Origin of the sequence: Streptomyces sp. NBC_00005 (assembly GCF_045160215.1) — a bacterium.
In the GTDB taxonomy this organism is placed as follows: Bacteria; Actinomycetota; Actinomycetes; order Streptomycetales; family Streptomycetaceae; genus Streptomyces.
Window position 1 is genome coordinate 169,302 of the sequence record NZ_CP108316.1, and the last position, 56,459, is coordinate 225,760.

A 56,459-nucleotide genomic window follows, 5' to 3' on the forward strand; every position below is an offset into this window, starting at 1 on the left:
GCGTCGGGGAAGAACTGGCTCGGCACGAGGAGACCGCCTTCGTGGGCGCCGTCAGCGGACCGCACAACATCATGGCGGTCGTCATCTGCCGCAACTCCGAAGAGCTTTACGGCTACCTGACCACCCGCGTGGCCACGATCCAGGCCATCGACGGGTACGAGGTGAGCATCCGAGTCCGCCGCCTGAAACAAGCCGGTTCGGTCGTCACACGGGGCCGGCTGGTCCCGCCCTCGGCACACCGATAGATCAACGACGGACGGCACGGCGGACACAGCACGGTCCACCGCGCTGCACGCCGGAGCGTCCACGTGACGGAAGCGGAAACCGCCCCCTTGACTTCGACACGGGCTCCTCGTAATTTCGTCAGCACACCAATCATTGGTGTACCAATTATTTTGGATTGCTGCCTGCCGGCCTGCCCCCGCACGAGGAACCCGCGTATGCGCACACATCAACCAGCGCGTGCACCCGTGGCTGCGCTGGGGGGGGCGCCGGCGGCCCGGCAGCCGCAACCACAGTCCGCGCCTGACGCGGTCTGACACCAATGGAGCCGCATTGACCACCGAGCCTGTCTACGACGAGTTGCCCCGCCATGGCGTGGCACCGTTGTGGCGCTACTACGGCAACCTCTTCCCCGCCCAGCCCCGCAGCCGCGCGGTGCCCTTCGTGTGGGCCTGGCACGACATGCGTCCCCATCTCCTGCACTTCTCCAAAACCCTCTCCCTGGACGAGGCCGAGCGGCGGGTGCTGATGCTGGTCAATCCAGCTCTCACGGAACCGCCTGCCACGGTCAACACCCTGTACGCGGGACTGCAGGTCATCCTCCCGGGAGAAACTGCCCAGGCCCACCGGCACACCTCCAACGCCTTCCGATTCATCATCGAAGGCAGCGGTGCCTGGACCACGGTCGACGGCGAACGCGTGCACATGAGCCCCGGTGATCTCCTGCTCACCCCCGGCTGGGCCTGGCACGACCACACTCATGCCGGGGACGCCCCCATGATCTGGCTGGACGCCCTGGACTATCCGCTGGTCAACGCGCTCGAGGCCGGCTTCTACGAAAAGTACCCCGAGCGCCTTCAGCCGGTCACCCGCCCCGATGACGCCGGAAGCCGGCAGTTCCTGCACGGCCGCCTCAACCCGGCCTGGCAAAGCCCTCAAGGCCCCAATTCGCCGGTCACCCGCTACACCTGGGCGGAGACCGAGCGGGCGTTCGACGCCATCGCCGACAGCGCCGAGGGCAGCGACGTGGACGGCATCGTCCTGGAATACACCAACCCCTGGACCGGCGGCCCCGTGATGCCCACCATCAGCTGCCGCGTCCAGAAGCTTCGCCCGGGCTTCGAAGGAGCCGGCCGTCGCCACACCGCCTCCACCATCTTCCACGTGGTACGAGGAGAGGGGGCCACCATCGTCGACGGAACCCGCCTCGACTGGGCCCAGCACGACACCTTCGCGGTACCCGGCTGGGCCGCATACCGCCACCTGAACACCTCCACATCCGCCGATGCGGTGCTCTTCTCCTACAGCGACCAGCCCGTCATGAACGCCCTGGGCCTGTACCGGTGCGAGCCCGCAGATCCGGCAGCCTGACCCCCATTTCCCCCTTCCTTCTCCGTCCGCTCCGCTCCGCTCCCATAAGGAACCCCATGCGTTTCGCACTCTTCGACGACGGCCGACTCGGCTGCGTAGATGGTGATGACCTCCTCGACGTCACCGACGCTCTCGGTGACGATGCCCGGCACTCCGGCGGCGCACTGCAGGCCTGGATCGAAGCCCACGCCGCCGGGCGAACGCCCAGTCTGTCCCTGGAGACCGCCCCCCGCATCCCCTTGGCGACCGCATGCCTTCAGGCACCCCTGCCTCGCCCCGGGAAGATCATCGGCGCACCCGTCAACTACCGCGACCACCAAGCGGAAATGGAGTACACCACCTCCATCGCCGACCTGGGAGTGTTCCTCAAGGCCAACTCCTCCGTCATCGGCCCCGGCCAGGACATCCGCATCCCCTACAGCGACAAGCGCACCGACCAGGAAGGCGAACTCGGCGTGGTCATCGGCCGCACCGCCTCCCACGTACCAGTCGAACAGGCACTCTCGTACGTGTTCGGCTACACCTGCGTCCTGGACATCACGGTGCGCTCCGGCGAGGACCGCTCCACCCGCAAGTCCTTCGACACCTTCACCCCACTCGGCCCCTGGGTGGTGACCGCGGACGAGGTGCCCGACCCCGACCGCCTCGACCTGCGCTGCGACGTGGGGGGCGTAACCCGCCAGCAGGTCAACACGGCCGACCTCATCTTCAGCATCAGCGAACTGGTCGCCTACACCAGCTCGGTCATGACCTTGCACCCCGGCGACGTCATCGCCACCGGCACCCCAGCCGGCGTCGGGCCGCTCTCCCATGGCGACCGGGTCGTCGTGGAGATCGACCGGATCGGCCGGCTGGAGGTGGGAGTCGACGCCGGTCACGCCACTCCCTACGCCCAGCGGCCCGGCAGCGCGTCCGCACTCGCCCGCTGATCACCACGTGCCGCTCCGGTCACTACACTTCCCACCTGCGCAAGGTGCCTCCACCGGGGAGGCACCGCAGTGGGCGGAAATTGGGCAAACATGGTTCAGGCACTCCAACTAGACGCCTACATCGGGTATTTGATCCGGCGTTGCGAGCAGGTCCACACCGCCTTGTGGTCCGCGCAGGTCTCCCGTGAGATCACCTCCCAACAGTTCGCCGTGCTCAACACCTTGGCCCGCCGGCCCGAAGTGGACCAGCGAACCCTGGCCGAGGAAGCCTCGCTGGACCGGTCCACCATCAACGTCATGGTCCGCCGCCTGGCGGACCAGGGCTACGTACAGCAGGTACGCCACGATCGCGATCGTCGCCGCACCGTCCTGCGCCTCACACCCGACGGCGCACGCTTGCTGGAAGGACTCATCCCGCCCGCCCAGCGCATCAACCAGCAAATGCTCGAGGTCCTGTCCACCGAGGACCGGGCCACGGCATTGCGACTTCTGAAAACACTGGCCGAGTCCGACCTTTCCTGAGGGGTTCCCACTCAGGGCTTCGGCGCAGCCGCCGAGGTCGCAGTCGCGGAAGTCCCGGTTCACGACCTCCCTGCCGACGGTCGGCGAGTGGATCACCGACGCCCCGCCCGCTGTCCTGGAACACCTCGGCGTACGGACCGATCGCTGTTCCCGAAGCGGTGCACATTCCCGCCGCGCCACCACCCCCTCGCCTCCACGCGCGCACGGTCGGCGGACGCCGGATCTCGTTGGGCCGCTGATCCCAGCCGTCGACGCCATGCACCTGAGACAGTCCGTCTCGGCAACCCTCCACTGACCTCCCCTACTAACTGCACACACAAGAACGGGACAAAGGCTTTCCAGCTGGGGGCACTGCACAAGTGAGCTACACCTGCTCCTACTATGGAGGAGTCAATGTGTACACACTTGGCATCGGTCATCTCCTGCCCAGTCAGGCGGACGACCGCGGCGAGATGCCCACCCCACCCGGAAACGGGTTCCTCGAAAGGCAACACTGATGAGTCTTTTGGACTTGTCGCGATGGCAGTTCGCCATCACGGTTGTGTTCCACATGACCTTCCCGGCGATCACCGTCGGACTCTCGATCTTCCTGTCCGTCGTCTACGGCGTGTACTGGCGCACGGGCAAGCCGGTCTACCTGCAGATGTTCCGGTTCTGGCGGCGTATCTTCGCCGTCGGCTTCGCGATCGGTGTGGTCGCCGGAGCCGTCATCACCTTCCAGATGGGTCTCAACTGGGGTGTGTACGGGGCCAAGACGGGCCCGATCATCGGACCGATCATCGGCATGGAGGTGGTGACCGCCTTCTTCGTCGAGGCGGGGTTCATCGGCGTCCTCCTCTACGGGGAGGGGCGGGTCCGCAAGGGCACCATGTTCCTGTCCACCGTCATGGTGTCGCTCGGCACCATCCTGTCCTCCACCTGGATCATCGCGGCGAACTCGTGGATGCAGGCCCCGGCCGGCTTCAAGATCGTCCACGGCCAGTTCGAGCCCACGGACTGGATGCGTGTCATCTTCAACCCGTCGTTCATCTGGCGCTGGCCGCACATGCTGGCCGCCGTGCTCATCTCGGCCGCCTTCTTCATCGCCGGCATCTCGGCCTGGTATCTGAGAAAAGGGCGCGCCAAGGGCTTCGCCCGCCGGTCGATGTCGATCGCTCTCGGCGTCGCCGCCCCGTTGATGCCGGTCGAGGTCTACGTCGGTGACAACGTCGCCGGCCACGAAGTGGCGCACCAGCTTCCCAAGCTGGCGGCGATTCAAGGCAACTGGAACAACGGCAACACCGGTTATGTCCTGTTCGCCATTCCCGATCAGGAGGCCGCACGCAACATCGTCGAGCTGGACATCCCCTGCCTCGGAAGTGCCATTGCCAAGGACCTGACCTGCAAGAAAGCGGCGCCGGGGCTGAAAATCGTCCCGCCTGCCCTCCGGCCCGACATGGCTGCGACCTTCTGGGGTTTCCGCGTCATGTTCCTGGCGGCCCTGCTGATGTTCGGCACGGTGTTCGCCGCAACGGTCCTACGCATACGCAAACGCCTGTGGACGGCATCGCGATTCCACACGTTCGTGCTCTGGAGCACACCGGTGGGCATCCTGGCCACCCTCGGGGGCTGGGTGGCCGCCGAGGCGGGACGGCAGCCGTGGATCGTGTTCGGCCTGCTGCGCACCTCGGACGCGGTGTCCCACCTGGCATCCGGCGAAGTCCTGTTCTCCGTGTTCGGCTTCTCGGCGCTCTATCTGTTCATGCTCGTGGCCTACATCGCGTACATCGTCAAGACCATGCGCACCGGCCCGGAACGCGACGACCCCGAACGTGAATCCTCAGCGGACCTGGGGGGCACGGATCCAACTGGTCTTGCCGAAGAGTCCGGACCGGAGAAGCGTCCCCAGCTGCTCAACTCCCGTGAGGTTACGGCCTGATGATGACCACTCTCTGGTTGGCCACCGTAGTCGTCTGCTTGCTGATGTACATGGTCCTGGACGGCTACGACCTCGGTATCGGCGTGGCCACCCTCTTCGAACGCGATGCCGCGCACCGGCGGCACCTGGTGGAATCGGTCGCGCTCGCCTGGGACGGCAACGAGACCTGGGTCATCCTGCTCGGCGTCGCGCTCTGGGCCGGCTTCCCCCTGGCCTTCGGCACGATCCTGCCGCACGCCTACCTGCCGATGACCGTGGTCCTCTTCTCCCTCATCGTGCGGGGCGTGAGTGTCGAGATGGTGTCGCAGGCGCCACCGGCCCGCCGCTGGACCACGGGCTTCGGTGTGGCCTCCCTGCTGGCCGCCTTCGGGCAGGGCTTCGCACTGGGCACGTTGACCTCGGCCATGCACCTGCGGGGCGGCGCCTTCACCGGGTCGGCGTTCGGGGCCTTCAACTGGTTCTGCGTGCTGACGGCGTGCGCCGTCACGGCCGCGTACACCGCCCTCGGGTACGCCTACACCAAGCTCAAGTCGTCCGGGCACCTGCGTGAGTCGGCCGCGCGGCGAGGTGTGATCGCCACAGCGGTCGCGGGTGTGCTGCTGGTAGCGGTGCTCTTCACCATCGACGACACGGCGGCACCGCTGAACCTCAGCAGCCCGGGGCGCGCCTTCGCGTTCGGTGGCCTGCTGCTGTTCGCGGCGGCCGCAGGTGCGACCTCCCTGGTGACGTTCCGTTGGAAACAGCAATCCCGCGCGGCGGACACCCTGCCCCTGGGCGGACTGGTCGTCGCGACGGTGTCCGCGTTCCTGGCGCTCGTAGTGGCTCGCTACCCGGTGCTCGTGCCACCCGGCATCACCGTCGACAACACGGTCAGCCCCCACGGGGCCATGGTCTTCATCCTCGTCGGCATCGGACTGAACATGCCGCTGGTGCTGGGCTACAACGTGTTCGCCCACCGGGCCTTCGCCGGCAAATTCCCCACTGAACACCACGCTGACGAACCCTCAGCTGAGGGTCCCGCTGTCACAGGAGCACACGCATGACCAACCAGAGCGTCACCCGCGAGGCCAGGCCCGCGACGTCGCTGCCGATGCCGGTCCGCGTCGTGCTGCGTCTGCTGGCGGCGGTCGGCTGGACTGTGCTGAGTCTGTTCACCTTCGCCGTCTGCGAGGGGATCTTCGCCGGCTACCCGCAGTTCCACACGCCACTGCTGACCACTCTCGGCATGATCGCCATCGCCCTGATCGGTGGCATCACCTGGATCGTGGACGAGCGGCGCGCCCATGACGACGAGTGAGCCCGTCCCCGCGGACGCCCCGCGGGCCGAGGCATGGCTGACCGCGATGGCAGTGCCGGGACGGCGCTGGTTCAGCCTCTCGGGCGCCTTCCTGACGCTCGAGACGGTGTTCACGATCGCCCGCTGGGGCGCTCTGGCGTGGCTGGCCCAGGGTCTGCTGGAGCATCGCGGCACGTCGCGGGAGACCGTCGGTCTGGCGGTCTTCGTCATCGCCGGCGTGCTGGCACTGACCGCCGAGTGGTTCGCAGGCAGGCTCAGGGAGCGGGGCGCGCGCGCCGTGGCCGACCGGGCACGGCAGCAGTTGGCCGGTGCGCTGCTCCCGCCCGCCGGACGGACCAGCGACACCGGGCCGGCCGAGGCAGCGTTGGCGATGGTCGATCTGGTCGACGACGTCGCCGACTACCACGCCCAGGTCGCGCCGCTCGGCCGGTCGGCTCCGCTGTCCATGGTCGCCGTCCTGGCGGTCACCGCTGTGCTCCACTGGCCGGCCGCGATCGTGCTCCTCCTGACGACCGCGCTCATGCCCCTCAACCTGCGCCTGGCCGGGCTGTTCGCCCAGCACGGCGCGGACCAGCAGCTGGCCGCGACGCAACAGCTGAACGCCATCGTCCTGGACAGCTTCCGCGGCATGAGGACCCTGCGCGAGCTCGGCGCCGTCGGCCGGCGCGGCCGAACTCTCACGGCGGCCGCCGAGCGGCTGAACAAGGCGACCATGAGCGTGCTGCGCCGCTCTTTCCTGTCCGGGATGATCATGGATGTGGTCATCACGTTCTCCATCGCGGTGAACGCCACCTACATCGGCTTGTCGCTGCTGGGATACGTGCAGGTGCCGCAGGCCCCGAAGCTCACCCTGTTCACCGGTCTGCTGGTGCTGCTGGTGTGTCCGATGTACTTCACCCCGATGCGCACCAGGGCCTCCGCGTTCCACCAGCGTGAACGCGCCGAGACCGCGGCCGGCGCCATCCTTGCCATCGTCGAGGACACACCTGCCGAGGCGGCCCGGCCGGCGCTCACACTACCGACCGAGCCGGTCGGTGTGTCCCTGGACTCGGTCCGGTTCCGCTACAACGGCGCTGACCAGGACACCATCAGCGCCGACGTCGAGTTCGCGCCGGGTACCTGGACCGCGGTCACCGGGGCCTCCGGCGCCGGCAAGAGCACCTTGCTCTCCTTGATCGCCGGTCTGCGCCTGCCGTCGGCAGGGCAGGTCCGGTGGGAGACGTCATCCGGGCGGCAGGCGCCGGCGCTCGGCGCCTGCGCCTGGGTCGGGCAGCAGACGGTGCTGCTCGACGCGACCGTCCGCGACAACATCCGCCTCGGCCGTCCGGACGCCACCGAACAGCAGATCCGGCAGGCGGTCGAGGCCGCCGGACTGCGCGCCGTGATCGAGGGCCTCCCCGAGGGACTGAACACCCGTCTCGGCGAAGGCGGTTGGGGTGTGTCGACCGGCGAAGCCCGTCGGATCGCCATCGCCCGCGCTTTTCTGCGCGGAGCCCGGCTCTGGCTGCTGGACGAGCCGACCGCCCACCTCGACTCCGACAGCGAACGCGAGGTCGTCGAGGCCCTGCGGCGAGCCACCGACGGCTGCACCGTCATCATCGCCACCCACTCCTTCCCGCTGGCCGCCGCAGCCCACGGCGTGCTCGCGCTTGAGGACGGACATCTGCGCGACGCGAGGCCGGTGAACGCACAATGATCAACCGCATTCAGGTCGGTGCCGACCGTGGCCGGCCGGCACGTTCGCTTGCGGCCGCCGGGCTCGTACTCGCCGTCGTCGCCGAGCTCTCCTCCGTCGGCCTGTTCGGGCTGTCGGGATGGTTCATCAGCGCCTGCGCCGTCGCGGGCGCCGCCACCTTCAGCTCCTTCTCGTACATCTCTCCCAGCGGCGGAGTACGTGCCTTCGCCCTGGCGCGCACTGCCGGCAACTACAGCACGCGGCTCACACTGCACGCGGCCGCCTTGAAACAGGTCTCCACCGCTCGGTCCGACATGTTCGACAACGCCGCCACGGCCGACCGGGCGCGGATGGACGGCGTGTGGTCCGGCGAGTTGCTGCACCGCAGTATGGATGATGCCGACAACGTCGGAATGGCGCTGATCCGGTCCACCGCGCCCATCGTCGTCACCGCGGCGATAACCGCGTGCGCCATCGCCGCCGTCGCGCTGGCCACGTCCGTCGCACCGGCGGCTGTGCTCGCCGCCGGTGTCGCGATCGCCACGCTGATCGCCTACCGGACGCCCGGCGCCGCTCGCGCGGCGGAACAGCACACCCGCAAGGCGCTCCGCGCCGAACTGGTCACGGCCGTCGACGCCTGGACGGAGATGGCATCACTCGGCGCCGGCGAGCAGCTCGCGGCACGCACGACGGCGAAGTTCACCCGCCTCGACACCGCACGTGCGACCGTCAGCCGACGCCAACTCGGCACCATGCTGATCACCGCTCTGGTCGGCGTGGCGACTCTTGCCGCCACGATGGCTTGGGGAGCCCGCACCCGCCAGGGCCCGGCCACCTTCGTGTTCGTCGCGTTGATGGCGGTCGGCGTGCTGGCCCAGGCACAGCAACTGCCGGCTGCCGCCGAGGCCCGTGCCACCGCGGCAGCCGCGCACCACAGGCTGACAGCCTGGGAGCCCTCACCCTCCTCGGACGACGGGGCCGTTCCGGCAATGACGTCGTGGACCACCGAGCAGGACGTCGGCTTCGCCGACTACCTGCTTCCGCCGATGGCCCTGCGACCGGGCCGTGTCCTGGACGCACGTGTGGCCCGCGGCGCGATGCTCGTAGTCACAGGCCGTTCCGGCAGCGGCAAGAGCACATTGCTCCGCGCCCTTGCCTCTTCGCTGCACCGATCGCCGGCCAGCGACGACGGTCGGCCCGCCGTCACAGCCGTCGCGGCCGACGACTACCTCTTCGCCGGAACACTCGGATCCAACTGGCGCCTCGCCGACCCCACCCTGACCGACGAAGAAATCGACGCCCGCCTCGCGGAACTACGGCTCAGCGAGAGCGGACTGACCGTCTCCACCCCCGTCGGCCCCGGCGGAAGGCAGCTCTCAGGCGGAGAACTGCGCCGCGTCTACCTGGGCCGGGCACTGGCAACCCGCCCCCACGTGCTGATCGTCGACGAACCGACCACCGGCCCGGACGACCAGACCGCCCGACACATACTCGGCATGCTCGCGGACCTGCCCGACACCACCGTCGTCATCGCCACGCACCACATGCCGACATGCCTCGCAACAGCAGGGCAGGTGTCCACCCTCCCGCTTGCCTGAGCCTCCGGGTGGCTCGGTTCGTTTCGCGACCCGAGCCACCCGGAGGCTCTGCCCTCATGCACCGTCCTTGCGGCTACGCGAGCGTCACCTCGGTATGTGGCTCACGTCTGTTCCGCGAGGGGACGCACGGTCCCACCCGCACCCCCGTGCTCTGCCGGAGCTTCCACTCCCGGTGAGCGGGGAACCAGCCCGATCAGTAGGACGCCGATGACGCCGGGTACGGCCAGTGCGTAAAAGTTCCACTGGTATGCCAGCCCGGCCCCGATGATGAGCCCCAGCAGCGGCGGGGCGAGCATCGAGCCGACGCGGCCGAAGCCCAGCGTCCAGCCCAGTGCCGTGGCGCCCATGCGTACCGGATAGTGCTTGGAGACGTTGGCGAGGATGAACGTCTGCGTGGCATTCACCCCGGCACCGCCCAGCGCGACGGCCGCGTACAGCAGCGCCGTGGGCAGGCGCAGGCTGAGCACTATCACGGCCACGCTGGACACGAGAAATGTCACGGTGATGATCGGCTTGGAGCCGAGTCGGTCGGCTGCCAACGAGAGGACGAGTGTGCCGACGACGGCTCCGATGTTGAACACGAGAAGGAAGCTGAGCGCGGAGCCCGCGGAGAAGCCGGCCCGTGTCATGAGCTCCGGGAGCCAGGTGTTGTATCCGTAGATCATGAACAGACACAGGCAGGTCATCGCCAGGAAGCACAGGGTCGCCACGACGTAGCTGCGGGAGAAGAGAGTCTTCACCGACGACGTGCTGCCTGAGCCGGTTGCGGACTGGTGTGGCTCCGATGCCGGTACGACGTTCTGCGCATCGTCCGTGGTGATGTTCCAGCGGTCGGCAATCTTCTCCGCCTCGGCATGCCGCCCCTTCGCCCGGAGGAACGCGATCGACTCGGGCAGGAACTTGAGGGCCAGCGGCACGACCAGGACGAGCGGGAGGACGGCGCACAGGAACATCGCCTGCCAACCGAACCGTGGAATCACGAAGATTCCGGTGAAAGCGGCGATGATGCCGCCTACGGGAAAGCCGCTGAAGAGGATCGCGAAGACCAGGTTGCGCGTTTTGGGATGCGAGTACTCGCCGACGAGTGCGCTGGCAATCGGCAGCACGCCGCCGAGACCGAGGCCGGCGAGGAACCGGAAGAGGCCGAAGACCTCCGGAGAGGTGGCCGTCGCGCACAGGCCTGTCATCACCGAGAACCAGGTCAGGCAGGCGATCAGCATCCTGCGTCGGCCCAGTGTGTCGGTGAGCGTGCCGAAGGTCGTAGCTCCTACGAGCATCCCGACCAGGCCGATGGAACCGATCAGACCGGCAACAGCGGGAGTGAGGCCCCACCCGGGTTCGTGGAGAAGGGACGGAATCACCGCGCCGTAGATGACCACGTCATACCCATCGGAAATGACTGTGATCCCACAGATCGCAAGTACCAGCAATGTCACCGGAGGCCAGGTGGCGCTGCCACGACTTCCTCTGCGACTTACTTCGTGCATGTGAATTCCTCTCACATAACTTCGTTGTTCGGTGAAAAGTTCTTTGCCTTGTTTGCGGCGTGTGGGAAGTTTTTGTAGCGGTCGCCGACCGGTGCCGTCCCAGGGCGCGCATGGCGGAGGGCAGCCGGTCTGGATCAGCGGGTGTGACTCTTGTCTGCAGGTCGCCTGGGCGGCTGGGTGCCTTGGCTCACGCGAGGACGGCGGCTCTCCTCACGCATGCTGTGTCCCTTTCGGAGGACTCCGGGCCATGACCGCCGGCGATGTTCCTGCCCACATCGTCGGCGACTGACCTCGCACCGCTAAGTGTGCACACTATGACGGGCCTGTAAAGAGTTGCGTACAGAAACCTGGATGCCGGGTTCTGGAAACCTGATGGTCAGGCCCAGTGATCCCAAGGCTGCAGTGGAGACGTTCAGCTCCGCTCAGGTACGACCCCACTTGCGATCAGCGTGGGTGTATGCAATTGCTGTCCGGTCAGGCCGCTCAGAGCGTTGGGCGGGCGCCTCGGACGACCCCTCGGACCTCGCAGCGCCCGGGCACGGCGGCGGTCACGTCACCTCTCGGCACCGGACCTCATGCCGCGGGAGATACCGCGGCCGGCCAGCAGGACCGCGGGCAACAGGAGATGGGTTCGGGCGTCCGCGCCCACCACGGACAAGGCCGCGACAACTCGGCCCTTCGAGTCGGTGACCGGCGCCGCCACCGAGTAGGCGTCAGGGCTCATCTCCTCGCGCACGATGGCGGCGCCGGTCCGCCGGCATTCCGCCAACGCCACACGCAGTGCGGCCGGGTCGGTGATGGTCCTGGGCGTGAAGCCGGCCAGGCCATCCCGTACGACCACGGTGAACAACTCCTCGCCGGCGTGTGCCAGCAGCACCTGGCCGACGGCCGACGCGTGCAGGGGCAGCCGTCCGCCGACTCCGGCAACCAGCGGAACCGCTCTTGTCGCGGAGATACGTTCGACGACGAGGGCGTCGGTGCCGTCGAGGACGGCCAGTTGCACGTGCTGCTGTGTGGCGGAATGCAGATCTTCCATGATGGGCATCGCACGGACGCGCAGCGGCAGCCCCCGGGGGTTGAGCGTGCCCAGCTCCCACAGGCGCAGGCCGATGACGTAGGCGCCGCTCGGGGTGCGCTCCAGTGCTCCCCATGCTGACAGTTCGCCGACCAGCCGGTGGGCGGTGGCGTGGCGGAGGCCGGTGTGCCGGCATATCTGGGCGAGCGTCAGCTCCGGGCGCCCCGGCGTGAACGCCCCCAGGATCGCCAGGGCACGGGAGATGACCGTGCGGCCACGGTCGCTGCTGTTGGCCGTTTCGACTCCTCATTACCGCGCCGACGGAGCTCCCGCCCGCGCCCTTCTCCTGCTCGCGGAAGTACTGAACGCAGGAAGGTGTCCATTCACCGGACATCGTACTGGCCTTCGTGGAGCCGCTCCCCGAATCTCTCTTCCGGGCCCCGAGGCCCTCACGGGACGGCGCGGGCGAAGGCTGCGAGCCAGCTCAGACTCTTGGGACGGAGTCGACTGCTTCCTCATGGGCATCACGCCTGGATCCGGCCGACCGACTGGGCGCGCGGATCCGTAGGAGCAGTCCTGCGCGATGCCGAGCCAAGGACGGGCCCATGGCCGGACAGCGGGAGCCGCCACTGCCGCTCGCCATGGACGTCGCCGCCGATCCCGCCTTATTGATGAAAGGAGTCCGGACATGCACATGACCGGGACGTCGCGAGCCGACGGCGGCCATGACGCCGACTCGGCAGACAGGTCGTTGATCCGCTTCGAGCACGAGACCCTGCCGCAGAGGGTGTGTTTCGCCTCGGGTGAGGCTGCGGCGACCGTACGGGCCGAGGTGCAGCGGCTGGGCGCTTCGCGGGTGATGGTGATCGCGGCAGCCGCGGAGGCGGAACTCGCGCAGAAGGTCACCGCCAGCCTGCCGGTCGTGCTGCGGTGGAGTGAGGTGGTGATGCACGTTCCCGTGGAGGTGGCCGAGCGGGCGCGCGCCGCCGCGGCCGGACACCAGGTGGACTGCCTGGTCAGCGTCGGTGGGGGTTCCACCACCGGCCTGGCGAAGGCGATCGCGTTGACCGCTGACGTGCCCATCGTGGCCGTTCCCACCACGTACGCGGGCTCGGAGGCCACGAGTGTGTGGGGTCTGACCGAGCGAGCACGCAAGACCACCGGGGTGGACGCACGGGTCCTGCCACGCTCGGTCGTGTACGACGCGACGCTGACGGTGTCCTTGCCGGTGCCCATGACTGTCGCGTCGGGGCTGAACGCCCTGGCGCACTGCGTCGACGCGATGTGGGGCCCCCGGGTGGACCCGATCGACCGGGCGCTGGCGGGAGAGGGGATCCGCGCGCTGGTCGCAGGGCTGCCCGCGGTGGTGGCCGACCCGGCCGGACTTCCCGGCCGCGAGCAGGCGTTGTACGGGACGTACCTGTCGGGGGTGGCGTTCTCGTCGGCGGGTTCGGGGCTGCATCACAAGATCTGCCATGTGCTGGGCGGCAGGTACGACCTGCCGCACGCCCAGACCCACGCGGTGGTGCTGCCGTACGTACTCGCGTTCAACGCACCCGCCGCCCCGGAAGCCGAGCAGCGGATCGCGGCCGCATTCGGTGCGCGGTCGGCGATCGAAGGCCTGCAGCGGCTCCGACACGACGTGGACGCGCCGAAGGCGCTGCGCGACTACGGGTTGAAAGAGACCGATGTCGACGACGCCGTGCAGGCGGTCCTGGACGTGGTGCCGGACAGCAATCCGCGTCCGGTGACAGCCGGCGATCTGCAGCGTCTGCTGCGTGCGGCCTGGGCGGGGACGGACCCGCGCACGATGAACGACGGCAAGGAGTACTGATGACGATCGAGCGGAGCAGCGAGGCCGGCGCGCAGGTGGATGCTGAGCAGCATGAGCGTGAGGAGGCCCTGGTCGAGAAGGTCGTGGCCTCGTTCGAGACCGCGAAGGACCCGCGACTCAAGCAGCTGACGCAGGCGCTGACCCGGCACCTGCACGCGTTCCTGCGCGAGGTGCGTCTGACCGAGGAGGAGTGGGCGGCGGCGATCGAGTTCCTCACCGCGGCCGGGCACATCACCGACGACAAGCGGCAGGAGTTCATCCTGCTGTCGGACGTGTTCGGGGCGTCCATGCAGACGATCGCGATCAACAACGAGGCGTACGCGAACGCGACCGAGGCGACGGTGCTCGGACCGTTCTACGTCGAGGGCTCAGCCGAGATCCCGCTGGGCGGGGACATCTCCTTCGGTGCCGCCGGGCAGCCGTGCTGGGTCGAGGGCACGGTCACCGGCACGGACGGGAAACCGGTGCCGGGTGCCCGCATCGAGGTGTGGGAAGCCGACGAGGACGGTTTCTACGACGTGCAGTACGACGACGACCGCATGGCGGGGCGCGGTCACCTGTTCGCCGACGAGAACGGCGACTACCGGTTCTGGGCCATCACCCCGACCCCCTACCCGATCCCGCACGACGGTCCCGTCGGCGCCATGCTCGCCGCCGTCGGCCGTTCCCCCATGCGCGCCTCGCACCTGCACTTCGATGTCCGGGCCGACGGCAAGCGAACCCTGATCACCCACATCTTCGTCCGCGGCGACGAGCTCCTCACCAGCGACTCCGTGTTCGGTGTCAAGGACTCGCTCATCTACGACTTCGTGGAGCACACCGCGGGCACCCCCACCCCCGACGGACGCGATCTCGCGGACCGTACCTGGTCCAGCGTCCGCTTCGACATCGTCCTCGCTCCCGCTCACGCCGCAGGGGCAGGCATTCCTTCCACCACAGGAGTCAGTGAATGAGCAGCCAGGACACGAGACACACGCCTGACCTGCGGGTGGCCGTGGTCGGCGGAGGAATCGGCGGTCTGGCCACCGCGGCGTTCCTGCACCGCGCCGGGATCAAGGCGACCGTGTACGAGCAGGCGCCCGCCCTGACCGAGGTCGGTGCCGGCCTCGTCGTCTCCCCCAACGCGGTGCGACTGCTGCGCAGCCTCGGCCGGCTGGACCTCCTCCGCGAGCGCGCGGTGCCGCTGCAGGTCGGGTGGGAGTTCCGGCGTTGGGAGGACGGGAGCGTGCTGTTCTCCGAGGATCTCGGCCAGGAATTCGAACGGCGCTTCGGCGAGCAGAGTTATGTCGCGCACCGCGCTGATCTCCTCGCCGCGGTCAAGGCAGCGGTCCCCGAGTCGTCCCTACGGCTGGGGACTCGTCTCGCCGACCTCCGCCGACTGGACGAGGGTGTGGAGCTGACGTTCACCGATGGATCACGGGAGGTCGCCGACGTGGTCGTCGGCGCCGACGGTGTACACACCACCGTGGGACGGTTCGTGACCGAAACGGGCTCGCCGCGGTTCTCGGGAATGTGCGCCTGGCGATCCCTCGTCCCGGCGGAGCGCGCGCCGGCGTTCGCGCGCCGTCTCGCCCAAACGCTGTGGCTCGGCCCCGACCGTCACCTGGTCCACTATCCGATCTCCGGCGGCGCACAGATCAACATCGTCGCGTTCGGGCCGGCGCACGACTGGACGACGGAATCCTGGTCGGCCGAGGGACGGATCGAGGACCTCCGCGACGAGTTCGCCGGGTGGTCCGACGACCTGGGGGCGCTGCTCTCGGCCGCGGAGCGCACGGGGCGGTGGGCACTGCTCGACCGGGATCCGCTGGCCCGCTGGACGAACGGGCCCGTCGCGTTGCTGGGCGATGCTGCGCACCCGATGTTCCCCTTCTTCGCCCAGGGAGCGGCGCAGGCGATGGAAGACGCCGCCGTCCTGGCAGGCTGCCTCGCCGAGGGACCGGAAGACCCGTCTGCCGCGCTGCGCCGCTACGAGGACATCCGCCGCCCTCGCGCCACCAAGGTGCAGCAGATGAGCCGGGGCAGGGCAGAGAGCAACCATCTGCCCGACGGGCCCGCTCAGCAGGCCAGGGACGCCTCGTTCATGAGCGATGACCCCTTCGCCCAGAGCGGGTGGATCTATGGGCATGACGCCGAGCTGGCCCTGAAGGAAGCGCTGGCGGCACCCTGAGCGTCGTCCCCGGTCGCTGCTGCTGCGGGGCCGCCAGGGGCGCGCATGCCCGTTGGCAGTATGACGGTCCTCCCGTAGGTACTCGACGATCACAGCGGCAGCGGCTTGCTGCGCGAGCGAGTTGGTAGCCTTGCCGTCAATGGGGCGGTATGCGTAATTCATCCAGCGGTGGAGGTCTCGCCGCCCCCACGGTCTGCGGGCGAGCAGGAGGCGTGGTGACGGCTGGGAAGGCTGACCCCGCGAGGGACGCAGAGCAGCCCGAGCCTCTGCGGTCCGGCTTCCTGGCGGCACCGGGCGAAGACGTCTGGGGGACTGGGGAGCGGGGCACGAAGACACTGGACCTCGTCCTCCAACACGCGACGACATGCCTGGGCGGCCTGGGCGCCTTGGTGCACCGGCACGACAGTGCCGCCGGTCGGCTGCGCCTGGTCGCGGCCAGTGGCCTCGCCCGTGAGAGCGCGGAGGCGTGGGCCGATCTGCCCGACCAGCAGGACGCGGCGCCCGCGCACGCCGTGCGGCGTGGTGCATTCGTCGCCATTGCCGGGGACAGCCTGGGCATCGGCGCGGCCGGCACGGCGGCAATACCCCTGCCTGGCGCCGACGGCCCGGCCGGTGTGCTGTCCGTGCTCACGGCAGGACCCGGTGAGCCGGATGAGGCCCAGCGGTCCCTCATGCGCGCGTTGGCGGGTTGGGCCGGTTCGCGCCTGGGCGATGGGCCCGGCACCTCGCTCGGCCCCGGCCCCATGGCAGGGGCCGAGCGATCCGTACGCATGGGTGAGCTGACCGCCGCACTCGCCGAGGCCGTCACCTCCCGTGACGTCGTGCGGGCCGTCGCGGAGTTCGTCCTCGCCCCCTTCGGCGCCGACGGGCTGATATTCCAGTTGTTGGAAGGGGACCGCCTGAGAGTCGCCGGCGCTGCCGGATATCCGCAGCAGTTCCTCAACTTGGTCGACGGGATGCCGCTCAGCGCCCATGCCCAGATTCACGACATGGTGCGAACTCGTACTCCTCTTTTCATCGAATCGAGAGCGGAGATCGCCAGGCGCTATCCGACACTGGGGCATCTGAATGATTCGTCCCCGAAGGAGGCGTGGGCGTTCTTGCCCATGATGGCCTCGGGACGCGTCATCGGCCTGTGCGTGGTGTCCTTCAGCGAACCGCGCTCCTTCAACGACGAGGAGCGCACCTTGCTGACGGCTCTGAGCGGTCTGGTCGGTCAGTCGCTGGAGCGGGCCCGCCTCTACGACGTGGAGCACGCCCGAGCCCAGGAACTGCAGCGCGGCCTGCTGCCCAGGACGCTGCCCCGCCTGCCGGCCGCCTGCGCCGCCGCCCGGTACCTGCCCGCGGGCCGGGGCGAAGAGGTGGGCGGCGACTGGTACGACCTGATCCCGCTGTCCGCCGACCGGGTCGCCATGGTGATCGGCGACGTCATGGGCCACGGCATCACCGAGGCTGCCACGATGGGCCGGCTGCGCACGGCCGTACGCACCCTCGCCGATCTGGAGATGTCCCCCGACGAGCTGTTCAGCCGTCTCAACGACCTTGTCTCCGACCTCGGGGAGGACTTCTACGCCACGTGCCTGTACGCCGTCTTCGACCCTGTCGCGCGCACGTGCTCGTACGCCTTGGCCGGCCACCCCCCGCCGGTCGTCGTCCATCCCGATGGCACCGTCCACAGCCCCGACGTGGCTCCGGACCCGCCGCTGGGCGCCGCCAAGCTGCCCTTCGAAACGCACCGGTTGCACCTGCCCGACGAGAGCCTTCTCGTCCTGTGCACCGACGGGCTGGTCGAATCCGTCACCCGGGACGCCGACGAGGGACTGGCCCAGCTGCGGCAGATGCTCTCCCCGGCTACGTCCGACGCCGCCTGCTTCGAGGCCGCCGACGAGGACGACGACGTCCGACGCCTGGAGGAGTTGTGCGACATGGTCGTGTCGGCTCTGCTGCCCGACCACGAACAGACGAATGACGACGCCGGCCTGCTCATCGTCCACACCCGGTGCGCCGACGCCCGTGACGTCGCCTCCTGCAGCCTCCCGGACGATCCCCGGGCAGCCGGACAGGCCCGCGACTACATCCGCAAACAGCTCGACGCATGGGGACTGGACGAGCTCACGCTGACCACGGAACTACTGGCGAGCGAGCTGATCGGCAACGTCGTCCGCCACGCCAAGGGCCCCATCCACCTCCGCCTGCTGCGCAGTCGCTCCCTGACCTGCGAGGTCTACGACGGCAGCCTCACCACACCCCGCATCCGCCACGCCAGTTACACCGACGAAGGCGGACGCGGCCTGCAACTCGTCGCCGCCCTTTCCCGGCGCTGGGGCGCCCGCTATCTCCACGACGGCAAATGCATCTGGACGGAGCAGGACCTCCCGCTTACGGCTTCGGGGGAAACCTGAGCGCACAGGCGTTCCCGCGCCGCTGCCACCTTTGCCGGGAGCGTGACCGGAGGCAGAGCCGGGGTTCGTCGCGTTCAGCAGTCGATGGTGATGGAGGCTCCCGCGACGCGGGAGACGCAGGCGCACATGGCTCGGCTCTCCGCGCGCTGACGTTCCGAGAGGAACACGTCCCGGTGATCGACCTTGCCGGCCACGTCGAGTATCGAAACCCTGCACAGGCCGCACTCGCCTCGGCGGCAGTCGTACATCATCTCCACCCCAGCGCTCTCGAGGGCGTCCAGGAGGCTCGTGCCGACGGGCACGTCGAAGCTCAGCCCGCGTGCGGGAACCTCCACGCGGAAGGGTGCCGCGGGGAGGGCTCCGCTCGTGCCGAACGTCTCGAAGCGGAGCCCGCCGGGTGGCCTCGCGGCGCGCTCCCAGGCTGCTCGTACGGCCGACAGCAGCCCCATCGGGCCGCAGACGTACAGCACTCCCCCGTCGGGGACGGAGGCGACGACCTCGTCCGGGTCGACCAGGTCACCGTTGCTGTCCTCGAAGACCCGGACCCTGCCGAGGTGTTCGTGCTCGAGGTCCTCGACGAAGGCCATGTGGTCGCGGGACCGGCCGGCGTAGACGAGCTGGTAGTCGGCGCCTCCGATACGGAGGGCACGGGCGAGCCCGACGATGGGTGTGACACCGATGCCGCCGGCGAGGAGCACGCTCGGCAGGCGCCCCGGGCTGAGCGGGAACTCGTCGATCGGGCCGGCGAAGGTGATCTCCGAGCCGGGGAGCAGGTCGTGCATCCACCGCGATCCTCCGCGGCCGTCCTGCTGGAGGCGTACGGCGATGCGGAGCAGGCCGTCGTCGTGGCCGTGGTCGACCAGCGAGTACGAGCGCAGCTCGGGCCCGCCCGGCATGGGGACGGTGATGTCGATATGACTGCCCGGAGGGACCGACTGAACCGGCCTGGACGGGCGCAGCACCAGTTCGACGATGTCCGGCACGATCTCGGTACGTCCCATCACGACCGCGGTGTCGGCCGTGCCGCCATGCGGGCCGGAACCGGGGAGCGGCGTCGAGGTGTCGGCGATGTTCGTCATGCCGTCTCCCTCGTCGTGGCCGCGACGGCGGCCAGGCGGCTCGGGGGTGTGCGGTCCCGGCCCTGCTCCCGTGCGACCTGCGCGTCCAGGATCCGGCGCACCCACATCCCGCCGACGTCGATGTTGAGGTTGTAGAACTCGTGTCCCGGGTTGGCCTCGATCCCCCGCTGCTGCGCATTGAGCATCTCGGTGTCCTGGCCGAAGACCCGTGACACGCTGCTGCGGAGCAGGGTGGTCAGGCTCTGGTCGTGGAGATGGTAGTTGCGGGTGAAAGCCCAGAAGTAGTGGCAGGTGCCGGCCGCAGCGGGTGTCACCGTGTTGAGCACGTAGCCGTTGACGCCGGCGCTCCGGTCGCCTTCCGGCGCACCGGTTCCGGTCGGCGCGACACCGACATCGATGGTGATCGTCGAGGGAGCGGTGTAACGGATGACCTGCCACCGGGCGACGGGCCCGTCGTAGCTGGGGTTCTTGCGGCGCATCTGCATGCCGAGGAAGGGGGGCGCCTCGATTCCATGCATCCACCGGGTGAGCGTGACGGAATGGTCGTCGTGGGCCACGTCGGGTTCGGCTTCGGAGAGCTCGTCGCTGGCGAGGCTGTCCGCGTGGAGGAACTGCTCGTGGGTGAGGTCCATGAGGTTGTCGAGGACCAGCCTGTAGTCGCAGTCGAGGGTGATGCTCTCACCGTCCCCGGCCCACTGCGGATCGTCGTTCCAGTGCAGGTCGGGGACGAGATCGGGGTCGGCCGCCGCGGGGTCGCCCAGCCAGACCCAGACGAACCTGTGCCGCTCCACCACCGGGTGGGAAGCGACCGCGGCGGACGGGTTGAGGGTCTCCTGCGCGGGCATCCGGGTGCAGCGGCCGTTGGGTCCGTAGGCGAGACCGTGATAGCCGCAGACGACGTCGTCACCGTGCAACTCCCCCATCGACAACGGCACGAGACGGTGCCAGCAGGCATCGGCGAGCGCGACCGGCTCCCCCGCGCCGGTTCGATAGAAGACGAGCGGGCGCTCGCAGATGGTACGCGGCAGCAGGCTACGGCCCACTTCGGTGTCCCATGCCGCGGCGTACCAGGCATTCAGCGGGAACATGACGGTCCTTCTCCTTTTTGCTTCGGTCTGGATGCGCTCTCGTCGGAGACCGAGAACAGCGCGGAGCGCGTGCGGGTCAGTGCTCCGGCGGCCGGACGACGCGGTTCTCGGGTGGCTCGACGCCGTCGACGCGCATCCGGGACCGTTCCCGGTGCGTCGACTCCGCATCGACGTCGTACTCGCGAGGACGGGTGCCGGGGCGGACGACGACCCCGTAGTCGTGCTTGGCGCTGTCGATGCCGACGTAGCCTGCGCGCACGTCGGTGAGGACCTCGTCGACGGGGCGGTCGCGCGGGTCGCCGTAGCCGCCGCCACCGCCGGTGCTCACGGTGTAGGCGTCGCCCTCGCCGAGAGCGAAGCCGTCGAGCTTGGCATTGGGGAAGGTCTCGGTCGTCCCGTCGTGGCGCTGGACGGCGATGCCGTTCGGTGCGGCGTCGCGGCCGCCGGCGAGGCCCCAGGGGGCCTGGTGGGACCGCTCGAGGAACGAGTTGAGCCGGCCGGGGGTGAAGGTGCGGAAGACGACCTCGGTGCCCAGGCCGCCGCGCCGTCGGCCCGGGCCGCCGGAGTCGGGGCGCAGACTGTAGCGCTCGATGATCTGGCCCGGGTGCTTCGCCTCGACCGCCTCGACGGGTGTGTTGTGGGTGTCGCCGTCGTTGACGCAGATCGTGGCTGACTCACCGTCCTTGTCGGGGGTCGCGCCCCAGCCGCCGCCCTGCGGCCCGCCGAACAGCATGTAGAACGAACCCGTGCGGTGGTCCACACCGTAGAGGTTGGTGATCGCCAGGTCGGCGTGGTGCCCGGCGATGCCGCCGCCGGGGATCACGTCCGCCAGTGCGCGGAAGACACAGTCGACGACGGTCATCGGGTACGTCATCCACCAGCGCATCGCCGCCGGCTTGCTGGCGCTGATCACGCGGCCGGGAGGGAGGTCGACGATCACCGGCCGGAAGGACCCCGCGTTGATCGGGAACAGCCCGGGTGAGGTGAGGCACTTGAAGGCGACCTGCGCGGCCGAGCGGCCCGCCGTGATCCCGGAGTTGAAGTAGCCCGCCACCTGGGGGCTGACCTCGCCCAGATCGATGGTCATCCGGTCACCGGACACCACGACGGAGACCTTGATCGGTACCGGGCGCCCGATGTCGACACCGTCGTCGTCCATGCACGCCTCGGCCGTGTAGGTGCCGTCCGGGATGGCGGCCACCGCCTGGCGGGCGAGGGTCTCGCTGCGGTCGTACATCTCCCGGATGCTGGCCAGCACGGCCCCGGTCCCGTATCGCCGGCACAGTGCCACCATGCGGCTCTCACCAGTGCGGATGGCGGCCACCTGGGCACGGAAGTCACCCATCGCCAGATCGGAGAAGCGGACGTTGTCCGCGATCAGCCGGGTGAGCTCGTCGTTCTGCTCGCCCCGCTTGAAGATCTTGACGATGGGCACCTGGATGCCCTCGGAGTAGATGTCGGTGGTGGTGGCACCCAGCACCCCGCCCACGTCGATCCAGTGCGCCATCGACGAGGCGAAGGCGACCAGCACACCGTCCACGAAGATCGGCATGGTGAAGATCATGTGGTTGAGGTGGCTGCCCATGATGTCGGGGTCGTTGGTGAGGATGATGTCGCCTGGCTCGATGCCGTCCGGCCCGTAGAACTCGAGCTTCGCCTTGACCGCGTCGGACAGCCCGCCCACGAACATCGGCAGCCCGAGCCCGATGGAGATGGTCTCGCCCGTGGCGTCGAACAGGCCGACCGTGAAGTCCTGGGCCTCGTAGATGATGAGGTTGTAGGCCGTCCGCATGAGATTCGTCTTCATCTCGTCGGTGATGGACACCAGGGCGCCGCGGATGATCTCCGCGGTGATCGGGTCCACCTGCGAGGCCGCGGGGTCGCAGGCCGGGGTTTCGACCGTGCCGATGGTGTCGACGGTGCCGGCGGCGTTCGGGTCGCGGGTCACTGTCCTCCTCCGATCGTGAGCAGCAGGTTGCCGTACCCGTCGACCTCGGCGAGGTCGCCCGGGCGGAGCAGGGTGGTGGCGGTGCCCTCCTCGATGACCGCCGGGCCGGTGAGCTGGTTGTCGGCCAGCAGGCCGGAGCGCTGGAAGACCGGGGTGCGCAGCGCGCCGTGGCCCGGGAAGACGACGTCGCGTTCGCCGGTGCGGGCTGCCCCCTCCGGTTCGGTGAACCCGGTTGCGATCTTCGTGAGCTCGGGGCGAGGGAGCGCGCCGACCGCGGACACGCGCAGGCTGACGATCTCGGCGGGCTCGTCGGGTGCGCTGTGGCCGAACCGCTCGCGGTGCTCGTCGTCGAACCGGGCCTTCAGCGCGGCGATCGCGCTCCCGTCGGTGAGCGGCGGGAGCGTGACCGTCACGGCGTGCTCCTGGCCCACGTAGCGCATGTCGGCGGCGCGTACGAAGGAGACTTCCCGGAATTCGACCCCGCCGTCGAGGAGCTTGGTGTGGCAGGCCTGCTCGAGCTCCCGCAGCTTCGACTCGAGGTGGCCCTCGTCGAGCCCGTCCAACCGGCGGATGTCGGTGAACACGACATCGTGGCGCAGGTCGGCCATGAGCATGCCGAGGGCGGAGAAGACCGCCGGGTAGGGCGGGATCACCACGCGCCTGACGCCGAGCTCGCGGGCGATGAGCGAGATGTGCAGCGGACCGTTGCCTCCATAGGCGAACAGCGCGAAGTCACGCGGATCCAGGCCTCGCTCGGTGGTGACCGCACGGACGGCGTTGGCCATGCTCGCCGCGGCGATCGCGAGGATCCCGGCCGCCGCCTCGATCGTGTCCAGCCCCAGCGTGGCCGCCACCGCTGCGACGGCTTCGTGCGCCGCGGCTCCGTCCAGCTGAAGCCCACCGGAGAGCTGCCCCTGTGCCGGCAGGTAGCCGAGCACGACGGATGCGTCGGTCACTGTCGGCTGGGTCCCGCCCCGGCCGTAGCAGGCGGGGCCGGGTGCGGCACCGGCGCTGCGCGGCCCGACGTGGATGGCGGCCGCCTCGTCGAGCCAGGCGATGCTCCCGCCACCCGTCCCGACCTCCACGATGTCGAGGACGGGAACGCGCATCGGCAGGCCCTCGGCGTAGCCGCCGACGAAGTAGTCGCTGGCCTGGGGAAACGTCAGGTTCCGGATCACCGAGGCCTTCGCCGTGGTGCCGCCCATGTCGAAGGCGATCGCCTGGTCGTAGCCGAGGGTGCGGCACACGTCGATGGTGCCCACCACTCCGCCCGCCGGGCCTGACTCCATCATCTGGATCGGCTGCCGACGGGCGGTGCCGACGTCGCAGAGCCCACCGTTGGACTGCATGATCGTCAGCACCGGCGCGCTCCCGTCCGGGCGCCGCAGGGCGTCGTCGAGGCGGCTGAGGTAACGGCTCACTCGCGGGCCGACGAACGCGTTCGCCGCCACGGTGGAGGTCCGCTCGAACTCGCGGTACTCCCGGGAGATGTCACTGGAGATGCTGACGTAGACGTCCGGGCACTCCTCGCCGAGGATCTCCGCCATGCGCTGCTCGTGAGCCGGCTCGCGATAGGAGTGCAGGAAGGCCACGGCCACCGCCTCCACTCCGGACTCGCGCACCTCCCGGGCCACGGCGCGGGCCGCGGATTCGTCGAGCGGCGAGCGCACCGTGCCCTGTGCGGTGATCCGCTCGGGCGCCTCCCACACGAGCTCGCGGGGCACCAGGGGCCGGTGCTTGCGGAACGACAGGTTGAAGGCGTCCGGCCGGTTGATCCGCCCGATCTCGTAGACATCGCGGAAGCCCTCGGTGGTGACGAGGGCGGTCCGGGCGCCGTGCCGTTCGATGAGCGCGTTGATGACCACGGTGCTGCCGTGGATCAGCATCCCGGTCTGGTCGATCCCGGTGCCGGACAGCGACAAGCCGGAAAGGATCCCCTGGATGAGGTCGTCGGGCGTGCTCAGGGTCTTGCCGAGCGTGATCTCGCGGCTCTCGTGGACGTAGGACACGACGTCGGTGAATGTGCCACCGATGTCGACGGCGACGCGGCGTCCCATGGGCCTTGTCCTTCCGTGGACGTACGCCGGCTTGCGCGGCCGGCTCGGGTGGTGATCAGGTGCAGCGGTGCTGCTGGAGGAACTCCCGGACCCAGCGGTCGAAATGGGCACGGCCGGCCGCGGCCGCCTGCGCACGGCGCTTCCCTGGGCGGACGAGCGAGAGGGACCGCCAGTCACCCTGCAGGTGGGGGTCGGGAGCGTGGTGACGTTCGACCACGATCTGCCCGCATTCGTCGAGTTCGGCGACGGCCGCCTCGAACGTCCGGTCATCGAGGCCGGTGAGAGCGCGGGCCTGCGGCGCGAAGAGCGTGCCTTCGACGGAGTCGGAGAGCGCGGTGAGGACCATGTTCACGGCGCGGCTCGGGCCGGTCATCGGTTGCGTCACCATCGGCCGGTGCACACCTTCCCCCCAGGGGGCAGCGGCGCCTCCCAGGTCACCGACGACGCTAGGCAGCAAGTCGACATGAGTCCAATGAATGATGGCAATACTTGGCAATCACTGCGTTGATGAAACCGCCCTGATCAGCTGTTTTCGCAGCCACGCCCGCCCAGGGTCGCCGGCTGTGCGCGGGTTCCACACCAGATCGATCCCGAGCGTCGGCAGGGGGATGGGCGGCTCCATCACGCGTAGCCCGCTCTGCGCTGCCACTCGCTGAGCCAGCCGGCGCTGCAGCAGCGCGACCATCGGCGTGCCGCTCAGCACTGAGGGGATCATCAGGAACTCGAAGACGACGATCTGCACGTAGAGATCGGGGATCAACTCGGCGAGAGCCTGCTGCGCGCCGACCCGGCCCCCTTCCCACTCGAACACCACGTGAGGCAGCCGGGCGAGGTCGTCGACGGTCAGCGTCGCGCCGATGCGGTCGTTGTCCGCGTCGGCGACCACGACCCAGTCCTCCTGGTAGAGCCGCTCCCTCGGCAGCGTGGTCGCCACGACGTCCGGCAGCAGCACCACGTCCGCGGTCGACTCGCTGAGGGTGAGGACCATCGAGGGGTCAAACGCCTCCACATGCAGGCGAACGCCCGGTGCGGACGCGGCGAGAGTGGCGCTCAAGGCGGGAAGGACGGTCAAGGCCGCGGCGCTGGCCGCCGCGATGCGGAAGGTGCGGTCCGAGGTCGCCGGATCGAACGTCGGAGGAGTGAGTACCTGGTTGGTCGCGGTCTCCAGGATCAGGTTGACCGGCGCGATGAGTGCGTCGGCGCGCGCGGTGAGCACATACTCGCGGCCGACGCGGACGAGGAGCTCGTCGCCGAGCGTGCGTCGCAGCCGCCCCAGGGCGTTGCTCATGGCCGGCTGTGTCAGCCCGACAGCCTGGGCGGCGCGCGTGACACTGCGATGCTCGAGAAGGGCGGCGAGCATCGGGAGCAGGTTGAGGTCGACGCGATGCAGGCCGGTCACGGGACTCGTCGGCCGCGAGAAGCTATTCACTCCATCTATATATCGCATGGACAACAGTCATTCGACTGATTCTCGGAGAGTGATTACCGTCCTGGCTGTCGATATGTCCAGGTCGACACCCTCCCGCCCTGACAGACGATGTCCGGGCGGCGCTCTCAACGAGGAGAGTCCATGGCTGACGCAACGTCCACACGGGATCCAGGCACCGGTGGCGTTCCCACGAGCACCTGCGACGCGAGCCTCATCGCCGCTCGCCTCGATCGCATTCCTCCGAACTCCTTCCATGGACGTCTGGCGGGGCTCCTGGCCGTCGGCGGCTTCTTCGACGCGTTCGACGCCGTATCCATCGCCGTCATGCTCACCGTCCTCACCGACTACTTTCACATCGGCTTCGCCGACGCGGGCCTGATCGTCAGTGCGGGTTACGTGGGTCAGAGCGCCGGCGCGCTCATCGCCGGCGCTCTGGCCGAGAAGCTGGGACGCCGCAAAGCGTTCATCTTCTCGCTTGTCGCCTTCGGCCTGCTGTCGATCGGGGCCGCCTTGGCCTGGAGTTACACCAGCCTGCTGGTGTTCCGTATGGTCCAGGGCCTGGGGCTCGGCGCCGAGGTGCCCCTAGGGGGCACTCTGATGAACGAGTTCCTCAGCCGCCGGCACCGCGGGCGCATCGGCCTGATCTACCAGTCCGCTTTCCCCTGGGGGCTCTTCGCCGCGCCGCTCGTGGGTGTCGTCCTGCTCGGCGAGCTCGGTCCGCGGGACGGGTGGCGCTGGCTGTTCGCCATCGGGGCATTGCCGCTGCTCGCCGCTGCGGCGGCGTGGCGCTGGCTGCCCGAGTCGCCGCGCTGGCTGGCCGAGCACGGCCGAACCGCGGCGGCCGACGTCATCGTGTCCCGGGTCGAGAAGGCCGCCGAGCGGCGCGGCCGCGTTCTGCCCGATCCCGAGCCGATCCCGCCGCAGGTCGCCACCCGGCTGCGTCTGGCCGAGCTCTTTTCGGCCGACTACCGCCCCCGCACCCTGATGCTCTGGGCGACCTGGTTCGCCGCCTTCTTCATCACCTACGGCTTCACCGTCTGGTTGCCGACGCTCTACGTCAAGCTCGGCGGGCTGGCCACGTCCGTGTCGCTGGAGTTGACCCTGGTCACCAGCGCGGTCCAGATCGTCGTTGTCTACGTCGCGGCGTTCCTGATCGACCGCATCGGCCGCAAGCCGCTGCTCGTTGGTGGATTCGCCATCATGGCGGTGGGAACGGCCTTCGGCACGATCGGGGTCTCCGTCCTTCACCTGACAGCGTGGCCGGTGCTTTTCGCCGCGGGTGTCATCACCGCCATGGGCGCGAGCCTGCCCGCGACGATTCTCTACATCTACACCGCCGAGCTCTACCCGACTCGCATGCGGGCTTGGGGTTCGGCCACCGGAAGCTCTCTCGCCCGCTTCGCGAGCATCCTGTCCCCGCTCGTGATCAGCCAGATCCTGGCGGCCGGCGGGGGCGTGAGCTGGGTCTTCGGAAGTCTCCTGCTGGTCGCCGTGCTGGGCTTGGCCGTGCTGATCGGCTTCGGCGTCGAGACCCGCAACCGCACCCTCGAGGAGCTGGCCCGCTGAGCCGGGCACGTCGGCGCCGCCTCGTCCCGCTGTGCCGCACGAGGCGGCGCCACCTCGTCCCTGGGCCTGCCGGCGCCGCCTCGTGTGGCACCGGCACCGCTCCCGCGTCCTGCCGACCGGCAGCCGACGCGGCCATACGCACAGAACGGAAATCTTCGATGCCTGCAATCGAGACGGACAAGCACGAGCTTCGCGAGCTCGTCGAGAACTGGGCACTGTGGCGCGACGCAGGCGATTGGGAACGGTTCGCCACCGTGTGGCATCCCCTCGACGGCTGGATGACGGCCACCTGGTTCCAGGGTCCGGCGACGGACTTCATCGCCATCAGCCGGGAGGGCTTCGACAACGGCGTCAGCATCCTGCACTTCCTCGGAGGACACACCGCCGACGTCGTCGGCGACCGCGCCATCGCCCAGACCAAGATGACCATCAACCAGAGGGCCGCGGTCGACGGGGTCGAGGTCGACGTCGTCTGCACAGGACGCTTCTACGACTTCTGCGCACGCCACCAGGGCGCGTGGAAGATCGTGCGTCGGCAGCCGATCTACGAGAAGGACCGTCTCGACGTTGTCGATCCGTCCGCGACGCTCCATCTGGACCCCCAGCTGCTGAGCCGCTTCCCCGTCGGCTACCGCCATCTCGGCTACATGCAGACCAAGGCCGGCTTCACAGTGAAGACCGGGCTGCCGGGCCTGACGGGTGAGGTCGTGCAGCGCCTGTATGAGGAAGGCGCGAAGTGGCTGGCCGGCTCGAGCGCTCCGGGCGATCCTCACTGACCCGCTTCACCGACGTGCCGGCCGTGAAGACAACCCATTACAGCGAGGCCGCTACCCACGCGCTGCGACAGCGACGGCGGCAGCACGGAGCACCGGTTCCGCTGCCGAAGTGAACGTCGCCCCTCAATCCGGCCTTTCTCTGACCATCCGACCCGAAGGAACGGTCCCCATGCAATATTCAGAAAGTTCTGTCGATCGCCAACGTGTCGACGGCGAGGCGTCCGGTCCAGCCATGTTCTCCGAGCTGAACGCGCTCCGTGTGCCCGGCGAACCCACACGACGACTGACCGTGGGCATCTTCCCCGGCGCCGGCGGCGCCCATCTGTACCACGCCCTCGACTCCGGCTACTTCCAGCAGGCCGGACTGGAGGTGAACCTTGTCCAGGTCGTCTCCTCCGACCAGCAGATGGCCGGCTGGAACGACGGCAGCTACGACATCATGCACACCTCTCCCGACCACCTGCTGCGTGGGATCCTGAAGCGGGATCCGGTGGCCGTCCGGGCCGAGGGCATGGGCGAACTCGCCGTTCACCGGCGTCCCGGCGCACCGTTGCCAACGGACCGGTGGGCCGTCGACAACGCACAGAGCGCCTTCGCGTTCGTGCTTCGCGCCGTACTCGCCGACGTCGCCGACTCGCCGGTCACCGACAGCCAACTCGTCCCGGTCGGCGGAACTCTGCAGAGGTTCCAGGCGCTGCCGACAGGCGCCGTGGACGGGACCACACTCCATCCGCCCTTCGACGTCCTCGCCACTGAGAAGGGATACCCGCGTCTCGGCGGCCACCTTCAGGTCGCCCCCGACCTCATCACCAACGTGGTGGTCACTCCGCGCGGCACCGCCGGCACTTGGCATACCCGCGCCTACCTTGAGGTCTGCCGCATGAGCACTTCGGAACTACTGGCCTCCGGGGCGGACGGCATAGAGGCGGCTCTGGTACGGCACGGTTTGCCGACGGCCGCCGCCCGGGCCGCGGTCCCCGGCCTCCTCGGGCCCGCCGGACTGTCCACCTCACCCGATGTGACCCTGCGCGGCATGGAGGCGGTAGCCGACCTGCGCCGCCGCTTCACTCCTGCATGGCAGCCCTCCGGCCCGCTCGAGTCCCTGATCGCTGCCGACCAGGAGGGCTGACGCAGGCCGGTAGCGACCGCCATGGCCGGCAGCTGATCAGTCCGGGCCGATCCACTTGTACATGGCTCCCCTTCTACTGTGTGCGCGCATGTGTGCCGGTGAGTGGATACAGTGACACGACTGTTGAACCGGGTCGTGACGGGATTTGTGCCAGGGACTGGCCCGTGCTGCCTTCTCGCTCACTGGACCTGCATACACCTGGGTAGACTCCTGGCATGAGCAGGAGAAGCGACATGGCCGAGGGACAACAGTCGGCGGAGAGCGGAAGCGCGGCGCAAGTCCCATCCGAGCCGCCGGGCGGAACACCCGGTCAGGCCGGGGGCGGACGCCGACTGGCCCTTGACGTTCACGGACGGCTGCGGGACATGATCCTCAGCGGTGAGCTGCTTCCGGGGTCGGTGCTGCTCCAGGCCGAGATGGCACGGAACCTCGGCGTCAGCCGCACGCCGATGCGTGAGGCGTTCCGGCTGCTCCAGGAAGAAGGGCTCATCGACGCACAGCCCGATCAGCGAGCGAGGGTACGGGCAGTCGACCCCGAGGACCTGGACGGTGTCTACGGGGCTCGGATCATGCTCGAAACGCTTGCTGTGAGCATGACGGCCAAGTCGCTCGCGGCTGGGGACCTCGAGCGCATGGGCGTAGCACTGAAGCGCATGCAGGAACTGGCGGGCAACGACCAGCTGGACGAGTGGCACGCCGCGCACAAGGAGTTCCACCGCATCGCGACCCAGGCTGTGGGGCCGCATCTGCAGCGCATGCTCGCGTCGCTCGGCGAGCACAGCGAGCGCTACATCCGGCTGGCCCAGCTGGGCGTACCCAGCTCATGGGCCCGGGCGCGCACAGATCACGAAGCGCTGCTGGAGGCGCTGCGTCTGAGTGACCCGGACGAAGCGGCACGCGCGATCGCCCGGCACCTTGCGCGCACCGCTTTGAATGTGCTGGCCGACATCGCCCCGGAGTACGAACCCGTGGCCACGCGGACAGCGCTGGGGATCGCGGGTAACGGTCAGACCTGATACGGCGTCTGTCCGGCTGGTGATGCCTCTCCTGCGGGGGCTTGCCGCACGGCACGGATGACCCAGCACGTCGGTGAACTCACTGGGCGCGGGTGAACAGGCGCCCAGAAGGCGACCGCACCACGGGCATCCGGGAGCGGATGCCGCAGGCATTCCTGGACGCCCTGGAGCAGGAGTTCGGCTTCACAACGCCCACCAAGCGCGGGCTGGACTCGGTGGACGCCGTACGGGGGATGTACGAGAGGGGGCACCACGGGACCTCTCTTGGAGCCCCGTTCATACCGGCCGTGACGCCGAACGCCCCGCTCCGGCCGATTCGACCCGGTGGGGTGGAGGCCGGCGGGTGGATCGGGGCGTTGGTGTGGTTACGTGCGAGGGCGGTCAGGCGGGCTTTTCCTCCTGGTTGGTGACGAAGTCGGCCGGCATCTCGGGGCTCCACACGGCGGCCGGGCAGTCCCAGTCGCTCGGCTTCCAGTCCTCGGTGATGCAGTCCATGTCGCCGGAGTACTCGATCCAGCTGCCCCAGGGGTCCTGGATGTAGTGGAAGAGGTTCGAGCCGAGGGTATGGCGGCCCAGGCCCCAGCCCTTCGCGTAGCCGGCGGCGGCCATGTTCTGCGCGCCCATGGCGATCTGGTCGATGTCGGACACCATCCAGCTCGAGTGGTGCAGGCCGGGGTGGGCCGCCGGGACGAAACCGAAGACGTGGTGATCGCCGGGGCCGGAGTTCATGAACGTGGCGATGCCTCGGATGCGGTCCGACAGGCGGAGGCCGAGGGTGCGGGTGTAGAAGGCCTCGGAGGCGTCCAGATCGGAGCTGAAGATCAGCATGTGCCCCAGACGCTGGGGGCGCGGCTTCTCGGTTGCGGTCAGCCAGCGGGCCTGGTCGATCCGACGGACCCGGTCGCCGACGTTGGCATCCAGCGCATCCGTGGTGCCGAACTCGCGCCAGGAGCGGATCCCCTCGTCACGGAGGTTGACCAGGTTTCCCTCGTGATCGCGGAACCACAGCCCGCCGGGCACCTGGGCCGGCGCGTCGAGCAGCTTCAGGCCCAGGCCTTCCAGGTGCCGCTGCCACTCGGGCAGGGAGTCCGGCTCCACCGCGAAGGCGACGTGGTGCAGCCGCTTGGTCGGCCCGTCGATCAGCACCGTCTGGTCCTGCTCCCGGCCGTCGCAACGGATCACGACCGCGTTGTCGCGCTCCGATGTCTCCAGCCCGAACGCACTGTAGAAGTCCGCACCCTTATCCAGCGAAGGCACCTGGAGTCCGTAGTGCAGAAGACCTTTGACACGCAACATGTGCTCTCCTTATTTCCGAACCCGCGTCCCCACGAGCCCCCCTAAGTGTGTACACCTTCAGCAGTGCAACGTCCAGGCATCCAGGGAACCTTTTCCGAGCCGGAACCGCAGATCATGTCCGTCGCCTCCTGCACGTCACGGGTTCCGCGCCCAGGCGCCAAGTGCTCGATCACGTGGTGTGCTGTACGGGCGAGATGCCCCGCGGTCAGTCGCACGGCCCGCTGCGGCTCCCCTGCCACGACTGCGGCGAAGAGGTCGTAGTGCTCCTGGCGGCGCTGCGCGGACTGGTCCCGGTGCTGGCCCTGTACCACCCGGAGGTAGCGCTCGCTGCGCTCCGCGTACGACGCGATGGTACGTCGGACAGTGGGCGTGCACCGGGCGACCAGGATCTGGTGGAAGGCGCGGTGAGCCTCATACCAGGCCGCGTAGTCCTCGCCCTGTTCCGCACGGTCCATGTCGTGCAGCTGTCCGGACGCCGCCTGCACCTCCAGGCGTGACAGGCGCCCCGCGGTCAGGCGCACGCCCACGCACTCGAGCGAGATCCGCGCCGCATAGAGGCAGTCCAGGTCGGCGGCGTCCAGTGCGGTCACCCGGCCGCGGTGATTGATGTCCGCGTCGATCAGCCCCTCTTCCTGGAGCATCCGGAACGCCTCGCGGAGCGGAGTGCGACTGACGTCGAAAACCCGGGCAAGCTCGGCCTGTTTCAGTTCCGCGCCCGGCGGCAGGGAACCTTCCAGGATGAGCCGCCGCAGATGGTCGTGGACCTCGACACTCGTGCGTCTGGGATGCGAGATGACAGGCCGAGGCAGGCCGTCGAACGAACCGTCCGCAGTCGGCCAGACCACTCCTGCCGCACCCGCCTGATCCATGAACCCCAGCCCCCCGCCACCGCCTACATGTCTTCCGCAGCCTACCCTTCCCATCGCAATGTGTATGCACTATCGTCCTCCTGCCACTTACAGAGCCGCCTGTTGGAGGAATGCATGAAGCCGCCTGAATGGTCCTTGGTGCAGTACCGGGTCGATGACTCGGAAAAAGTCGCTGTCGGAGTGAGCACCAACGGGACCGTGGTCCCGGGGCCACCCGGAACCGAAGGCCTCACGCTGATGGAGGTGCTGGGCCGGTGGGAAGCGCTCGCACCACTGTTCCGTGACTGGTTGCCGACAGCGTCGGACGCCGTTGAGGGCGCCCGACTCGCTCCGCCGCTGACGTACCCTGGCAAGGTGCTCTGCGCGGGCGCCAACTACTGGGACCACATCGCCGAGATGGGCTGCGAACGCCCCGATGAGCTGGGTGACCCGTTCTTCTTCCTCAAGCCGCCGACGACGACCGTGACGGGGCCGGGGGACCCGGTGCCGCTGCCCGCCTACCCGGGCGCCCGCGTCGACTGGGAGGCCGAACTGGCCGTCGTCATCGGACGAGGGGGCCGCAACCTCGCGCCCGAGCAGGCCATGGATCATGTGGCCGGGTACCTGGCGGCGAACGACATCTCCGCCCGGGACCGGATCAAGGCCGCCAAGCCGGTCGCCGAACCGTTCACCTTCGACTGGGTCAGCCACAAGGGACAGGACGGCTTCTGCCCGCTCGGCCCCGGACTGGTGCCCGCCTGGCAGATCACCGACCCCCAGAACCTGCGGATCCAGCTCAGCGTCAACGGCGTGCTCAAGCAGGACTCCTCCACCGCGCAGATGATGGTGAAGATCCCCGAGGTGATCGCGGCTGCCAGCCGCATCACCCGACTGGAACCCGGGGACGTCATCCTCACCGGAACACCTGCCGGCTGCGGAGTACCGCGTGGGGAGTTCCTGGCTGTCGGGGATGAAATAGTGATTGAAATCGAGCGAATCGGTCGCCTGGAGAACAAGGTGGTGGCGTCATGAGCATCACTTCGACCGTTTCTGAGCTCGGCTGGTCGAAAGCGCTGCCGGTTCCCGCAACCATGCAAGCCATGCTGTTCCGCAAGTTCGGACCGCCCGACGTCCTGGAGCAGGCCACGGTGGACACACCGCGCCCCGGCCCGGGAGAGGTCCTCGTCCAGGTCGCCGCGGTCGGCATCGGCCGACTGCTCGACCTCACGGCACGTGCGGGCAACCACCCGTACGCCAAGATCGAGCCGCCCCACATCCTGGGCGCGGACCACGCCGGCACCATCGCCGCACTGGGGGAGGGCGTGGACTCCGTACAGGTCGGCGACCGCGTGGCCGTCCTGCCCGGTGTCGCCTGCGGCACCTGCTCTTACTGCGTCGATGGCCGCGAGGAGGTCTGCGACGCCCTGACCGTGATAGGCACCCACCGCCCCGGCGCGTACGCGCAGTACTGTGTGGTGCCGGCGCGCAACGTCCACAAGGTCCCGGACGGCATTCCGGCCGCGATGGCCGCCTCGCTCGCACTCCTCGGCGCGGTTGCCGCCAACCAGATGGCCCAGGCAGGACTCCGCCCCGGACAGTGGGTACTCGTCCAGGGCGGTTCTTCCGCGCTCGGCTCCACTACGGCCGCCTACGCCCAGCATCTGGGCGCGAAGATCATCTCGACCTCCCGCTCGGCGGAGAAGCGCGCAGCCATGGCCGCGGCGGGAGCCGACCTCGTGCTCGACACCAACGCGCCGGACTTCGTGGCGCGAGTACGCGAGGCGACCGGCGGTCGCGGTGTCGACATCGCCGTCGACAACCTCGGTGACCCTGACATCTGGGACGCGACCATCGACTCCCTGGCCCGCGGCGGCACTGTGGTCACCTCCGGCGCCTTCCTCGGCGGCAAGGTGGGGATCAATCTGCGGCGTGTGTACTCCGACTGTCACCGCATCATCGGCGTACGCACGGGCAACCCGGCTGCGGTGAAGGAACTGTGGACGCAGGTGGAGCACGGATTCCGTGCTGTCGTCGACCGCACGTTCCCCATCGCCCGCGCCGCGGACGCCCACCGCTACATGGAGGACGACAACAGCCTCGGGCGCGTGGCACTCACCCTGCGACCCGAGGACTGGGACGGCTGAGGACACAGCTCCGGCGGATACCGGAGGATCGCAGCTTGGAGGCGACGCAGGACGGTCGCCTCCAAGGGCATCTCTTCGGATGTGGCCCTCGGCCACCGGATCAGCATTCTGTTCCCATACGCCGCGATGGCCCGGAAGAAGGTCATGGGCGAGACAGCCACCACCTGGGCGTGTCCGGCGTCAGGATTGACCGCGGCTGCACAGCTGACGTGTCACGCGGTGGACCGACTCTGCCCGCGGCGCAGTGGGGGTCGGCCGCCGGCGGGTCCGCAGCCAAACAGCGAGCACTTCGTCTGTGTGAAAACACATCGCCGTCCCGCTGATGCCTGGACACAGATCTGGGCCGCTCCACCGGGCAAAACCCTCACTGTCCGATGGCCGGCCATGGTTTACCGGCCGGTCGGGGCAGCGGCTGTGGCACGCGGCCCACAGGGCATCGGCGACCAGAAAACGGGGAAGCTAGGGTGTATACACTTTTCTTGGTGAACTCGGCACTCGCTGTCATGGCGGATAGCACGCGCAAACTCCCGGCAGGACGCGATCTTCGCCTTGGGCGACATCACGGAACTGTCCACCCCAACTGCCGCCGTCGAGTTGGGACCCGTCGCCGTCACGCCCCCTCGACCTCACCATGGAGCGGATCAGTTCCCAGGTCAAGGCATTGCTGCACCGGAGCCACCGCCCAGCGCAGGGGCGCCGACCTGATGAACGGTCGCTGCACCCAGCTCTACGGTCTCAACGCCGGCCGACCCGAGACGGCAGGTCTTACCTCGATTGCGCACGCGTTGACACTGCTCGCAAAGTGCATGCACTATAACCCCTGTCACTGGTGAAACAGGTCAATGTGGACGGAGCCGGATGATGACAGACATGGTTGTCGGCGTGGTGGGGTTGGGGCGTATCGGCCGCGCGCTCGTCAAGGTGTTGGCGAGCCGCGGTACCGAGGTGCATGTGTACAACCGCACCGCGGCCCGAAGCCACGAAATGGCCGAAATGACAGGCGCATCGGTCGCCGCGAGTCCTGCGGAGCTGGCGCGCGTGTGCGACGTGGTGTGCGTCTGCCTGGCGGGGTGGGAAGCCACCCGCACTACCTACCTCGAAGCAGGCGGGTTGCTGGACGACACAGGCTCGGAGCGGTTGTTCATCGATCTGGGAACCCTCGAGCCGGCGCAAGCGCGCGATCTCCGCGATCACGTCGCCGCCGGAGGACACCGTTTCCTCTTCGCGCCCGTGAGCGGCAGGCCGCTCGACGTTGAGGAAGGACGCGGATTCGTCATGGCCGCGGGAGATCCGACAGGGATTCCGTTGGCGAGTGAGATCTTGAGTGCACTGGGCACGTTCCGGCACGTCGGTGACGATCCCGCCCACGCGGCCGTCATGAAGCTCACCGTCAACCTCCTGGCCTTCGCCACCATGTGCGCCACGGCCGAGGCAATCGGGCTGGCGACCGGTGCCGGAATCGATCGGAAGCGCGCCATTGACCTGCTGGTGGAGAGCCCGGCCACGTCCGCACTGCTGAGCCGGCGCCGCGAGGCATTCCTCGATCCCGAGTCGAGCGAAGTCCAGGGACCGATCGAGATGGCGATAAAGGTCTACGACATGATCACCGGGTTCGCGGACGAGGTGGGTTCCCAGGTGCCCCAGGCCAAGGCCACCGTGGCACTGTTCACGCAGGCTGTCGCCGCCGGCTACGGACCGCGGGACATTACAGGCTTCGGCGACTTCCTGCGCGACCCCCGATCGGCCACTGACCGCACTTGAGGACGACAAGCAAGCAGCAGACCAAAGAGTTGAGGACAAACATGGCGAAGGACAAGCGCACCGCCCTGGTGCGCAGCTCGGAACTCCGGTCGACCGCGGTGACCGGAGCGGGGTTCGAGGGAGTACGGCAGACCCGGCTCATCGATGCCACCCACGGGTCGGTGCATCAGGAAGTCGTCATCACGGAACTGGCCCCCGGCGGCGTCATTCCAGGCCATTTCCATCCCTTCGAGGAATCGTTCTTCATGCTCGAAGGCGAGGCGCTGTACGCCGTCGGTGGCGAGAGTTACCGGATCACGAAGGGCGGTTACGGCTTCGCGCCGATCGCGGCTCCCCATGCCTGGCGTAACACCTCGGCCCGAGCCGCGAGGTGGATCGAGGTGCGCGCGCCCCAACCCAAGACTGTCGCGGACGCGCATGGCACATACGCCTCCCCCGAACTCAGCCCTCCGAAGGACGGTCGCGAGGTCGCCCTGGGCGATCCTCGCTGTCGTTACGTCGGATGGTTCGAAGACGACCAGATGCCGCCGTACGGTCCCATCGCCGCGCGCGGCGCCATCAACTACTGCGTCAAGCACATCTCGTCCCGACTGCTCGTCCAGGACACCCTCGGAGCGGTCCAGCACATCACGTTCCTGGCGCAACTTCCGCCGGCGCCGGCCGACAAGCGCAACGTCGTGGACCTGATGCAGGCGGATCCGGTCAGCAAGACGCACTACCACCAGTACGAGGAGGTTTACCACTTCCTTCAGGGGCGCGCTCTGGCCTATCTGGACCAGGAGCGCTTCGAGGTGGGCCCGGGCGACACGATCCTCGCCGGGGTCGGCGGCTCCCACGCGGTGGTCAACATAGGCGACGAGCCGTTGCGCTGGCTCGAGACAATGACGCCACGACCGCCCGAGCAGCACAGCATGTTCTGGGAAAAGGACTGGGCCGCGCTGACGGCGCTGCCTGTCACTGAGGGCGCCTAGCCTCCGCTTTTCTGGTTGGGGCTGGCTGGTCCGGGTTGATGCCGTCGGCGGCGTTTCTGTGCTGTGGGCATGGTTGATGCCGTCGTTCCTGCTGGAGGACGGCGTCGGCGACGTTTCCGAAGACGGCGGTGGCCTCCATGACCGAGGGCGCGTTCGTGTTCGCCATGGCCAACCCGAAACCGGAGGTCCACCCGGACATCGCCCACAGGTACGCCGCCATCGTGGCGCCCGGAATCCGACTACCCCAATCCTGCTGGAGGACGACGACATGATCGCCGCACAGCGGGAACAGGCCCACGCCGACCTCGCCGCCTGCCGCGAGGGGCGCCGCGGCAGCAGCGAACATTGAAGCGGCTGATCGCTTCGGGACAGTGAGCGTCCGTCAGCCAGTACGCAAAGTGATCCAGAACCAACACCAACGCCCCGAGCCCCCGTCGGCCTCGACCCCAACAGGTCGAAGCGGCCGGACCGGGGCGTTCGGCGTCACAGCCGACTCCTCGGCCGCGAAATGGGATCAGCCGGAGGGGCATCGGACCGGCTGGAGATCGGCCGTCACGTCGCATCCGTGGGCGGCGAGGGACTGCGCAGGGCCTGGCCTGTGCCGGATGCCCCCGCTGTGACCACAGCGCAGCGGATACCGCGCTCGTGCAGGGCCCGTGCCGGCCTGAAGCCGGTCGGGCCGCCCTCCTAGGCCACCGCAGCCGGCTGGGGCGGACCACGGGTCCAGGCCACCACGTCGGACGTGTTCACGACGAGGCGTTCGCCGAAGACTTCGCAGGTCACGCTGTCCAGTGCCCAGGCCGCGGTGGAGCGGGAATGGACATCCAGGCCGACCGAAGTACCTCGGAAAACATCCGGTGCCTCCCGGTAGTTGCGGCACTACCCGCCACCGTGCCCACCGGCAGGCAACCCGCGTCAACTTGCGCGAGGGGCATCGGCCTTGAACGTTCTGACGGTCGGAGCCACCGGCGCTTCATACGGTCTACCGGTAGTTCATTAAATCCGGCGGTAGAGGTCAAGTCCGTGTCCGGTGGTGACCGCGTCGATCAGGGCCTGGAGCTCGGAGGGCGGGTCTTTGTCCGTCCAGGCTCGCCACCATTGGTTGAGAGTGACGGCGGGGGCGAGCCAGGAACGGATCGCCCGTAAGGCCCTGGGCCAGCAGGGCTGTTGGTGCTGGTGCGACGGGGCCGGCCCCCCTCTCTGGCCCCTCGCTGGGGCACGGGTCCGGCGCGGTGGCATCCACTGGTCCGGGTGGGGCGAACCATTGGTCCCAGCAGAAGGAGAAGGCGCAGTTGACCAGGTCTGAAGTCGTCGGATGGCACGGTCGGAACGGACTTGGAAGTCGGCCCAGCCGAGTTCGTCCTTGACCTGCTTGTAGCTCTGCTCGACCCACGGCCGCAGGCCGTAAAGGCGGACGATCTCGGCGAGGTCGGCCGGCGTGTGCGGGCTGGTGGCGGCGCAGGCTGCGTTGGGGTGGGGCAGGTTGGTGGCCAGGTGCCAGGTGGCCTTCTCCGGCAGGGTGGCTGGATCGGTGGTGGCCACGACCAGCCGGCAGGGTGAGTCGGGGCCATAACCGCCCAGTCGGGCATCGGCGGCCCACCAGGTCTCGGTGTGCCCGTCGCGGAAGTGACGCTCTACCGGTGTCCAGTCGCCGGGATAGCCTGCGTTCTTCCAGGTCAAGGCGTGTGCGGCGTCGATGGGGGGTATGCGGCTGGCCGGCCGGGGCCCAGGTGCCGCGATGCGGTTTGAGTGCTACCACGTAGGCCAGGCAGGCCGCCCGCAGTGCGAGATACCAGTCGTCGCTGACGGAGTAGGCGCAGTCGGCGACCACCGCCCGGCAGCCGAAGCCCGCCTCCTTCCCGCGCACCGCCAAAGCAGCGGCCAGCTGCGGTTTCGTACGGAAAGCCGGGTCGGACCGGGCGCGGGCGAAGTGGTGCGCAGGGGTGTAAGGGATGGCGTGCAGTGGGTAGTACACACGGCCGTCGGTCCACACCGTGCTCACCGTGACGATGCCGTTGTCCGTCTTGCCCAAGCGGCCCAGCCACTGCCGGCCCACGTTGGCGGTGGCCGTGCCGTCCTTGCGGTCCCCGGAGTCGTCGATCACGATGACTCCGCCGTCGTGGGGAGCCGTCGCCGATTGCTCGCGCAGCAGCTCAAGCCGCCGGTCGTTGACCTGCTCCACCTCCCAGGGAGACTCGGACAGGAAGAACTGCAGCCGCTGCACTCCCGGCATCCCCGCGCCGGCCACCGGCTCAGCTCCTGCCAGGCAGGTGATCGTCTTGTTCCGCTCCCGCGGCGCCAGTAGCCCCGTCAGGTACTCACGAAAACCCCGCCGCTGAGCCAGGCTGAAGAAGAGGTCGTCGAACCGGGCCGCGTACTCCTCCAACGGCCCCGGCGCAGGCGGACACGGACGGCGAGCGGTCATCTCCAGCCCCCAGCAGAGCAGTTGACTCCTACCACCGGCCTACGACCAACCCGCCTCGCCGTCAACCCACACCACCACCGGATTTAACGAACTACCGGTAATCGCCGGAGGCGACGGCGACTCGATCTCGCACAGCCTTGAGGGTCGTACGGACTGCGTCCAAATAGTCCGCCTCCATGCGCTCGGCGAACTCCTTCTCCATCGGGCTGTCCGGCTCCACGCCATCCACCACGATGCTGAAGCTGAAGGTCAGCTCCAGCTCCCCGGCGTCGCCCAGACCGATCTCGTTGTCGATCGTCCCCTTGGCCGTGCCGTGAGTGCGCACGAAATGCACGCGCTGCTTGGGGTAGAAGGTGACGACTTCGCGCACCGGCTGTCCGACGTGCACGATGTCCCGCACCAAGCCACCGTCGAACCGCTCGGCCACTGTGCACTCGCTGATAGCTGCGACGTACGGCAGGGGGTTCTGGGCCTTGTCCACCAAGCCCTCCCACACGTCGTCCACGGTGAGGACCGGTCCACTGCTGTCGTTCACGGGAAGAGTGCGGCTCACTTCGATCACGATGTTCCTCCACAGAACTCGAACTCCGTCGGCCATCCTCGCCCTACCGTGACAGCCTCCCGCAAAGTGTGCACACATCCAGCGACCTCAGTAAAGCGATCGGCGCGACTTTCATCAGTGACAGCCTGAAGGTTGGTAACGTGTATGCAGTTAGCCCGCTGACCGTCGAGTACTGAACGTGCCGAGCTGACGTCTACCACCCGACCGGTAGGTAAGGGACCGGCCGCCACAACGAGCCGCACCCTCATCCCCCGAGGTCGTCACGCCCGTAGGGACGCGGTCGTCCAGACGACAAGCGGGCACCCCCCTGGGCGTTTTGCCCAGCTGTCCCTGAAAACAGCAGAACTTGAGGAGATCCACATGTCACAGTCCGCGACCGTTGTGGTCATCGGTGGAGGCTACGGTGGTGCCTCTGCCGCCAAGGCCTTGGACGAGGTCGCCGACGTCGCGCTGATCGAGCCGCGCGACGCCTTCTTCCACGCGGTTGGCGCGCTGCGCGCCACCGTGGACCCCGAGTTCCTCCCAAGGGTCTTCTTCCCCTACGACCGTCTCCTGTCCAGGGGACGTGTCATTCGCGATCGCGCCGTTGCCGTGGAACCCGGCCGGGTCACCCTCGCCTCTGGAAAAGCCCTCCCCGCCGACTACATCGTGCTGGCAACCGGGTCAAGTTACCCCTTCCCCGCCAAGAACGAGTTCCACGTCGCGTCAGAGGCGATGGAGCAATACGCCTACGCGCAGCGGCAGTTGGCGGAAGCCGAGCAGGTGATGCTCCTGGGTGCAGGCCCGGTGGGACTCGAGTTCGCCGGAGAGATCAAGGCCAAGTGGCCCGGGAAGGGCGTCGTCATCGTCGACCCCGCCTCCGACATCCTCTGCGAGTACGAGCCGGAACTGCGCGAGGAGATTCGTCGGCAGCTCGCCGATCTGGATGTGCGGTTGATCCTGGGCAGCCCGCTTCACGACGAACCCGGCACCCGGTCGGGCGAACTCGGCCGATTCCAGGTGACCACTGGCGCGGGCATCGACGTCACTGGTGACATCTGGTTCCGTTGCTATGGGGGGCGTCCTCACACTGACTACCTTGTCGGCGCGCTCGCGGACGTCCGGCATGGCGGCGGCCGGATAGCGGTGACCGAATCACTCCAAGTCAAAGGCCAGGAAACGGTTTTCGCCCTCGGGGACATCACCGATCTGCCCGAGTCCAAGAGGGCCGGCGCCGCCATGCGCCACGCGGCCGTGGTTGCCCGCAACATCACGTCACTGATCGAAGGCGACGCCCCAACGGCCCCCTATGAGGTGGGACCGGCCGCAATCATGCTCCCCCTCGGCCCCAACGGCGGGGCGACTCAGCGCCCAGGTGAAGGCATCGGCGGGCCAGAGGTCACCGCCCAGTACAAGGGAGCCGACTTGTTGACCGGACGCTTCACTCAGCTCTTCGGTCTCGAAGCCGGCTGACAGACGGCAGGTCCCGCCCGGGCCCGTGCCCTGCACCGGGACGGGACCTACTCCCTTCCTTCCCGCCGTTCGCCGCGCCGGCAAATGACCGCCCTCGTCCGGGCCCGCATCCGTTCCACGGATTTCTGTCAACCGGGCTGTACGTCGACGGGGCGGGACGGACGACCAGTGGGTCCACCGTCGGTCAGTGGCCCCTCGGATCAACTACCAACCAGGAGTGGTCGATCGTCCCTGACGGAAGCTGGATCCGCCTCAAGAACCACGCCACCGGGCTGTACCTAGACGGCCTGGGCGCCAGGGCCAACGGCGCTGCCGCCGGCCAGTCGACCGACAGCAGCGCCGCCTCCCAGAAGTGGATGGAGGTGACGGCGGGCGCCTACATCCGGTTCAAGAACCGTGCGACGAGTCTGTACGTCGACGGCATGGGCCGTACCGCCAACGGATCCGATCTCGGTCAGTGGGCCGGCAGCACCAACACGAACCAGCAGTTCCGCGTCGTCCCGCAGTAGCGGGTCGCCGCAACGGTCACTTGTACTTTGTAGTCGCATTTCCCCAGTTCCCGTCCGACAGCGTCAGTTGATGGCGGAGGGATGCCGTGCCAGCGGCGTCACGCTGATGTGCAGGTAGGGGAAGAGCGGCAGGCCCCAGAGGATCTCGTTGAGCCGGTCGTTGCCGCTGACGTCGAAGATGCTGAGATTCGCGTACAGGCCGGCGCAGCGCCACAGATGCAGCCACTCACCGGACTGCTGGAGCTTTTGCGCGTACTCCTTCTCGGCAGTGAGGGTCGCTTCCTTGAGGGCGCTGTCCAGGTCGGGCGGTAGGTTCACGGTCATCTGGACGGCGAAGAGCACGGTGGCCTCCTGGAGGCGGTCAGGAGACCGGGGCGAGGACGAAGTCGTACGTGACCTCGGCGACGCCCGTGGCGTTGGGCCGCGGATCGAGGACGAGTTCGGGTTTCACGGCGGAGGCCACGTCGTCCTGGATGTGGGCGCCGTCCTTGAAGTAGAGCTGTGTGGTGAGCGGTTGGTGTCCGGGTGCCGAGACCTTCAGGTGGATGTGGGCGGGGCGCCAGGCGTGCCAGCCGGCCGCGGCGATGAGTCGGCCGCAGGAGCCGTCGGTGGGGATCTGGTAGGGGGCGGGCTGGATGGTGGTCACCGCGAACCGGCCCTCGTCGTCGGTGACGACGCCACCGCGCAGGTTCCACTCCGGGATGCCGGGCGCGAACTGTGCGTACAGCCCGTCGTCGTCGGCCTGCCACATCTCCAGTAGGGCACCGGCCAGCGGCTCGCCGTCGACGCCGGTGACTTGCCCCTGGAAGAGGAGCGGGGTGCCGGCCTCGGTGTCCCGCATCGGCAGGACGCTGACGCTGGGCAGGGTGGGAGCGCTGGGCACGTAGTACGGTCCCTCGATGGTGCCCTTGCTGCCCTTTCGGGTCGCGGTGGCGACTTCTTCGAGGACGTGCTCGATCCACACGTCGAGGAAGAGCGGCCACTCGCCGTCCTGCCCGACGGAGATCAGCCACGACTTGAGGGCGTTGTACTCCTCGTAGGTCACCTGGTGGCGGCGGATGACGTCGTGGACGGTGGTGATCACCTCGGTGGCCAGGGTGTTGACGCGGGCGGTGTCGGCACGGGGTCCGGACACGTCGGTCTTGTCGGTGAGGAAGCGTTCCGTCGCCGAGGCTCCGGATCCGGCGGCTGTGGCCTTGAGGGTGGTGTCGGACATGGTGTGCGGCTCCTTCGGAAGCGGGGATTCTTCAGTGGTCCTGGCGGTAGCGGGCGAGCTTGGAGTCGTCGATCACGACGCCCAGCCCAGGCCGATCACGGATGGCGAGCGTCCCGTCGGTGATGGTGAGCGGTTCGGTCAGCAGGTCGTCGCTCATGTCGAGGAAGTTGGAGAGTTCGCCGGCCCTGCGGGAGGAAGAGGCGTGGGCGGCGCCGAAGGCTACGGTGCACACCGTGCCCAACTGGCCGTCGATCTGGTTGCCCATCACGACCTCGGCCCCCATCCCCTCGCACTGGAACAGCACGCGCTGTGAATCGGTGAAGCCGGTGCGGGCCGTCTTGATGCTGATTGCGGTGGCAGCGCCGTCGAGCAGGGCGCGGGTCACTTCGGCCGGTGTGGTGGCGGACTCGTCCGCGACGAACGGAATGCGGCTCTGGCCGACGAGCCACCGCCGGCCGAGGACGTCGTCGGCCGGACACAGCTCCTCGGCCAGCGTCATGCCGAGCTCGTCCAGTTCGCGCAGCGCCAAGGCGGCCTCCGATGCGGTCCACCCGCGGTTGCCGTCGACGTACAACTCGCTCTCGTCACCGAGGGTTTCGCGCAGAGCCCGGCAGACGTCGAGGTCCAGGCGGGCGGGGCGACGGCCGACCTTCACCTTGAAGACCTTGATGCCGTGGGTGTCCCGGTGCCGCAGCGCCTCGTCGGCCACCCGCGCCGGCGTGTCGAAGCCGAGCATGTGGCTGACCCGCATCCGGTCGGTCCAGCCGCCCAGCAGCTGGGTGACGGGTCGGTCCACGGCCTGGCCCGTGATGTCCCACAACGCAATGTCGAGGGCCGACTTGGCGGCCGGATTGCCGACGGTGCGACGCAGCAAGGCGTGGATCCGCTCGCGGGCGAACACGTCAGCACCCACGAGCTGCGGCGCGAAGATCTTCTCGATCACGCCGATCACGGACGCCTGTGTCTCTCCGTACGTGAAAGGGCGGGGCGGGGCGTCGGCCACGCCGGTCAGTCCTTCGTCGGTGTGGATCCGGACCAGGACGTGTTCGGCGCTGTGCACCTCGCCGCTCGCGAACCTCAGCGGCTTGGTGTACGGGATCGCATACGGGACGGTCTCGACCGCGGTGATCTTCATCGGACGGTCTCCTCGACCCGCCGGGCGATGCCGAGCAGTCGGCCCACGCGTGCGGGGTGGCCGATGAGTTGCAGGCCCAGGGGCATGCCGTCCCGATCCCGGTGACCGGGGACGGTCACGACGGGCAGGCCGAGGAGCTGCCAGGGGCGGCTGAGTACCGGGCTGCCGGTGGCGTCCAGTCCGTGCGGGGCGGGGCCGGGGGCCGCCGGGCCGAGGATCACGTCGGCGTGGTCGAGGAGTTCGAGGATCCGGGTGCGGGCCTCGTGTCTGACGGCGAGCGCTGTCCGGTACTCGTCGACCGGAGTGTCGCGACCACGCGTCAAGAGGTCGTTGAGGTGCCGGCTCAGGGATCCGGGACGCTCCGCTTCGGCCGCGAGCGAGCGAGCGGCCTCGTATGCCATGACGGTGGCGTGCGTCTCGGCGAGTTCCGGCGTACGGACCCGTCCCGCGAGGTCGTCGGTCTGCGTGCCGCCGGCGGCCAGGGCCCGGGTGGTGCTGCGCAGGGCGTCGAGCATCGCCGGGTCGATGTCGGCCAGCTCTGTGCCGGTCCACGCCAGCACCCGTAGCGCGCGGTCCGGGACCTCGGACCGGGTGCCGTCGACGGCCGCCACGGCCGCGGCCAGATCGTCCACCCGTGCGGCGATGAGTCCTGGTGCGTCCAGGGACGGGCTCAGGCCGGTGATCCCGGTCGTCGGCCAGGCGCCGACCGGAGCGACATATCCGGCGACGCCGCAGAAGGAGGCGGGCCGGGTCAGTGAGCCCGCCGTCTGTGAGCCCAGGGCGAGGGGCACTACGCCGGCCGCGACGGCGGCGGCCGAGCCGCTGGACGAGCCGCCCGGGGTGTGGGCCACATGGTGCGGGTTGCGGGTGGGGCCGGGCTGGAAGTACGCGAACTCGGTCGTCACCGTCTTGCCGAGAGGGACGGCGCCCGCCCGGCGCAGCCGGTCCACGAGCCAGGCGTCGTGTGCGGCGATCCTTCCGCGTCGCAGTGGGGAGCCACACTCGGTGGGCAGTCCGGCGACGTCGATGATGTCCTTGACCCCGAACGGCAGCCCTCTGAGCGGTCCGTCCGGTGCCTGCAGCGCGGCGGCGCGAGCGCCCTCGGTGTCCACGCGCACCCACGCGCGGATCTCCGGCTCGGTGCGCTCCAGGCGTCGTAGCGCGTCCTCGACGGTGGTCATGAGCGTGTGCCTTCCGGTACGAGGGGGTCGGCGTCGAGCCGGTGGAAGGCGCGGTTGAAGTAGACGAGGCTCTGGCCGCCGGTACGGGTGCGGATCTGCTCGATGTCGACGAAGAGCACGCTGTGGGAGCCCATGGGAACCGTGTGCTTGATCGTGCCGACCGCCGTGACCAGGGCGTCCTTGAGGACGGGTACGTCGTGGGTGCGGTCCCAGACGTCCCAGGTGAAGCGTTCGGCCATGGCCACCTCGGTGGCGCCCGCGAAGTGCAGGGCGAGTTCCTGCTGCTCTCCGGCCAGGACGTTGAGACCCACACGGCCGTTCGCCTTGAAGACGTCGTGCATGGCGCTGGCGCGGTTCACGCACACCAGGACGGTCGGCGGGGCGTCGGTGACCGAGCAGACGGCGCTGAGGGTGATGCCGCAGCGGCCGTTCGGGCCGTCGGTGGTCAGGATGTTGACGGCGGCCGGGAGGTGGGCCATCGCCTCGCGGAAGTCGTTCCGGCTGGGGGGCACGGCTTCACCCCTCCTCTCGTTGTCGTACCTCGGACTGCACGAGGTTTCGGACTGTTCGCAGTGCTCACCACAGCTCGACCACCAGCCGGGCCGACTTCGCGCGTGACACGCAGGCGGCGATCTGGTCTCCGGCCGCCTTCTCCTTCGCGGTCAGGCAGTGGTCCCGGTGGTCGGGTTCGCCCTCGGTCACGCGCAGGACGCAGGTGCCGCAGATGCCCTCGCGGCAGGAGGTCTCCAGCGGGACGCCGTTCTCCTCCAGTACCTCGGCGATGCTCTTGCCGGGCGGCACGAAGTAGACCTCGCCGGTGTCGAGTTCGACCTCGAAGGCCCCGCTCGCGTCCGACGGCTCACCGGCCTGGAACAGCTCCGAGTGGATCCGCTCCTCGGGCAGGCCTCGGGCGGCGAGTTCACGGACGTACGTCATGAAGTCGTACGGTCCGCAGGTGTAGACGTGGGCGTTTGTCGGAAGAGCGGTCAGTTCCGCGGTGAGCGCGGACATGACCGCCTGTCGGCCGAGCCCGAAGTGACGGACCACGCGTGCGGTGAAGGCGGACTCCTCCAGCAGTGCGGCGAAGGCCGCGTCCGCCCGGCTCCTCGCCACGTAGTGCAGGGTGAACTCGGCTGCTCTGCCGTGCAGTTCGTACGCCATCGCCAGGAGCGGTGTGATCCCGATTCCGGCCGCGACGAGGTGGTGTGCGGCCGCGTCGGGAGCGAGGGAGAAGAGTTGCCGGGGCGTGCCGACGGTCAGTTCGCTGCCCGGCTCGGCCTTGTCGTGCAGGGCCTGGGAACCCCCGCGCGAGTCCGCCTCCCGCTTGACGGCGATGGTGTAGGCACCGGTGTCATGCGGCGGGCCGCACAGGGAGTACGGGCGGGTGATGCCGGTGGGTCCGGTGACGTCGATGTGCGCGCCGGCCGGATAGGGGGCCAGGGCGGTGCCGTCGGAACGGACGAGCCGCAGGACCTTGATGCTGTCGGTCTCGTCGTGGGTGTCGGTGACGGTGACTGTGAACATCCGTCTGCCTTCGGGATCAGGTGGGGAGCTGACGGCGCTGTCAGCGCATGTACAGGCCGCCGTTGGCGTCCCAGCAGGCTCCGGTGACCGCGTCCGCGTGGTCGGAGGCGAGCAGTACGGCCATGTCGGCGATGAACCGGGGCCGCCCCAACCGCCGTACGGGAATGGACTGTTCGATCGCGGCGAGGCGGTCGGGCGGGAGCATGTCGCGGACGATCGGGAGGTCCTGCGGGCCCGGTGAGACGGCGTTGACCGTCACTCCGGACGGGGCGAGTTCGCGAGCGAACACCTTGGTGAGGGTGGAGACTCCGCCCTTGGCCGCCGCGTAGTGCGCGCCGGTCGCGGTGCCGCCGTTCTGGCCGGCGAGCGAGGCGATGTTGACGATGCGGCCGTAACCATGCTCGGCGAAGTAGGTACCGAAGACCTGGCAGCCGAAGAAGGTGCCGTTGAGGTTGGTCGACACGACCGCGTCGAAGCTCTCGGGGCTGATCTCCATCAGCGCCTCGACCTTGGAGTGCCCGGCGTTGTTCACCAGGACGTGCACCGCGCCCCAGCGTTCGACGAGTTGGTCGCGGACGCGGGCGAAGGCGTGCTTGTCGCGGACGTCCAGCGCGAGTCCGACGGCGTAGTGGCTCTCCGGGTCGAGTTTTGCCGCCGCCTTCGCCGCGGCCTCCTCGTCCAGGTCGGTCACCGCGACGCGGTAGCCATGGTCGTAGAGGCGTGCGGCGATGCAGGCGCCGAGGCCGCGGGCCGCGCCCGTTACCAGGGCCACGCGCCGGGCACCGTCGTCCTCGTGCGGGCTCACAGCAGGAACCCGGAAGCCGTGACCGCGTCCTCGGAGTTGACGAGCCGCACGATCTTACGGGAGATGCGCGGGCCGTCCGCGGCGAACACGATCCGGTGGGTGACGTCTGCGGCGAGGACGAAGGTCTCCTCGCGTTTGTAGCCGACCAGGACCTGGGCCGAGCACAGCTCGATCGCGTCCTGGTCGCGGCCGGTCACCACGAAGCGGGACACCGTGCGGACCGTACGGGCGGCCGCCGCGGCCGAGATGGAGAACCCGCCCGTGAGGCGTTCGACGCGCATCCGGCGCAGCCGGTCGTCGTCGTAGACGAGGTTGAGGCGGGAGGCGAAGTCGGTCGCGTCGCGGTCGATGGGGACGACGTACTCGCCGCCCTCGGCCCACAGATCGTCCCACGCGTCGTAACGACGGCTGTCGAGGAGGTGGGCCTCGCGCCAGATCAGGGAGACGGCGGCGAGGGCTCGCGGGTCGTCCAGCGGTAGCTCAACTGTCATGCTCGTGGCCTCAGTTGCCATCGGTCATCATCCTGTTCCACATCGCGTACGCCTCGCGCATCCCCGTCTCGTCGGTCGCGTGGGAGGTGGGCTGCCCGAGGTCGTCGGGCTTCTCACGGCCCAGGCCGCGGTTGACCAGGATCGGCATGTCCACCGCGCCGGCCACGCCGCGCTGGACGCGGTTCCACGCCTCAGCGTCGTCGGGGCTGCCGAAGCCGAACGGGCCCTGGAAATGCTCGTGGATGCGCAGCCGTTCACGGTTGACGATCTCCGGGCCGCCATCCAGACCGAGCGCCACGTGCCGGATCTCCGTCTGCGCGACGGAGATCGGGCGCAGGACGCGGAAGAACGACATCGACATCGCCACGTTCGGGAACAGGTTCAGGTTGAACCCGGCACCGTGGAGCGAGCGGACGATGCGCCGCACCTTCTGCGGCGGCATGTCCTTCGACAGCTCCTCGACGATGTGGCTGAAGCGGTCCTGGAGTTTCTCCGTGCCGTCGTCGACGTCAAGGTCGGCGTGTTCGGCCACGGAGACGGAGACGCTGTGGCCGTTGCCGAGAGCGTGGGTGACCGCACTCTCGTCGGTCATGATCGACAGCATGCTCGCGGTCTCCGCGTCGACCGAGGCCATCCAGGAGCGGTGCACGATCGGGAAGTGGTACCAGTCGGTGGTGTTCTCCAGCTGGATCTTCCAGTTGCCGTCGAAGCGGAACCGGTGTTCGCCCTGCACCTTGATGGGGTAGCCCGCACCCTGCTTCATGAAGCGGTCGATCCACAGCCGGGCCCCGCCGAGGAAGTCCTCCAGCGGCTCGATGTCCTCGCTGAAGGTGGCGAAGAGCATGCCCGCGTACGAGCCCACTTTCAGTCGCTGCAAAGGCAGGTCCTTCTTCTCGACGACGTCCTCGTAGCCCTCGGGATACGGGATGCCTCGCAGAGTGCCGTCCAGGCCGTAGGACCAGGCGTGGTAGGGGCAGGTGAACCCGTTGCCGTTGCCCTTGGGGGTCTCGCAGACGCTGGCGCCGCGGTGCCGGCAACGGTTGAGCAGGACGTTGATGGTGCCCCGCCGGTCCCGGGTGACGATGACGGGACGGCGGCCGACCCAGGCCGTCTTGAAGTCGCCGGCCTTGGCGATCTCGCTCTCGTGCGCGACCCACACCCAGGTGCGGTGGAAGATGCGGTCCATCTCCTGTTCGAAGAGGGCCGGGTCGGTGTAGAGCGTGCCGGCCACGCGGTCGGACTCGACCAGCGGCGAGTGCGTCATCGGGCCACCTCCGGCTCGGGCAGCGGACGGCCGACGCGCGCCTCGATCTTCATGTAGCGCCACAGGCCGTGCTCGCCGACCTGGACGGTGCGAAAGAGGTTGCAGGCGGCGGCCACGGCCGGCTGGTCGACGACGTCGGCGAGGACGTAACAGGTCCAGGGCCAGGAGTCGGACGGGCCGACCATGTGCTGGTCGTCGTCGACGGTGCCGAGGACGGTGACGCCGGGCAGCTCGTACAGCTGGGTGAGCATGGTCGTGAAGCCGTCCCAGACCGTCTTGCCCTGGCCGGTGGGCAGGTCGAAGAAGTTCTGGTTGACGCCGATGCAGAAGAGCACCCTGAGCGGTGCGTCGGACATGGGGATCTCCTGGGGGTTTCAGAGGTAACCGGGGAAGGGCTGGACACCCATGAGGACCGCGCCGGCGCCGTCGTACATGCCCTCCTGGAGGAAGGCGTGCTGCGGCACGACCGACGCGTCGCGCAAGTGGCGCTGGAGGGGGCTGCCGTCGGCGATGGCGCCGATGCCGCCGAGCTGGTAAGCGGCCCGTACGACCTCGAAGGAGGTCTTGGCGAGATGCGCGGAGGCCAGACGCAGCGCGCTCGCCTGCTCCTCGGTCGCCCGATCGCCTGCCTCTACGGTCGCCCACGCCTCCTGGGTGGCCTCATAGAAGAAGGCCCGTGCGGAGCGGAGTTGGGCTTCCGCCTGGCCGACCGCGATGCGGTAGCCGGCGCGTTCGGCCGGCTTGGGGGCACCGGTGTAGCCGGACCGGCCGCCCTGGGCGATGACGTGGTCGAGGGCGGCGCGGGCCACGCCGAGGCCGACGACGGCCAGGACCTGTGCGGCGTAGGGGACGGTCGGGTAGCGGTAGAGCGGTTCGTCGACGGTGGGGGCGCCGCCGCGCAGGAACGTCCACTGCTCCCCCACGACGGCCCCCTCGACCACCAGGTCGTGGCTGCCGGTGCCGCGCAGACCAACCACGTCCCAGTTCTCGGCGATCTCCACCTGGTCCGCCTGCAGTACGGCGGTCAGGGGCCGGCCAGCCTTGTCCTCGCCCGCCTTGATACCGACGCCCAGGACGTCCGCGCCCTTGCAGCCGCTGGCGAACTTCCAGCGGCCCGAGACCCGGTAGCCGCCCTCGACGCGTTCGGCGGGCTGCACGGGGAACAGACCGCCCGCGAAGGCGATATCGGGTCCGTTCGCGTACAGCTCGGCCTGGGTGTCGAGGGGCAGGGCGGCCAGGTAGACGCCCGAGCAGGCGAAGCTCGCGACCCAGCCGGCCGAGGCGTCGACGGCCGATATCCGCTCGACGAGGCCGAGGAATTCCGCGGGCGGGAGGGCATCGCCACCGAATCGCTTCGGCGTGCTCGCCCGGTAAATCCCCGCGTCCTTGAACACGGCGATCACATCCCGCGGAACATGCCGCTTCTCCTCGAATTCGGCCCGCCGTTCGGCTACCAGGGCCAACACCTGATCGACCTTCGTCATGAGGGAATCTCCTCGCATTGCCGGGCGGTTCACCTGCCCGCCTGGTCTTCACGCTAGGCGTGTCAACCGGCCGTCCACCATGGGGACTTGAACCACGTCGCGTAAGGGAATTCCCTAGCTCCCTGAGACTGAACGCCTCACGAAGGCGGTCAACTGCTCGTCGAACCGGTCGGGTTCCTCCAGGAAGGGCGAGTGACCCGTCCCTTCCCACAGCTGCACCTGCGCGGCCGGGCAGACGGCGGCGATGTGGTCCAGCGCGGCCGGCGCGACGATCCGGTCACTGCCGCCCTGGACGGCCAGCCAGTCCACGGTGACCTCGGCCGCCGTCCCACTGCGATCCAGGGGGCGTTGCAGCAGTGCGGCAAGGACGCGGGGCGGGGTGTGCAGGCTCGCGTCGAGCAGGGTCTGTGCCGTGTCGGCGGCGAGGGGGCGTTCGACGGACACGTCGAGCAGCTTGCGGCGGACCGCGGCGACGGTGTCCTCGTCCTCGTCCGTCAGCCCCGGCAACAGGGCCACGAAGTCCGGGCCGAACATCCGCTCCGCGCCCGGTACGCCCGCCAGCAGGGAGGCGTCCACGGTGAGCAGCCCCGACAGCGCCGAGTCGCCGTGCACAGCGATGTAGTCGAGGGCCACCAGGCCGCCGTAGGACCAGCCACCCAATACGGGCCTGTCGAGCCGCAGTTCATCGATCACGGCCGCCACGTCGTCGGCCCACACCCGCTCGTCCAGGTATCCGGTGTCGGGTTTGCCGGAGTGGCCGTGGCCGCGCAGATCGGGTGCGACCACGCGGATCGACCGTGGTGCGGTGAGCTGGTGGAGCCAGCTGCGGGCGGACTGGGCGAAGCCGTGCAGCAGTATCACCGCGGGGGCGTCCTCGGATCCGGCGTCGAGCACGCGCAGCGGTACTCCGTCTGCCCCCGTGACCGTGGTCGATCTGATCCCGTCCCCGGCAATTGCGTCCGTCTCCATGACGACGTCCTCTCTGGTGGTTTCAGCTGACACCGGTCAGCGCCTTGAGCTGCATGGACCGGAAGGTGGAGTGCCCGGTGGCGACGGCCTCGCCGCGGTCGGGAAGAAGAAACACATCATCACGGACAAGCGGAGAGCGATACGGATTCGTTGTTCCGCCATGGTCTCGAGGACTTCCTGAGCCATATCCGACTCCCGTTTCCGATGAGGATTGGCGGGAGCGTACAAGTGCCGGACAACGAGCGGCAATCAGGTGATATGCATCTGGTCCGCAGTGTTTTCCCTACTGGTGTAGGGATTTCTTTACGGGCCTCACGCGGACGGCAGCGTGAGGCCGTGCTGGAGCACGTCGCGGACGAGGGTGGCCATGCTCTCGGCGCCGGCCTTCTCCCGGATACGGGTGCGGTGCACGTCGACGGTCTTGACGCTGATCCCGAGCCGGGTCGCGATGTTCTTGCTGGGCAAGCCGTCGATCACCATGCGCAGGATCTCCAGCTCACGCGGGCTGAGCTGGTCAAGTCGCGCCCGTAGCAGTCGTGTTCGGGACGCCTGCGCGAACCGTTCCTGCGCGGTGCGCAGCGTCTGCTGGACGACGTCCAGCATGTGCTGGGGGTCGTAGGGCTTCTCCAGGAAGTCGACGGCGCCGTTCTGCAGGGCGCGCACCGACATCCGGATGTCGCCGTGCGCGGAGACGAAGATGACCGGGATGGCGGATCCGGCCCGGTTGAGGATCTCCTGGAGCTGGAAGCCGCCGACCTCGGGCATCCGTACGTCCAACACCATGCAGGCGGGGCGGTCCGGGTCGTAGGACTCCAGGAAGGAGGCGACATCGGTGAAGCAGACCGCCTGGATCCGCACCGACTCCAGCAGCCAGGCCAGGGACAGGCACAGCTCGCGGTCGTCGTCGACGATGTAGACGATGCTCTGCGCGGTCATCCCGGTCACCCCCAGGCGGCCTGTGCGGTCCAGTACTCGCCGCCGTCGGCGCTGGTCCCGTGTCGCCACTCCCCGGTCCGGCGCAGTGTCGGCTCGACCCGCGCGGTGGCCCGGTCGGCGCCGGCCGGGCCGTCCTCGTCGACCTGCCAGTGCACCCAGTTGACCTCCCGGCCCGTGTGGTCGTGCGTGAACAGGTCCACGTGGTGCCAGCCATAGCCATGGGTGTCCGCGTAGCAGGTCAGGAGCATGGTCCTGGCGTCGGTGGTCACGCCGCCCCCTTCGTCAGCGGGGTGCTGAAGAGCCGCTCGGTGCGGAACAGCGAGATGCGGGCCGGCCCGTCCGGTGCGAGGCGGAAGGCCACGTCCAGCCGCGCCACCCTCATCTCGGCGGCGCCCGACGGATAGCGGGACAACTGCTGCATCAGCCAGGTTCCCCGGCCGGTGGTCTCCTGCAGGTCGAGGCTTCCGGGAAAGAGCAGATGGACGTTCTCCCGGAAGTGCGGGCTGGGCGGCAGGTACCCGGCGAGCATCTCCAGGATGGCCGCCCTGCCCTCCCGGCGGCCGAATTCACCGGAGTACTCCGGGCCCACGCCCTCCCAGACGGCGTCGTCGGTGAACAACTCGCCGAGCTCGCCCGTCACTTCGTCCCGGACGGGAACGTCGCACAGTCGCAGGTACCGGTCGAGGGTGTCCATCACGTGTTCTCTCTGGTTCCCCATGGGCGATACCTCGAATGCCTCGGGAATCTTTCGCAAAAGGCTAGATGTTCCGCACCGACCGGGACAACCCGGGTTTCAGCGCGGGTCCGCCGGTATTTCCCTTCCCCGGGGTAAGGGAATCCCCTATTGATCCCGGGCCATGGGCAGTGCGAAGGAGAACACGGCTCCGTCGGGTTCTCCTTCGGCGGCGGAGATACGGCCGCCGTGCCGGGTGATGATCCGGTGGCTGAGCGCCAGCCCGATCCCGCTGCCGTTCGCCTTGCCGGTGAACACCCCGTCGAACATCCGGTCGCCGGGGACGCCCGCGAGGCCCCGCCCGTGATCCCGGACCACGAGTTCCGCCCACTCCCCGTCCCGGGACAGCCTGGTGGTCAGCTCCACCCGGCGCCGCTCGGGCGGCCAAGTGGCCATCTCCTCGATGCCGTTGAAGGCGAGGTTCATCACGACCTGGCCGATGAGGACGTTCTCGCAGCGCACCGGCAGGGGCTCGGCGGTCAGGTCGAAGTCGACCTGTACGCAGGCACCCTGAGCGCGCAGCTCGATGAAGTACCGGCAGTCCAGGACGATTTCCCCCAGGTCGGCCGGCTGCTCGGCGTGCTCCAACCGGCCCACGTACTGCCGCAGGCTGTCGAGGATCCTGCTCGCCCGTTCGATCTGCCGCTTGGCGTTGTCCAGTCCCCAGATGACGGAATCGGTGTCGGCCCCGGATGCCTGCGCCTGAAGGCGGCCCCGCGCGCCTTCGACGAAGTTGTAGGCGGCGGCGATCGGCTGGCTGACCTCGTGCGCGATGGCCATCGCCATGTCCCCCATGGCGTTGTACCGGGCGAGGTGGTTGAGGTGCTGGGTGTCGCGGCGGTGCTCCTCCTCCTCCCGCACCCGGTCGGTGATGTCGTAGAAGAGCAGCAGATGGCCGCGGAGGTCGCTCTCGATGTCGATGTACTGGCGGGTGACCGCGTACCAGCGGGGTTCTCCACCCGGCTCGGCGAACCGGTAGCGGCCCGCGTCGGCGGGTACGGCCCCGTCGTGGCAGTAGTCGGCGAAGTCGGCGCCGTGCAGGTGCGGGCCGAGTTGTTTGGTGGCCGACTCGCTGGCGAAGATGACCCGCCCCTCGTCGTCGAGTACGACGATGCCCTCGGCGAGGCTCGCCAGGAAGGCCCGGAGCCTGCCCTCGGTGCGGAAGAGATCGCGCCGGACGGCCTTCTCCTCCTCGATGTCCCGGAACTGGACCATGATGACCGGCCGGGACGGGAGGTCGACCAGGATGGCGATGGCCTCGGTGAGCACCTCCTCGCCGAGCTTGGAGCGGTAGCACCACTCGGTGGCGTTGACCCCGTGCTCGACGGCCCCGCGCAGCCAGCGATGTCCCAGCTCCCGACTGTACTGCTGGGCGTTCTTGCTCATGTCCGGCGCCTTGAGCGGCTTCAGCTCGTCGACGCTCCAGCCGAGCAGCGCGCAGGCCGCGTGGTTGGCCCAGAGGATGTCGTACGTGGCGGCGTCGTGGATCAGCACGCAGTACTTCAGGGACTGTACGAGGTCCCGGTAGTCGGCCAGTTCGAGATCTTGCATCAGGACTCCCGGTTCAGCGGCCACAGCCGGGGGCGGCGGGCGCGCCCCGGCAGCCTCTGCCCGAGGCTCCTTGTCTCTCATGATGCCTCCAGCTTCAGGCGCTCGGGAACGGCGGCAGCGCTACCCGCTCTTCCCCCGCATCCTGCTCGTCCTGGACGGCACCGGACCCGCCGGTGCCGACAACCGGACCAGGGCCCCGCGCGCGAGGGCAGGGCTGCCGGCGCGGTCCCGCTCCCCGTACGACACCCCCGTCCTCGCGGCACCGCTGGCCGACATGCTCCACTACGGCCCCTGCGCACCCGTATGGCGCCCCGTCCACCACCCCGCCCAACGAGTCCCCTGGACAGGGCCCACATCGGCAGACGTCACGCGCTGACCAGTCGCGGTCAGGATGAGCGCGGCGCGACCAGTCCCGCAGTCGGCCTCATGGTCGGGGTCGTGGTCCACCCGAGCGGTGCGCCTCGGCGCACCGCCGGCCGTCCCAGTCAACAAGCGGCCGGGACGACGGCGTTGGATCCGCCAAAGGGCGCCGGTTACATCCTCGGGTCGGCGCTGCGCCGGCAAGTTGTCCCGACCAGGTGCTGTCGGCTCGAGCGCGACGAGCACGCGCGGTTGTACCGCATCGACCCGGTACTTGCCGAAGCCCGGCGGGAATTGCCGCCCGACGGGCGCTT

At 68.9% G+C, this 56,459-nt stretch carries 52 protein-coding genes and 4 pseudogenes (1 of these 56 only partly in view); 25 read left to right on the forward strand and 31 right to left on the reverse strand.

Translation table 11 applies throughout. The features are described 5' to 3' along the window. The 9 genes from OG303_RS00865 to OG303_RS00905 all read left to right on the forward strand — a co-directional run. On the forward strand, positions 1-245 hold the 3' portion of the coding sequence (locus tag OG303_RS00865; RefSeq protein ID WP_405863695.1) for an Lrp/AsnC family transcriptional regulator. Its footprint begins 751 nt before the window's first position; the window shows 245 of its 996 coding nt (coding positions 752-996); the start codon falls outside the window, past its left edge; the stop codon is at positions 243-245. Between the two features lie 310 nt (positions 246-555). Continuing rightward, positions 556-1,593 (forward strand): cupin domain-containing protein, encoded by a 1,038-nt coding sequence (locus OG303_RS00870; protein ID WP_405863697.1) that lies wholly within the window; start codon positions 556-558, stop codon positions 1,591-1,593. 56 nt (positions 1,594-1,649) lie between these two features. Beyond that, positions 1,650-2,522 carry a fumarylacetoacetate hydrolase family protein gene (locus tag OG303_RS00875; RefSeq protein ID WP_405863698.1) on the forward strand — a complete coding sequence of 291 codons (873 nt, stop codon included), beginning with the start codon at positions 1,650-1,652 and terminating at the stop codon, positions 2,520-2,522. Positions 2,523-2,612: 90 nt separating this feature from the next. Further along, positions 2,613-3,044 carry a MarR family winged helix-turn-helix transcriptional regulator gene (locus OG303_RS00880; protein ID WP_405863700.1) on the forward strand — a complete coding sequence of 144 codons (432 nt, stop codon included), beginning with the start codon at positions 2,613-2,615 and terminating at the stop codon, positions 3,042-3,044. A 496-nt stretch (positions 3,045-3,540) separates the two neighbouring features. Next, positions 3,541-4,962: a cytochrome ubiquinol oxidase subunit I gene (locus OG303_RS00885; protein WP_405863702.1), complete on the forward strand. Its 1,422-nt coding sequence runs from the start codon at positions 3,541-3,543 to the stop codon at positions 4,960-4,962. A gap of 2 nt (positions 4,963-4,964) precedes the next feature. After that, positions 4,965-6,005 (forward strand): cytochrome d ubiquinol oxidase subunit II, encoded by a 1,041-nt coding sequence (locus tag OG303_RS00890; RefSeq protein WP_405863704.1) that lies wholly within the window; start codon positions 4,965-4,967, stop codon positions 6,003-6,005. Then, on the forward strand, positions 6,002-6,259 hold the full coding sequence (locus tag OG303_RS00895; RefSeq protein ID WP_405863706.1) for a hypothetical protein: 258 nt from the start codon (positions 6,002-6,004) through the stop codon (positions 6,257-6,259). Before OG303_RS00890 ends, OG303_RS00895 begins: the two co-directional genes overlap by 4 nt. Continuing rightward, entirely contained in the window at positions 6,246-7,955 is a 1,710-nt protein-coding gene (locus tag OG303_RS00900) for an ABC transporter ATP-binding protein/permease (protein WP_405863708.1), read from the forward strand. The genes OG303_RS00895 and OG303_RS00900 overlap by 14 nt, the downstream gene beginning before the upstream one ends. Further along, entirely contained in the window at positions 7,952-9,532 is a 1,581-nt protein-coding gene (locus OG303_RS00905) for an ATP-binding cassette domain-containing protein (RefSeq protein ID WP_405863710.1), read from the forward strand. The genes OG303_RS00900 and OG303_RS00905 overlap by 4 nt, the downstream gene beginning before the upstream one ends. 101 nt (positions 9,533-9,633) lie before the next feature. Here OG303_RS00905 and OG303_RS00910 read toward each other — a convergent pair whose 3' ends face one another. The 3 genes and pseudogenes from OG303_RS00910 to OG303_RS00920 all read right to left on the reverse strand — a co-directional run. Beyond that, complete coding sequence (locus tag OG303_RS00910) at positions 9,634-11,019, reverse strand: MFS transporter (RefSeq protein WP_405863711.1); 1,386 nt, start codon at positions 11,017-11,019, stop codon at positions 9,634-9,636. 553 nt (positions 11,020-11,572) lie between these two features. Beyond that, entirely contained in the window at positions 11,573-12,055 is a 483-nt protein-coding gene (locus OG303_RS00915) for an IclR family transcriptional regulator (protein ID WP_405863713.1), read from the reverse strand. A gap of 96 nt (positions 12,056-12,151) precedes the next feature. Further along, positions 12,152-12,298 (reverse strand): annotated as a pseudogene (locus OG303_RS00920) (helix-turn-helix domain-containing protein); the annotation flags it as partial. Positions 12,299-12,788: 490 nt separating this feature from the next. Between OG303_RS00920 and OG303_RS00925 the strand changes: the two are divergent. The 4 genes from OG303_RS00925 (at position 12,789) to OG303_RS00940 (ending at position 18,440) form a co-directional block, all read left to right on the forward strand. Further along, a complete protein-coding gene (locus OG303_RS00925; RefSeq protein ID WP_405877027.1) occupies positions 12,789-13,868 on the forward strand; it encodes a maleylacetate reductase in 1,080 nt (359 codons plus the stop codon). After that, the gene (locus OG303_RS00930) at positions 13,868-14,821 is read left to right on the forward strand and encodes an intradiol ring-cleavage dioxygenase (protein WP_405863715.1); all 954 of its coding nucleotides are present in this window, start codon (positions 13,868-13,870) and stop codon (positions 14,819-14,821) included. Before OG303_RS00925 ends, OG303_RS00930 begins: the two co-directional genes overlap by 1 nt. Further along, the gene (locus OG303_RS00935) at positions 14,818-16,038 is read left to right on the forward strand and encodes an FAD-dependent monooxygenase (protein ID WP_405863717.1); all 1,221 of its coding nucleotides are present in this window, start codon (positions 14,818-14,820) and stop codon (positions 16,036-16,038) included. Before OG303_RS00930 ends, OG303_RS00935 begins: the two co-directional genes overlap by 4 nt. Before the next feature lie 215 nt (positions 16,039-16,253). Next, the gene (locus OG303_RS00940; protein WP_405863719.1) at positions 16,254-18,440 is read left to right on the forward strand and encodes a SpoIIE family protein phosphatase; all 2,187 of its coding nucleotides are present in this window, start codon (positions 16,254-16,256) and stop codon (positions 18,438-18,440) included. Positions 18,441-18,514: 74 nt separating this feature from the next. Here the strand turns inward: OG303_RS00940 and OG303_RS00945 are convergent, their stop codons facing one another. From OG303_RS00945 to OG303_RS00970, 6 genes are all read right to left on the reverse strand, one after another. Continuing rightward, on the reverse strand, positions 18,515-19,519 hold the full coding sequence (locus OG303_RS00945) for a PDR/VanB family oxidoreductase (RefSeq protein ID WP_405863721.1): 1,005 nt from the start codon (positions 19,517-19,519) through the stop codon (positions 18,515-18,517). After that, positions 19,516-20,607, reverse strand: a complete 1,092-nt coding sequence (locus OG303_RS00950) for a Rieske 2Fe-2S domain-containing protein (protein ID WP_405863723.1) — start codon at positions 20,605-20,607, stop codon at positions 19,516-19,518. The genes OG303_RS00945 and OG303_RS00950 overlap by 4 nt, the downstream gene beginning before the upstream one ends. A 76-nt stretch (positions 20,608-20,683) precedes the next feature. Further along, positions 20,684-22,555, reverse strand: a complete 1,872-nt coding sequence (locus tag OG303_RS00955) for a hydantoinase B/oxoprolinase family protein (RefSeq protein ID WP_405863725.1) — start codon at positions 22,553-22,555, stop codon at positions 20,684-20,686. Beyond that, positions 22,552-24,612, reverse strand: a complete 2,061-nt coding sequence (locus tag OG303_RS00960; RefSeq protein WP_405863727.1) for a hydantoinase/oxoprolinase family protein — start codon at positions 24,610-24,612, stop codon at positions 22,552-22,554. The genes OG303_RS00955 and OG303_RS00960 overlap by 4 nt, the downstream gene beginning before the upstream one ends. 55 nt (positions 24,613-24,667) lie before the next feature. Next, the gene (locus OG303_RS00965) at positions 24,668-25,000 is read right to left on the reverse strand and encodes a hypothetical protein (protein WP_405863729.1); all 333 of its coding nucleotides are present in this window, start codon (positions 24,998-25,000) and stop codon (positions 24,668-24,670) included. A 108-nt stretch (positions 25,001-25,108) separates the two neighbouring features. After that, on the reverse strand, positions 25,109-26,011 hold the full coding sequence (locus tag OG303_RS00970; RefSeq protein WP_405863731.1) for a LysR family transcriptional regulator: 903 nt from the start codon (positions 26,009-26,011) through the stop codon (positions 25,109-25,111). 171 nt (positions 26,012-26,182) lie between these two features. On the opposite strand from OG303_RS00970, the gene OG303_RS00975 reads away from it, so the two are divergent. The 4 genes from OG303_RS00975 to OG303_RS00990 all read left to right on the forward strand — a co-directional run bounded on the left by OG303_RS00975 (position 26,183) and on the right by OG303_RS00990 (position 30,528). Then, positions 26,183-27,607, forward strand: a complete 1,425-nt coding sequence (locus tag OG303_RS00975) for an MFS transporter (RefSeq protein WP_405863733.1) — start codon at positions 26,183-26,185, stop codon at positions 27,605-27,607. A 158-nt stretch (positions 27,608-27,765) separates the two neighbouring features. Next, positions 27,766-28,383: a nuclear transport factor 2 family protein gene (locus OG303_RS00980; RefSeq protein WP_405863735.1), complete on the forward strand. Its 618-nt coding sequence runs from the start codon at positions 27,766-27,768 to the stop codon at positions 28,381-28,383. 232 nt (positions 28,384-28,615) lie between these two features. Then, on the forward strand, positions 28,616-29,512 hold the full coding sequence (locus OG303_RS00985; protein ID WP_405863737.1) for an ABC transporter substrate-binding protein: 897 nt from the start codon (positions 28,616-28,618) through the stop codon (positions 29,510-29,512). 215 nt (positions 29,513-29,727) lie between these two features. Continuing rightward, positions 29,728-30,528, forward strand: coding sequence for a GntR family transcriptional regulator (locus OG303_RS00990; RefSeq protein ID WP_405863739.1), 801 nt, complete (start codon positions 29,728-29,730; stop codon positions 30,526-30,528). Between the two features lie 381 nt (positions 30,529-30,909). Here the strand turns inward: OG303_RS00990 and OG303_RS00995 are convergent, their stop codons facing one another. The 3 genes and pseudogenes from OG303_RS00995 to OG303_RS01005 form a co-directional block, all read right to left on the reverse strand. Further along, positions 30,910-31,824 carry a VOC family protein gene (locus tag OG303_RS00995; protein WP_405863741.1) on the reverse strand — a complete coding sequence of 305 codons (915 nt, stop codon included), beginning with the start codon at positions 31,822-31,824 and terminating at the stop codon, positions 30,910-30,912. A 41-nt stretch (positions 31,825-31,865) separates the two neighbouring features. Beyond that, the gene (locus OG303_RS01000) at positions 31,866-32,465 is read right to left on the reverse strand and encodes a GntR family transcriptional regulator (protein ID WP_405877029.1); all 600 of its coding nucleotides are present in this window, start codon (positions 32,463-32,465) and stop codon (positions 31,866-31,868) included. A 33-nt stretch (positions 32,466-32,498) separates the two neighbouring features. Next, positions 32,499-32,747: pseudogene (locus OG303_RS01005) on the reverse strand (hypothetical protein); the annotation flags it as partial. A gap of 342 nt (positions 32,748-33,089) precedes the next feature. On the opposite strand from OG303_RS01005, the gene OG303_RS01010 reads away from it, so the two are divergent. The 5 genes and pseudogenes from OG303_RS01010 to OG303_RS01030 all read left to right on the forward strand — a co-directional run. Beyond that, a complete protein-coding gene (locus OG303_RS01010; protein ID WP_405877031.1) occupies positions 33,090-33,704 on the forward strand; it encodes a fumarylacetoacetate hydrolase family protein in 615 nt (204 codons plus the stop codon). After that, a complete protein-coding gene (locus tag OG303_RS01015) occupies positions 33,701-34,816 on the forward strand; it encodes an alcohol dehydrogenase catalytic domain-containing protein (protein WP_405863743.1) in 1,116 nt (371 codons plus the stop codon). The genes OG303_RS01010 and OG303_RS01015 overlap by 4 nt, the downstream gene beginning before the upstream one ends. 861 nt (positions 34,817-35,677) lie before the next feature. After that, entirely contained in the window at positions 35,678-36,577 is a 900-nt protein-coding gene (locus OG303_RS01020; RefSeq protein ID WP_405863744.1) for an NAD(P)-dependent oxidoreductase, read from the forward strand. A gap of 41 nt (positions 36,578-36,618) precedes the next feature. Further along, the gene (locus OG303_RS01025; RefSeq protein ID WP_405863746.1) at positions 36,619-37,548 is read left to right on the forward strand and encodes a cupin domain-containing protein; all 930 of its coding nucleotides are present in this window, start codon (positions 36,619-36,621) and stop codon (positions 37,546-37,548) included. A gap of 116 nt (positions 37,549-37,664) precedes the next feature. Beyond that, positions 37,665-37,797: pseudogene (locus tag OG303_RS01030) on the forward strand (NAD-dependent malic enzyme); the annotation flags it as partial. Positions 37,798-38,544: 747 nt separating this feature from the next. On the opposite strand, the gene OG303_RS01035 reads toward OG303_RS01030, so the two are convergent. The 3 genes and pseudogenes from OG303_RS01035 to OG303_RS01045 all read right to left on the reverse strand — a co-directional run bounded on the left by OG303_RS01035 (position 38,545) and on the right by OG303_RS01045 (position 40,535). Then, entirely contained in the window at positions 38,545-39,228 is a 684-nt protein-coding gene (locus tag OG303_RS01035; RefSeq protein WP_405877887.1) for a hypothetical protein, read from the reverse strand. Between the two features lie 61 nt (positions 39,229-39,289). Next, positions 39,290-39,973: pseudogene (locus OG303_RS01040) on the reverse strand (transposase); the annotation flags it as partial. Between the two features lie 91 nt (positions 39,974-40,064). Beyond that, positions 40,065-40,535 (reverse strand): SRPBCC family protein, encoded by a 471-nt coding sequence (locus tag OG303_RS01045; RefSeq protein WP_405863748.1) that lies wholly within the window; start codon positions 40,533-40,535, stop codon positions 40,065-40,067. Positions 40,536-40,895: 360 nt separating this feature from the next. On the opposite strand from OG303_RS01045, the gene OG303_RS01050 reads away from it, so the two are divergent. Next, a complete protein-coding gene (locus OG303_RS01050) occupies positions 40,896-41,987 on the forward strand; it encodes an FAD-dependent oxidoreductase (RefSeq protein ID WP_405863750.1) in 1,092 nt (363 codons plus the stop codon). 137 nt (positions 41,988-42,124) lie between these two features. After that, positions 42,125-42,496 (forward strand): RICIN domain-containing protein, encoded by a 372-nt coding sequence (locus OG303_RS01055; RefSeq protein WP_405877033.1) that lies wholly within the window; start codon positions 42,125-42,127, stop codon positions 42,494-42,496. A gap of 63 nt (positions 42,497-42,559) precedes the next feature. Here OG303_RS01055 and OG303_RS01060 read toward each other — a convergent pair whose 3' ends face one another. The 16 genes from OG303_RS01060 to OG303_RS01135 form a co-directional block, all read right to left on the reverse strand. Next, positions 42,560-42,838 carry a muconolactone Delta-isomerase gene (locus OG303_RS01060; RefSeq protein ID WP_405863752.1) on the reverse strand — a complete coding sequence of 93 codons (279 nt, stop codon included), beginning with the start codon at positions 42,836-42,838 and terminating at the stop codon, positions 42,560-42,562. 19 nt (positions 42,839-42,857) lie between these two features. Next, complete coding sequence (catA, locus tag OG303_RS01065; RefSeq protein WP_405863754.1) at positions 42,858-43,712, reverse strand: catechol 1,2-dioxygenase; 855 nt, start codon at positions 43,710-43,712, stop codon at positions 42,858-42,860. Between the two features lie 31 nt (positions 43,713-43,743). Next, positions 43,744-44,847 carry a mandelate racemase/muconate lactonizing enzyme family protein gene (locus OG303_RS01070; RefSeq protein ID WP_405863755.1) on the reverse strand — a complete coding sequence of 368 codons (1,104 nt, stop codon included), beginning with the start codon at positions 44,845-44,847 and terminating at the stop codon, positions 43,744-43,746. After that, positions 44,844-46,028, reverse strand: coding sequence for an amidase (locus OG303_RS01075; RefSeq protein WP_405863757.1), 1,185 nt, complete (start codon positions 46,026-46,028; stop codon positions 44,844-44,846). The genes OG303_RS01070 and OG303_RS01075 overlap by 4 nt, the downstream gene beginning before the upstream one ends. Beyond that, positions 46,025-46,540, reverse strand: a complete 516-nt coding sequence (locus tag OG303_RS01080; protein ID WP_405863759.1) for a flavin reductase — start codon at positions 46,538-46,540, stop codon at positions 46,025-46,027. The genes OG303_RS01075 and OG303_RS01080 overlap by 4 nt, the downstream gene beginning before the upstream one ends. Before the next feature lie 64 nt (positions 46,541-46,604). After that, a complete protein-coding gene (locus tag OG303_RS01085) occupies positions 46,605-47,552 on the reverse strand; it encodes a PDR/VanB family oxidoreductase (protein ID WP_405863761.1) in 948 nt (315 codons plus the stop codon). A 40-nt stretch (positions 47,553-47,592) separates the two neighbouring features. Next, positions 47,593-48,324 carry an SDR family NAD(P)-dependent oxidoreductase gene (locus OG303_RS01090; RefSeq protein ID WP_405863763.1) on the reverse strand — a complete coding sequence of 244 codons (732 nt, stop codon included), beginning with the start codon at positions 48,322-48,324 and terminating at the stop codon, positions 47,593-47,595. Between the two features lie 29 nt (positions 48,325-48,353). Next, positions 48,354-48,848 carry an aromatic-ring-hydroxylating dioxygenase subunit beta gene (locus OG303_RS01095; protein ID WP_405863765.1) on the reverse strand — a complete coding sequence of 165 codons (495 nt, stop codon included), beginning with the start codon at positions 48,846-48,848 and terminating at the stop codon, positions 48,354-48,356. Positions 48,849-48,858: 10 nt separating this feature from the next. After that, entirely contained in the window at positions 48,859-50,112 is a 1,254-nt protein-coding gene (locus tag OG303_RS01100; RefSeq protein WP_405863767.1) for a Rieske 2Fe-2S domain-containing protein, read from the reverse strand. Beyond that, entirely contained in the window at positions 50,109-50,468 is a 360-nt protein-coding gene (locus tag OG303_RS01105) for a hypothetical protein (RefSeq protein WP_405863769.1), read from the reverse strand. Before OG303_RS01105 ends, OG303_RS01100 begins: the two co-directional genes overlap by 4 nt. An 18-nt stretch (positions 50,469-50,486) precedes the next feature. Then, positions 50,487-51,596: an acyl-CoA dehydrogenase family protein gene (locus OG303_RS01110; protein WP_405863771.1), complete on the reverse strand. Its 1,110-nt coding sequence runs from the start codon at positions 51,594-51,596 to the stop codon at positions 50,487-50,489. A 114-nt stretch (positions 51,597-51,710) separates the two neighbouring features. Then, a complete protein-coding gene (locus tag OG303_RS01115) occupies positions 51,711-52,565 on the reverse strand; it encodes an alpha/beta fold hydrolase (protein ID WP_405863773.1) in 855 nt (284 codons plus the stop codon). 312 nt (positions 52,566-52,877) lie between these two features. Beyond that, entirely contained in the window at positions 52,878-53,501 is a 624-nt protein-coding gene (locus tag OG303_RS01120; RefSeq protein WP_405863775.1) for a response regulator transcription factor, read from the reverse strand. Between the two features lie 5 nt (positions 53,502-53,506). Continuing rightward, entirely contained in the window at positions 53,507-53,770 is a 264-nt protein-coding gene (locus OG303_RS01125; RefSeq protein WP_405863777.1) for a hypothetical protein, read from the reverse strand. Beyond that, a complete protein-coding gene (locus OG303_RS01130) occupies positions 53,767-54,219 on the reverse strand; it encodes a nuclear transport factor 2 family protein (protein ID WP_405863778.1) in 453 nt (150 codons plus the stop codon). The genes OG303_RS01125 and OG303_RS01130 overlap by 4 nt, the downstream gene beginning before the upstream one ends. A 123-nt stretch (positions 54,220-54,342) precedes the next feature. Beyond that, positions 54,343-55,785, reverse strand: coding sequence for an ATP-binding protein (locus OG303_RS01135; protein ID WP_405863780.1), 1,443 nt, complete (start codon positions 55,783-55,785; stop codon positions 54,343-54,345). A gap of 82 nt (positions 55,786-55,867) precedes the next feature. Here OG303_RS01135 and OG303_RS01140 point away from each other — a divergent pair, with 82 nt between their 5' ends. Then, positions 55,868-56,161, forward strand: a complete 294-nt coding sequence (locus OG303_RS01140; RefSeq protein ID WP_405863782.1) for a hypothetical protein — start codon at positions 55,868-55,870, stop codon at positions 56,159-56,161. Positions 56,162-56,459: the final 298 nt, after the last annotated feature.

Excerpts from the sequence above, each read along its gene's own strand:
- OG303_RS00930 (WP_405863715.1), top strand. The coding sequence starts at position 13,868 with ATGACGATCGAGCGGAGCAGCGAGGCCGGCGCGCAGGTGGATGCTGAG.
- OG303_RS01085 (WP_405863761.1), bottom strand. The coding sequence starts at position 47,552 with ATGTTCACAGTCACCGTCACCGACACCCACGACGAGACCGACAGCATC.
- OG303_RS01000 (WP_405877029.1), bottom strand. The coding sequence starts at position 32,465 with ATGCTCCAGGAAGAGGGGCTGATCGACGCGGACATCAATCACCGCGGC.
- OG303_RS00990 (WP_405863739.1), top strand. The coding sequence starts at position 29,728 with ATGAGCAGGAGAAGCGACATGGCCGAGGGACAACAGTCGGCGGAGAGC.
- OG303_RS00985 (WP_405863737.1), top strand. The coding sequence starts at position 28,616 with ATGTTCTCCGAGCTGAACGCGCTCCGTGTGCCCGGCGAACCCACACGA.
- OG303_RS01095 (WP_405863765.1), bottom strand. The coding sequence starts at position 48,848 with ATGACAGTTGAGCTACCGCTGGACGACCCGCGAGCCCTCGCCGCCGTC.
- OG303_RS01140 (WP_405863782.1), top strand. The coding sequence starts at position 55,868 with ATGCCTCCAGCTTCAGGCGCTCGGGAACGGCGGCAGCGCTACCCGCTC.
- catA (WP_405863754.1), bottom strand. The coding sequence starts at position 43,712 with ATGTCCGACACCACCCTCAAGGCCACAGCCGCCGGATCCGGAGCCTCG.
- OG303_RS01015 (WP_405863743.1), top strand. The coding sequence starts at position 33,701 with ATGAGCATCACTTCGACCGTTTCTGAGCTCGGCTGGTCGAAAGCGCTG.
- OG303_RS01130 (WP_405863778.1), bottom strand. The coding sequence starts at position 54,219 with ATGGGGAACCAGAGAGAACACGTGATGGACACCCTCGACCGGTACCTG.
- OG303_RS00895 (WP_405863706.1), top strand. The coding sequence starts at position 6,002 with ATGACCAACCAGAGCGTCACCCGCGAGGCCAGGCCCGCGACGTCGCTG.
- OG303_RS00995 (WP_405863741.1), bottom strand. The coding sequence starts at position 31,824 with ATGTTGCGTGTCAAAGGTCTTCTGCACTACGGACTCCAGGTGCCTTCG.
- OG303_RS00975 (WP_405863733.1), top strand. The coding sequence starts at position 26,183 with ATGGCTGACGCAACGTCCACACGGGATCCAGGCACCGGTGGCGTTCCC.
- OG303_RS00945 (WP_405863721.1), bottom strand. The coding sequence starts at position 19,519 with ATGACGAACATCGCCGACACCTCGACGCCGCTCCCCGGTTCCGGCCCG.
- OG303_RS00910 (WP_405863711.1), bottom strand. The coding sequence starts at position 11,019 with ATGCACGAAGTAAGTCGCAGAGGAAGTCGTGGCAGCGCCACCTGGCCT.
- OG303_RS00960 (WP_405863727.1), bottom strand. The coding sequence starts at position 24,612 with ATGGGACGCCGCGTCGCCGTCGACATCGGTGGCACATTCACCGACGTC.
- OG303_RS00875 (WP_405863698.1), top strand. The coding sequence starts at position 1,650 with ATGCGTTTCGCACTCTTCGACGACGGCCGACTCGGCTGCGTAGATGGT.
- OG303_RS00890 (WP_405863704.1), top strand. The coding sequence starts at position 4,965 with ATGACCACTCTCTGGTTGGCCACCGTAGTCGTCTGCTTGCTGATGTAC.
- OG303_RS00900 (WP_405863708.1), top strand. The coding sequence starts at position 6,246 with ATGACGACGAGTGAGCCCGTCCCCGCGGACGCCCCGCGGGCCGAGGCA.
- OG303_RS01010 (WP_405877031.1), top strand. The coding sequence starts at position 33,090 with ATGGGCTGCGAACGCCCCGATGAGCTGGGTGACCCGTTCTTCTTCCTC.
- OG303_RS01070 (WP_405863755.1), bottom strand. The coding sequence starts at position 44,847 with ATGAAGATCACCGCGGTCGAGACCGTCCCGTATGCGATCCCGTACACC.
- OG303_RS01050 (WP_405863750.1), top strand. The coding sequence starts at position 40,896 with ATGTCACAGTCCGCGACCGTTGTGGTCATCGGTGGAGGCTACGGTGGT.
- OG303_RS00950 (WP_405863723.1), bottom strand. The coding sequence starts at position 20,607 with ATGTTCCCGCTGAATGCCTGGTACGCCGCGGCATGGGACACCGAAGTG.
- OG303_RS01020 (WP_405863744.1), top strand. The coding sequence starts at position 35,678 with ATGACAGACATGGTTGTCGGCGTGGTGGGGTTGGGGCGTATCGGCCGC.
- OG303_RS00915 (WP_405863713.1), bottom strand. The coding sequence starts at position 12,055 with ATGGAAGATCTGCATTCCGCCACACAGCAGCACGTGCAACTGGCCGTC.
- OG303_RS00965 (WP_405863729.1), bottom strand. The coding sequence starts at position 25,000 with ATGGTGACGCAACCGATGACCGGCCCGAGCCGCGCCGTGAACATGGTC.
- OG303_RS01105 (WP_405863769.1), bottom strand. The coding sequence starts at position 50,468 with ATGTCCGACGCACCGCTCAGGGTGCTCTTCTGCATCGGCGTCAACCAG.
- OG303_RS00905 (WP_405863710.1), top strand. The coding sequence starts at position 7,952 with ATGATCAACCGCATTCAGGTCGGTGCCGACCGTGGCCGGCCGGCACGT.
- OG303_RS01120 (WP_405863775.1), bottom strand. The coding sequence starts at position 53,501 with ATGACCGCGCAGAGCATCGTCTACATCGTCGACGACGACCGCGAGCTG.
- OG303_RS00935 (WP_405863717.1), top strand. The coding sequence starts at position 14,818 with ATGAGCAGCCAGGACACGAGACACACGCCTGACCTGCGGGTGGCCGTG.
- OG303_RS01025 (WP_405863746.1), top strand. The coding sequence starts at position 36,619 with ATGGCGAAGGACAAGCGCACCGCCCTGGTGCGCAGCTCGGAACTCCGG.
- OG303_RS00980 (WP_405863735.1), top strand. The coding sequence starts at position 27,766 with ATGCCTGCAATCGAGACGGACAAGCACGAGCTTCGCGAGCTCGTCGAG.
- OG303_RS01100 (WP_405863767.1), bottom strand. The coding sequence starts at position 50,112 with ATGACGCACTCGCCGCTGGTCGAGTCCGACCGCGTGGCCGGCACGCTC.
- OG303_RS00880 (WP_405863700.1), top strand. The coding sequence starts at position 2,613 with ATGGTTCAGGCACTCCAACTAGACGCCTACATCGGGTATTTGATCCGG.
- OG303_RS01135 (WP_405863780.1), bottom strand. The coding sequence starts at position 55,785 with ATGCAAGATCTCGAACTGGCCGACTACCGGGACCTCGTACAGTCCCTG.
- OG303_RS01115 (WP_405863773.1), bottom strand. The coding sequence starts at position 52,565 with ATGGAGACGGACGCAATTGCCGGGGACGGGATCAGATCGACCACGGTC.
- OG303_RS01075 (WP_405863757.1), bottom strand. The coding sequence starts at position 46,028 with ATGACCACCGTCGAGGACGCGCTACGACGCCTGGAGCGCACCGAGCCG.
- OG303_RS00885 (WP_405863702.1), top strand. The coding sequence starts at position 3,541 with ATGAGTCTTTTGGACTTGTCGCGATGGCAGTTCGCCATCACGGTTGTG.
- OG303_RS01110 (WP_405863771.1), bottom strand. The coding sequence starts at position 51,596 with ATGACGAAGGTCGATCAGGTGTTGGCCCTGGTAGCCGAACGGCGGGCC.